The following is a 53,422-nucleotide window of genomic DNA, read 5'->3' as shown; positions in this document are numbered from 1 at the left end:
GAGCAGAACCGCGAGGGTGCGCAGTAGCCGGTGACGGACCAGCCAGCGCAGGCCGTCCGCGATCGCCGTACGCATCGGCTGGTGGCCGTCCCGCACATGTCCTCGTCGAGGCAGCGTCGCCAGTAGCGCGGCGGACAGAGCGAACGAGGCGGCGTTCAGACCGAACGGCAGCGCCGCGGCGACCGCGAAGAGCAGGCTGCCGGCTGGTGGTCCCGCGAATTGCAGGCCGACCGTGGTGATCGCCTGCTGGTGACCGTTCGCCTTGGGCAACAGCGGGACGGCGACGATATCCGGCAGCGCCGCCTGCGCCGCGTTGGCGAAGACGACCGCGCACGCTCCCAGGGCGAAGGCGGTGAGCGCGAGCGCCGGGATACCGATCCGATCGAGTGCGACGAAGCCCGCGAGGGCAGCGACGATCAGGGCCGCAAGCCCCTGGGCGCGCCACATGAGGACGACGCGGTCATACCGGTCGACGATCGCACCGACTGGCAGGGACAGCAGCAGCCAGGGGAGGTACGTCGCCGCGGACACGACCGCGATGAGCCGCGGGTCTTGAGTGACCATGATGGCCAGCAAGGGAACAGCGGCGGCGAACGCCCCGTCGCCGACGCTGTTGACGCCTGTCGCCCACCACATCCGCCAGTAGTCCGCGGACAAACGCGGCTCAGGCTCGCTCTGCGTCATGCCGGGATCTTCTGGCGCCCAACGCCCGTCACGACAGCTTTTAGGCGGGGGCTACATAATCGATCCATGGCTCTGACGATCGATCTCGGCATTGCGGAGCTGGCGGCGACCCGGTTCGCGATCTCGCCCTTGTCGGAGACCGTCTCCGGCCTGCAGCAGTTGGGCGGCCTCGATCGCAACCCGCTCAACCTGCGGTGGCTGCGATGGGCGACGAACGAGCTCGCAAGGCATCCACTCGACCTCACGCATACGTGGCCGCTGATCGTGAACGAACGGCCGAGCTGGCCAGGCTTCCTCGTCCCCGCCCCGCCCGGCTCCGGGGGATCCATCGACGACGACCTGGCGGCGTTGCAAAGGACCTCCCCTGCTCAAGTCCGGATCAGCCTCCGGCGCGTGTTCGGTGACGAACTCCCCGCTGCCGCCGCCGAGCTCGCCGAAGGGCCGGTGGCGGGCTTACGTGCGATCGCGGCGGAACTGCGCGCGGCACACGACCGGCTCATCGCACCGCACTGGCCACGGATCCGTGCCGTCCTCGAAACGGATGTCGTCTATCGCGCCAAGCAGATGGCGGCCGGCGGTGTCGAGAAGCTGTTCACCAACCTGCATCCGGATCTGCGCTGGAATGGCGGCCGGATGAAGCTGAGTGAAACGCGCCGGCGAGCCGAGAGCGTCGTGGAACTCGGCCCGGGTGGGCTGGTCCTGATGCCGGTCGTTCTGGGCTCGCCGTACGTGTTGATCAAGAAGAGGACGTCCACGCAGACCACGGTGCGTTATCCGGCACGGGGCGTCGGGACTCTGTGGACGGCCGGGACGCAGGAGCGCGCAAACAGTACGGCCCGGCTGCTGGGCCGGGCACGGGCCGAACTGCTGGAGGCACTGAGGTCGCCCGCAACGACGACGGACTTGGCGCGGGCGCTCGGGATCACGCCCAGCGCGATCTCACAGCACCTCCGCGTATTGCGCGAGAGCGGGCTGGTGACTCGCGAACGATCCGGCCGGAGCGTGCTGTACACGACCACTGCTCTCGGGGCCTCTTTGAGCGGGATGGCCGCGGTATCGGCCCGGGACTCTGCCAGCGCTGCCCATTGGTGACATTGAGCCGCCCACGATCCAGGGCCGCCCCTGCCGCATGCCGTCGCCGACCTCCTCGATCGACGCCTGGCTGCCCTCCGGCCCCGGCCCGGTCTTCACACCCCGGTCTTCCTGCCGCGTCCCGCCGGTCAGGGAATTGCCTGTTCCAGGCCGTCGGCGGTCAGCTGCCGGTCTGGCGGAGGCTGATGAGGTTGCCATCGGGGTCGCTGAGGATGGCGAAAAGGCCGCCGGGTTGCCGGCTCGGGGGGCCGAGGAACGTGACGCCGCGCTCGGTGAGAGCCTGGTACTCCTTCTCGAGATCTTCGCAATCGATGACCAGCCCGCGCAGCGACCCTGGCGGCATCTCATCGAACCAGTTCACAAGGGTCAGGCTGGTCTGGGCGCCGGGGATGCCGACCTGAATCCAGCGCAGCTCATCGCCGAACGTGGACTCGGCGAGGAGGCGGAAGCCGAGCTTGTCGAGGTAGAAGTCCCTGGCTCGGACCTGGTCGCTGACCGGCACCGACACGACGGAGATGAACTGCATGACGCGCCTCCTATCGGGTTTCGCCGATACCCTATCATCGAGCCATGGGGCGACCACAGGCTGATGGGGATCCGTTTCGAGCGATCGCCGATCCCACCCGGCGGAAGATCATCGAACTGCTCTCCGAACAGCCGCGCACGGCCGGGGAGCTCGCCAGCAGCTTCACCACCTGCCAGTCGACCGTCTCTGAACACCTGGGGATCCTGCGCCGGGCCGCTCTGGTGAGCTACACGGAGCATGCCGGTCGTCGCATCTACACCCTCGTGCCTTCTCCGCTTGCCGAGATCGCCACGTGGTCCACGAAGTACGCCCGGCCGGAGGAGCCGCAGCTCTGACCAAGCCTCGCGGCCTCGCTGTCGGCCGTCGCCGGCGACTCCATGAAGCTCGGGCCCATCCTGACGGGCGGGAGCGAGTTCACCCCTTCGGGTGAGGCAGGACCGATTCCGTGCGGCCTAGCTTCTGGGAGTGCGCTTCTTCTCCCACGTCTCATCCTTCTCGGCGTCGTCGTGCCGGCCGGCTGGGCAGCCCCGCAACGACCGCCACTCCACGTACGGCACGCGGCGCCGCACCGATCCGCGCCACTCCAAGGTCACCGAACGCTCCCCGAGCCGGATCTGCGCGCCCGTACGGAAGAGGTCATCATGACCGCGTCCCCCACCGGCTCCCGCTATGCCGGATCAACCCTCGCCGAGGTCACGTGGTTCTTCGCGATAGCCGTCCTGCTGTGTTTCGCCCTGTCCGTTCCGATGGTCTTCCGTCTGGTCCCGACGGACTTCAACAACCTGATCACCCCGATCCTGCAGCTCACCCCGATGCTCGCAGCGATCATCATGTGGCTGGCCCGACGCACCGGAACGTTCCGTGAGACGTTCGCCACCGGGTGGCGCGGCACCCCCAGGTGGGCCGGCATCGGGATCGGCCTCATCGCCGCGATCGCCGCGATCCAGACCGCGATCGCGCTGGCGGCGGGGATCTGGCAGCTCAACCCGCTTGACCAGATCCTCACCGCGGCCATCTGGATCGTCCCGGTCTTCCTCATGCAGTCGGTCTTCGCCATCGGCGAGGAATTCGGCTGGCGCGGCTGGCTGGCGACGCGTGCCGCGTCTTGGGGGTTCTGGCCGCTGGCCCTGGTCAGCGGTCTGGTCTGGATCGTCTGGCACCTGCCGGTCCTCGCCGTCATCGGTGATCGGCCGGCGTGGGACATCGTGATCTACTTCGCGGGCATGCTGCCCTGGGCGCCGTTGTTGCTCGCGCTTCGCTGGCAGTCGGGGAGTGTCTGGCCCGCGGTCCTGACGCACGGAGCGATCAACAGCGTCCGGGTGTACCTGCTGCAATCGGTCCCCAACGCAACGGATCACCTGCTCATCGAGGTGATCGGCTGGGTGCTCACGCTGGCCGCTGCCGTATGGCTGATGCGGCCGAGCCGCGCGCAGCGGCTCGGCCACGGCAGCGGCCGGCTGTGACCCTGCTGATCGGCGACGGCAGGGTGCGTTCCGTCATCAGCGCGACAACGACTGCAGCGACCCGGCGATCCGGTGCCCGGCCCAGCGTTTGACCTTGCGCAGCGGCTCCAGCCGGCTGGCCGCCCGGTCGAGCCGGTAGTACAGCCTCGGCGGCAGGTGCGGCAGCAGCGGGGAGTGCCGCTGGCCGAGCAGCGCGAACATCTGCGCGGGCTCCAGGCGCAGGTAGCGCGGCACATCCTCGTAGAACCGCGCGCTGTAGCGGGCGGCGCTCTGGATCGGCAGCAGCGCGGCCTGGCGTTCCCGCGTGTAGGCCGCGAGCGCGGGCTCCAGGGCGGGGTGGCGCTCGAGCGCGCCGGCCAGCGCGATGGCGTCCTCGATCGCGAGGGTGGTCCCGGCGCCGATGGAGTAGTGCGTGGTGTGCGCGGCGTCGCCGAGCAGGACGAGGTTGCCGTGGTGCCAGGAGCGGTTCGTCACGGTCTGGAAGCGCAGCCATTGCGCGACGCCCTGCCCGCGCCCGATGAGCCGGTGCCCGTCGAGCAGGTCGGCGAACAGCTTCTCCAGCAGCTCCAGGCTGGCCGCCTCGTCGGTGCGGTCGAGACCGAGGCCGCGCCACGTCGTGGGCGCGCACTCGATCACGCAGGTGCTGCGCTCGTCGTCGAAGCGGTAGCCGTAGCACCAGATCCAGCCGTGCTCGGTCTCCACGAAGGCGAAGGTGAAGGCGTCGAAGACCTTGGTGGTGCCGAGCCAGATGTAGGTGTTGCCCCCGGTGGCGACCTCGGTGCCGAAGTCGTGGCGGCCGCGCAGCGGGCTGTGCACGCCGTCGGCGGCCACCACCAGGTCGGCGTCCAGGGCCTCGCCGGCGATCTCCCGCTCGAACTCCACCCGCACGCCGAGGGCGATCGCCCGGTCGGCCAGGATGCCGAGCAGGCGGTGGCGGCCGATGCCGAAACCGGGGTCGCCGCGGTGGGTGGTGGTGCGGCCGCCGACGAGGGCCTTGCCGTCCTGCCATCGCACGGACGCCTCACCGATGGCGCGGGCCGATTCGGGGTCGCTCTCGCGCAGCCGGTCGAGGAGGCTGCCCCAGTAGGTGACGCCCCAGCCGTACGTCGAACCCGCAGGATCGCGCTCGAAGACGGATATGTCACACGAGGGATCGCGCAGCTTCGTCAGAATGGCGAAATACAGGCCTGCGGGCCCGCCGCCGACACAGACCACCTTCTGTACTCCATTTGGCACAGGGTAGTTATACGCGTACAGAGCGCCACGGTGCCCGCAACGCCACGCCGTACAGAAGGCAGCCACCCGCACGGCGCCGACGCGCAGCAGTCGGCGCTCGCCGAGGAACAGCGCATAGACTCCCCGCCCATGAGGGCAGAGATCATCACCGTCCGCCACGTCCGGGTCGATCTGGCCGGTCACCGGGTGCTCGACGACGTCGCCCTGTCAGCCCGCCCAGGCCAGATCATCGCCATCACCGGCGAGAACGGCGCCGGCAAGTCCACGCTCCTCCGCTGCCTGGCCGGTCTGCAGACCCCGACCGGCGGCGAGATCGACGTGCTCCACGGCCCTCCGGCCGACGCGGCCGCCTTCTGGCGCGATGTCGCGTTCGTCGCCGACGAACCCGCCTGGTATCCCGGCCTCGGCGTCCGCGAGCACCTGGACATGGTCCTCTCCGTCCACCAGGGCGGACGGATGTCCGCTGAGGCCGCGCTGTCGGCGGTCGACCTCGCAGGCCGGGACGAACGGCACCCGCTGACGTTGTCCACGGGGCAACGCCAGCGGCTGTCCCTCGCGATGGCCCTCATCAGGCCCAGCCGTGTTCTGCTCCTCGACGAACCCGAACGCGGGCTCGACGCCGCCTTCCGCCCCCGTCTGGCCGCGCTCCTGCGCGACTACGCCGGCGAGGGAGGCGCGGTGGTCATGGCCACCCACTCCCTCGACCTCGCCGAGGCGTGCGGCGCGGTCCACCTCGCCCTGGAGCCGGCCTCGTGAAGCGCCGATACGACGGCCTCGTGAAGCACTCCCGGGACAAGCGCGTGAACCGCTGGCAGGACAGGTACACCATGCTGTTCGGCCTGCTCATGCTGGTCGCGATCGGCGGGCAGCCCGTCGCCTCCGCGATCGGCTTGCTCGCCGAGCACGCCGGGCACGCCGACCCCGCGCGGATCGGCCCGGGGCTCGCTCTCGCGGCCGTGGCGTATGCCGGATATCTGGCGCTCGTCCGGGCGGTGGGCCCGGTCGTGCTGTCCGCCGCCGACGCCTCCTGGCGGCTGCTGTCACCCCTGCCCCGCCGTAGTGTGCTGGGCAGGACGACCACGCTCATGGCGGCGGTCGCCGTCCTGTGCGGGCTGGCACTCGGCGTGGTGCTCGTCGCCGCGCTCGGCGCCCCCGACCACACCCTCGTACGGCTGGCGGCCGCGCTGTTCCTCGGCCTCTGCGCGACGCTCGGCGGCATGGCGCTCGGCGTGATGGGACAGTCCTCGCCCGCCTGGGACGGCTGGCTGCAGGCACTCACCACGGCCACCGTGGCGGCGGCGGTCCTGCTGGCCGTCCTTGGCAGCGGGCCCGGCAGGAGCTTCCTCGCATCGGTGGCGAACGCTCCCTCCTGGCCCGCCGCCGCGCTCGCGACTGCCGTGACCGCCTTCCTCGTCCGGCGTGCCTGGCGCGAGCTGCCCAGGGTGCCGGCTCGCGCGATCCTGGCCGCCTCCGTCAGGACCGGGCGGGTCACGCAGGCCGCTGTCGCACTCGACCCTTCCGCGCTGACCTGGGCGGCGGAGGACGCCCACTGGCGGAGCCGTACACCTGGCTCGAAGGCGTGGCCGGTGAGGGGCGCGTGGGTGCTCGGCTGGCAGGAGCTCCGGCGCCTGGGACGGCACCCGGTCCGCCTTGCCGTACTGGCTCTTTCCCCTGTGCTGCCGGCGCTGGCCGTAACGGCGGGAGGGCCGCGCCTGGCCGCGGTGCTGGCGTTCGCGGGCGGGCTCGCGGCGGCGGCGTCCGCGACGTCGGGCGTCCGGCGTGATGGCGACAACCCGGCCCTGCTCCGGCTCCTGGCCGTGGGCCGGCGCCGCGCGCTCGCCGTCAGGGCCGTGCCGTCCACGCTGGTGAGCGCCGCGTGGCTCGCCGCGGCACTGGGCGCGATGACCGTCACGGGCGAAATGACGGACCCAAGCGGAATGACCGACCCAAGCGGAATCACCGACGCCGCGTGGTGGCTGTTCGGACCCGCGTGCGCCCCTGCTCTCGCCGCGGCGGCGTCGCGCATGGCCCTTCGCCGGCCCGTCGACCACTCGATGCCCGTCATCGACACCCCGGGCGGCGCCATCCCGACGGGCCCCCTGCTGTGGGCCGCCACGGGTCTGGACCTCGCCCTCCTCGGCGTCGCTCCCACGCTCGTGGCGTTCGTCGTCCAGCCCGCCGATCTCCTTCCGTGGCTCGCGACGCAGGCTCTGACCGGCCTGGCCGTCCTGGGCGGATACCTCCGGCTGCGTGGATAGGAGCAGAGGCGTCACCGCCGCTGGCTATCCTGTGGCACGTCGAGCCACGACCACCGGGAGGCGATGCGCATGACAGCCCCCCGGCCTGCGGCGACCGTGGTCGCCCACGTGCTCATCGCCTCCCTGACCCTGCTCACCCTCGCAGGCTCCTGGTACCTGGGCGCAGCCCCCTGGCAGATCCTCGCCGCGACAGGTGCCGCCGTCCTCCTCCACATGGGAGCGGCCCAGCAGGCGAACCTGTGGAAGGGCTACGCGACAGGCGCGCTGGGCATGCTCGTCCTGGCGTTGACGCCCTTCCCCGGCTGGTCGGCGGTCATGCTGCCCTCGGCCGTGTGGTTCCCCTTCATGTTGTGGCGGCTGACCATCAGGCTCCCGTCGCGGTCCTCGATCAAGGCGCTGGCCGTCGCGGTGCTCGGGATCGTCCTCACCGAACTGGTGGCGTGGGCCCGGCGGCCCACCGGCGTCCCCGTGTGGAGCCGCCTGAGCGAGGGCTGGCTGCTGATGCTCGTGGTCGGCGGCGTGTGGCTGGCGGCCCTCCTGGTACGGCGCAGGCACGACGCCCGTCAACGCGCCGAGAGCGTACGGCTGGCCGCGGCCGTCGCGGACGAACGGGCCGGCATCCGCCGCGACCTGCACGACGTGATCGCTCACACGGTCACCGTCATGGTCGCCAGGATCGAGGCGGCGGCGGTGACGACGACGGATCCGGCGACCCGCCGCGAACTCGGCGACATCGCGGAAACCGGGCGCGACGCCCACCAGGGTCTGCGGGCGATGCTCGCCACGCTGGGGCCGCGCGCCGGGGCCGGGCGGGTGCCGATCTCGCTCGACGCGATCCCCGACCTCGTGGCCTCCGCGGCGAGCCCGCTGCACGCGGTGACGTTCGAGGAGGTGGGCGAGCGGCGGCCGCTGAGCCTGAGCGCCGAGGTGGCGGCCGTGCGTGCCGTACAGGAAGGTGTCACCAACGCGCTGCGTCACCTCGAACCTCCGGTCGAGGTGACCGTTTCCGTCCGCTGGGCTCCTGGCGAGGCGGTGGTGGAGGTGCGCGACGACGGCGGCACGGCCCGCCGCGCCGCCGGGAGCCAGGGGGCCGGGCTGATGGGGGTCGAGGAACGGGTGCGTACGGCCGGCGGCACACTGTCGATCGACGAGGGCGGCGGCGGATGGGTGCTGCGAGCACGGCTGCCCACCAAGGAGGGGGCATGACCAGGATCCGCGTCATGCTGGTCGATGACCAGGAGTTGTTGCGGGCCTCGCTCCGTACGGTGCTGTCGGCCGACGAGCGCATCGAGGTCACGCACGACGTCGGCGACGGCGGCGCGGCGATCGAGGTCGTCAGGCGTCACCGCCTCGACGTCGTCCTGATGGACATCCGCATGCCGCGCGTCGACGGGGTCGCCGCCACGGCGGAGATCGTCAGGATCGCGCCCGGGACCCGGGTGCTCATGCTGACGACCTTCGATGACGACGACCTGGTCGTGGCCGCCATCCGGGCCGGGGCGAGCGGCTACCTGACCAAGGACGTGCGGCCGGCCGGTCTCGCGCAGGCCGTGTGCGACGTCGCCTCGGGGACGGCGGCGCTGGCCCCGGGCGTGGCCGCGACCGTCCTCGATCTCGTACGGCAGGCGCCGATGCGCCGGGCGGCGGCCCTCGACGGCCTCAGCCCGCGCGAGGCCGAGATCTTCGGCCTGCTCGCCCGCGGCCGCTCCAACAGCGAGATCTGCGCCGAGCTGGTGCTGAGCGAGAACACGGTGAAGTCGCACGTCAGGGCCGTGCTGCAGAAGCTGGACCTGCGCGACCGCGTGCACGTGGTGATCTACGCCTACGAGAACGGGCTCGTCGGACGCCACGACCTGCCGGGCTGACCGCCGTGAACGGGGCATCCGCCCCGCACTGGGGTCACTTGGTGCGGCGCGGCGTCACCCTCGTGACCGTCACCGACTTGACCGGTTTCTCGCCGTGCTCGTCGGGGGCCTCGACGGCCACGTTGCGCATCTTCCCCACCCGGTCGGTCCGCACGTCGTACGTCAGCGTCGCCGACTCCCCCGCGTCGAGCTCGCCCGTCCACACCAGGATGGGCGCGTCGTAGGTGACCGTGCCCTTGCTGGCGCGGAAGCCGCCGACGACCTGCCCGTGGTGGTTCACGTCGGTGAGGTCGTCGGTGTAGGTCCCCGACCCGGCCACCCCTCCGACGTTGGTCGCCTCGATCGTGTACCGGACCGTCCCCCCGACCTTGACCGCGGTCCTGTTCACCCGCTTGACCACCTCGAACTCCGGCTCGCGCCCGCAGTCGAGCTGTGCGTCGAACGGGAAGTCGTGGATCTCGCCGCCGTTGTCCTCCGTCGTCCCGTGGGTCAGCCGCCGCACCACGACGTTGCCTTCGATGTTGGCGGAGTTCTCGTCGACGAGGTGGGCGCTGGGCGCGAACACGGTGCCTTCGACGGTGTCGCCGCTGCCGGCGGGCAGCAGGATGCGGGTGGCGGTCGGGAAGTCCCACAGGATGTACGGCGCCTGGGCACCGCTGACGCCGGCCAGCTGGGGCGTCCAGGTGTAGTCGTCGCCGACCCCGCTGGTGTCGACGACGATCAGCAGCGGGGTGTCGGCGGTGGGCTGGTCGCGGAAGGAGAGTTCCGACAGGCGGCTGAGGTCCTCGGCGTCGATCTTCAGGACGTTGGTGATTCCCGTCCTCAGGTGGACGTAGCCCTGGGCGCCGATCGGGGGCGGGCTGGGCAGCGGGGCGCCGCTCGCGTCGCGCAGGATGACGGTCGCCGAGCAGGTGGCGAGTTGTGTGGCGCGCTGCCGGTAGGTGGCGAAGAGCGCGGGGAAGTTCATGCCGGTGGGGGCGCTGATCGACGCTTGCGGCTGGGTCACGGTGAGCTCGATGCGGGGCAGCGTGCCGTACGGGCCGCCGCTGTTGATCTGGGTGTTGACCACGGCGTTGTTCTGGTCGACGTTGCGCACCGTGCTGCCGGTCAGGTCGCCGATCTTGACGTAGCTCCGCTGCAGCACCTGGATCAGGCCGTCGCCGGTGGTCGCGCCCCACAGGATCCTGCCGTCCACCAGCAGGGAGGTGGGCCTGGCGTCGCCCGGCGCGGTCCAGGGTCCTGGCGTCTGCAGCGCGACCCGGTAGTTGTCGCCGAGCACGAGGTTGCCGCCGAGGGCCATCGTGCCCTCGTTCTCGTTGCTGGCCACGTTGGCGTCGGTCTCGACCACGGCGGTGAAGCCGCGGTTGCCCGCCACGGGGTTCAACGGCACGCGCGCCGTGGCGGGGGCGGCGACGAGCGCCGCCGTCACCGACGTCCCCGCGAGGAGTCTCAGTCCGATCGAGTGCACGCCCATGACGCACAGCCGACCACCGGCCAGGCCGCCGGGACCGTGCCGACAGGCCGGGGGCCTCAGAGCTTTCCCCAATGCGGCGGATACCTATAGGGGTATTTGACCAGCCACTACACCTCACATAGGGTCGAGGCAGGCAAATACCCAGGGGGGTATATCAATCGTGATCTTCACCCAGTACTACCTCGACTGCCTCTCCCAGGCCTCCTACCTGATCGCCGACGAGAGCACCGGCCAGGCCGTCGTGGTCGACCCGCGCCGCGACGTCTCCGACTACCTCGCCGACGCCCGTGCCCGCGGCCTGACCGTGACCGGCGTCATCAACACCCACTTCCACGCCGACTTCGTCGCCGGACACCTGGAGCTGGCCGACCAGACCGGCGCCTGGATCGGGTACGGCACGCGCGCCGAGACCGAGTACCCGATCAGGAAACTCGCCGACGGCGAGCGCATCCCGCTCGGCGACGTCACCCTCCAGATCATGGAGACGCCCGGGCACACCCCGGAGTCCATCAGCGTCCTGGTCTTCGAGCACGCGGACGACGCCGTGCCGTACGGCGTGCTCACCGGCGACGCGCTCTTCATCGGCGACGTCGGCCGGCCCGACCTGCTCGCCTCCGTGGGCGTGAGCGCCGAGGAACTCGGCGCGATGCTCCACGACAGCGTGCAGAACAAGCTCATGGCCCTGCCCGACGAGGTGAGGGTCTTCCCCGCCCACGGCGCCGGCTCCGCCTGCGGCAAGAACCTCTCGGCGGACAAGCAATCGACCATCGGGGAGCAGCGCGCCACCAACTACGCGTGCGCGCCGATGAGCCGCGACGCGTTCGTCGCGCTCGTCACCGCCGGTCAGAGCGCGGCGCCCGGCTACTTCGCCTACGACGCCGAGCTCAACCGCAAGGACCGGCGCCGGTACGACGCCGCGGCGGCGCGGCCGCTCGTGGTCGCCGAGTTCGCCGGGCTGCGGGAGGGCGGCGCGGTGGTCGTGGACGCCCGCTCGCCCCAGGAGTTCGCCGCGGGCCACCTGCGGGGCTCGGTGAACGTGCCCGCCGACGGGCGCTTCGCCGAGCAGGCCGGCACCGTCCTCGACCCGGCGGACGAGCTCGTCGTGGTGGCGCCCGAGGGACGGGAGGAGGAGGTCGTCACGCGTCTCGCGCGGGTCGGCTTCGACCGGGTCGCCGGGTATCTGCGCGACCCCGAGGACGCCCTGGAGCACCTGGCCGGGGAGGTCACCCAGGCGAGCCGCGTCACGGCCGCCCAGTTGCGGGCGGCGCTCGCCGGCGGCGACCCGCCCGTCGTCGTGGACGTGCGCGGGGCCGACGAGCGGGAGGGCGGCTTCATCGACGGCGCCTGGCACCTGCCGCTCAGCGAGCTTCCGGGCCGCGCGGGCGAACTGCCCGCCGACCGGCCGATCGTCGTGCACTGCGCGGGCGGGCACCGCTCCTCGATCGCGGCGAGCCTGCTGCGGCGGCGCGGCTTCGACGACGTGTCCGACATCCTCGGCGGCTACACCGCCTGGACGCTGACCTGAAGCGGCTACACCGCCTGGACGCTGACCTGAAAACCGGCGGACCCCGCCCAGTCCGGCCCCTGATCCGACCATGGAGTCACCCTTGAGCACCACCACCCTCACTCCCACCGCGCTCCACCGTCTCGTCCAGGACGGCCGCGCCCCGCGCCTGCTCGACGTGCGCACGCCCGCCGAGTTCCGCACCGCCCACATCCCCGGCTCGACGAACGTGCCTCTCGCCACCCTTCGCGAGCACCGGGCCGACCTCCTCCCCCACGTCGGCACCGACACCGTCCTCGTCTGCCGCTCCGGCGCCCGCGCCGCCCAGGCGGCGAACCTGCTGCCCGGCCTGCGCGTGCTCGACGGCGGCGTGAACGCGTGGGAGCTGGCCGGCGCACCCCTGACCCGCGGCCCCGAGCGCTGGGACATGGAGCGCCAGGTCCGCCTGGTCGCCGGCTCGATCGTGCTGGTCACCGGCCTGGCCGGGGTTGTCGTCCCGGGCGCCCACCTGGTCGGCACGGCGGTCGGCGCCGGTCTGGCCTTCGCCGCGCTCAGCAACACCTGCGCGATGGGCATGCTGCTGGCCAGGCTGCCCTACAACCGCGGCCCGCGCCCCGACATCCGCCAGGTGATCGCAGAGCTGCGGACCACGGCGTGACGATCCTCATCGTCGCCGCGTCACTGCTGGTGGGCCTGAGCCTGGGCGTGATGGGCGGCGGCGGGTCGATCCTCACGGTGCCGATCCTGATCTACCTCGCCGGCCAGGGCACCAAGGAGGCCATCGCCACCTCTCTCCTCGTGGTCGGCGTCACCAGCCTGGCCGCGCTGATCCCGCACGCGCGCGCCCACCGCGTGCGCTGGCGGGCCGGGCTGCTGTTCGGCGGGTTCAGCATGGCCGGCGCCTACGCGGGCGGCCGGCTCGCGGAGCACGTCCCCGGCCCGGTCCTGCTCATCGGCTTCGCTCTGATGATGCTCGTCACGGCCGCCGCGATGCTGCGCGGGCCGCGCCGGGGAGACGAGCCCGTACGGCCCAGCCTGCCGCTTCCCCACATCGCCCTGGAGGGCCTGGTGGTCGGCGCGGTGACGGGCCTGGTGGGTTCCGGGGGCGGCTTTCTGATCGTCCCCGCGCTGGCGCTGCTCGGCGGGCTGCCGATGGCGGCCGCGGTCGGCACCTCGCTCCTGGTCATCGCGATGAACTCCTTCGCCGGCCTCGCCGGTCATCTGTCAGGGGTGACGGTCGACTGGAGGCTCGCCGTGACGGTGACCGCGGCAGCCGTGGTGGGCAGCCTCGCCGGCGCCCGGCTCGCGGGCCGGGTCCCGCAGGCCACGCTGCGCAACGCGTTCGGCTGGTTCGTCGTGGCCATGGGCGGTTGTGTCCTGGCCCGCCAGCTTCCCATCGGCACCGCCTGGGCCTGCGCGGCCCTGGCGGCGGTGCTGGCCGTCGCCGTCACGGTCCGGGTACGGCGAGCATAGAGTGAAACGGATACCCCGCTGGGTATCCACGACCATCACGAAGGAGCCTCCCGTGCAGGTGGACGAAGAATCGATGCGCCCCGTCCTGAACCGGCTGCGGCGCGCCCAGGGCCAGCTGGCCGCGGTGATCTCCATGGTCGAATCCGGCCGCGACTGCAAGGACGTCGTCACCCAGCTCGCCGCCGTCTCCCGTGCGCTCGACCGGGCCGGGTTCAAGATCGTGGCCAGCGGCATGCGCCAGTGCCTGGCCGACGACAGCGGCTCGCCGCCCATGACGGAGGAGGAGCTCGAGAAGCTCTTCCTCACCCTCGCCTGACCGGTCAGAGCATGCGCAGCGCGTCGGCCGAGCTCGGGTCCTTCGGGGTGTAGATCTCCAGCCGGTGGTCGGGGCTGTCGGGCTGCAGCCACACCTGGTAGTCGACGCTGGCCGTCCCCACCGTGGGGTGACGCAGGTGCATGGTTCCCACGGTGCAGTCGGAGACCTCCCCGATCGCCCACATCCTCGCGAACTCGTCGCTGCGCATCGTGAGCTCACCGATCAGCGCCGCAAGCCGCGCGTCCGTCGGGAACCGCCCGGCGGTGAGCCGCAGGTAGGCGACATGGATGCGGGCGAGCTCCTCCCAGTTGCGATGCAGGTCGCGGGTGAGGTGGTCGAGGAAGAACATGCGCGGGATCGACGGCCGCCGGCCGGGCTCCCACGGCGCGTCGAAGGGGACGTGCTCGGCGAAGAGCGCGTGACCCGTCCGGTTCCATGCCAGCACATCGCCCCGGCGGCCCAGCACGATCGCCGGCGTCGTCTCGCCCAGCGCTCCCAGCAGCGAGAGCACCCTCGGGTGAGGCTCCTCGGGCGGCGGCTCCGACAGGCCGGGCACGGTCGGCTGGTGGGCGAGGTTGTGCAGGTGGGCGGTCTCGACGCGGTCGAGCCGCAACACCCGCGCGAGGGCGTCGAGCACCTGCGTGGAGGCGGTGCCCGCCTGACCCTGCTCCAGGCGCGTGTAGTAGCCGGCGCTCACGCCCGCGAGCTGCGCGAGCTCCTCACGGCGCAACCCCGGCACCCGGCGCGCGCCGCCGAACGTGCGCAGCCCCGCCTGCTCCGGCGTGACCTTGTCGCGGCGGCTCTTCAGAAACGTCCCCAGTCCTTCCACACGATCGAGCCTAGGCCGGGCTCCGAGCCCGTGGGTAACCCTGTCAGGTGCACCCTCAGCAGGGGGATGGCTGCTCATCCCGGCCTGCTGGATCGTCGGCGTCATGTCTCGACAGCTCGCAACGCACCGCCCGCCCGCACTGAAGGCCTGGCTCGGCCTCCTGGTCGTCCTCGGACCCGTCCTGCTGGTGTCCATGGACGGGTCGATCCTGTTCCTGGCGATGCCGCGCATCAGCCAGGCGCTCTCCCCGACCGCCGACCAGGCCCTGTGGATCCTCGACAGCTACGGCTTCGCCGTCGGCTCCCTGCTGATCGCCTTCGGCGCCATCGGCGACCGGTACGGCAGGCTGCGCCTGCTCATGATCGGCACGACGGCCTTCGGGATCAGCTCGGCGATCGCGGCGTTCGCGCCCAGTGCCGAGCTGCTGATCCTCGCCCGCGCCCTGATGGGGGTGGCGGGGGCGACGCTCCTGCCGTCGGCGCTCGCCGTCCTGAGTGAGTTGTTCGCCGATCCCCGGCGCAGGGCTCAGGCGATCGGCATCTTCGCGGCGGCGTTCGCGGCCGGGTTCGCCATCGGGCCGGTGTTCGGCGGGGTGCTGCTGGAGCGCTTCTGGTGGGGCGCGATCTTCCTGATCAACCTTCCCGTCGTCGCGTTGTTCCTGGTCTTCGCGCCGATGGTGCTGCGCGAGGTGCGCGCGAGCCGGCCGGGCGGCGTCGACGCGCTGAGCGTCGTGACCTCCGCGGCCGGGCTCCTGCTCACGATCTACGCGCTCAAGCACCTCGCCGCCGAAGGCGTGGACCTCGTCCCCGCCCTGCTGGGGGTGGTCGGGCCGGGGCTGCTGGTGTGGTTCGCCGTCAGGCAGCGCACGCTCGAACACCCGCTGATCGACTTCTCGCTCTTCCGCGACCGGGTCTTCACCGTGGCGATCGTCACCGGGCTGCTGCCGCTGGCCGCGTGGTCGGCGTCGGCCTACCTGGCGGGCGTCTACCTGCAGTCGGTCCTGGGCCTGCCGGTGCTCGACGCGGCCCTGCTGGCGCTTCCCGGCGCGGCGGTGCTCATCCTGACCTGCGTCGTGACGCCCTTCGTCGTCGACCGGATCGGCAAGCGGACCGCGCTCGTCACCAGCCACTTCTCGATCGCGACCGGCCTGCTGTTCCTGCTGCCGGCGGCGGTCACGGGCGGGGCGGGCTGGTACGTGGCCTCCACGGTCGTCGCCGGCCTCGGTTACGGCATCAGCTTCAGCGTCGTCGCCGACACCGCCGTGGGCGCCGTCCCGGCCGACCGGGCGGGCGCGGCGGGCGCGATCGCCGAGACCAGCAACGAGATCGGCAACGCGCTCGGCATCGCCCTGCTCGGCTCGCTCGCGGTGCTGGTCTTCCGGCTCCAGGGGCCGGAGCTGGCGCCCACCCTGGAGGAGACCCTGCAGCTCCCCTCACTCGCGCACGCGGCGGCGGAGCAGGCGAAGGCGGCGTTCGTCACGGGCCTGCACGTGGTCGCCGCGGTGGCCGCGGTGCTGCACGCGGCGCTCGGCGTCCTCGCCCTCCGCTGGCTGGCCCGGTGACCCGGCCTCAGCGGATCACCGCGCGGGCTATCCCCCTCTGACGTGTCGTCGTGCGTCGTCCGCCAGCTCCTCCACCTCGGCAACGGTCCGTCCCAGGATCCGGGCGACCTCTTCGTACGGCACGGCGAACAGCTCGCGCAGGACGAAGGCGAGCCTGGCCGACTCGGGCAGGGTCTCCAGGAGCACCAGCAGCGCGAGCTGCACCGAGTCCGACAATCCTGACCCCGCGACGGGCGCCGTGGCGGGCGGGGCGCCGCGCAGCCGGTCGACGCACACCCTGGCCACCACGCTGGCGAACCAGCACGTGGGGTCCTGGACACGCACGCGCTCCCATGCCTCGGCCACGGCTTCGTCGGCGTCGTCGAGCGAGCCGAGCAGCCGGTAGGCGACGGCGGTCAGGTGCACCCGGTCGGCGGCGAAGCGCTCTGCGAGGAAGGAGTCGTCCATGCCCCCATGACGGAGCACGGGGCCGGAACGTGACACGGAAATAGCCACACAATTCGGCAGCGCCATTTATTGCCTAGTTAATTCCTCACCGGTGACCGGTGAAAATCTCACTAGGAACAGCTCTGGTTATCCGTAAATATTGCAGGAGTAAACAGCGAATTAAGGAGGCAAGGTTGTTAGAACAGTACGAACTTCACTGCCTTGCAAATCCGCTGTTCTATGATGCCTTTTCAGAAGAAAGGGCGGATTATCCGACCAAATCCACCCCGGAGGGTTGGCTCCACGCCCCCACCGACACCTGGATGCACTACGCCCCAGAAGGCCAGACCCTGCCCGCGCAGGGCTGGAAGATCCACGCCAGCGCCGGCCTCGACGACGCGGAGCGGGTCATCTCCACCGTGTGGGACTACTGCGTGTCGCGGAAGATCCCCTTCAAGTTCCTGCGCAGCCGCACGGTCGTCGCGATGCTCAACAGCAAGGCGGCCGACCGCGGCTCCAGCGGCAAACTCGTCACGATCTACCCCAAGGACGACGTCCAGCTCAAGGAGACCCTCGAAGAGCTCGACGGCCTCCTGACCGGCACGCCAGGGCCGTACATCCTCAGCGATCTGCGCTACGGCCAGGGCCCCCTGTACGTCAGGTACGGAGGGTTCGTCCCCAGGAAGGTGCTCGGCGACGACGGCCGGCTCGTCCTGGCCATCGAGAACGACAAGGGAGACCTGGTCCCCGACAGGCGCGGACCCGGCTTCGCCGTACCCGCCTGGATCGAGCTGCCGGCCTTCCTCGAACCCCATCTCGCGGCGCGCAACGCGGTCACCACGCAGGGCCTGCCGTACGAGATCGAGAGCGTGCTGGCCTTCTCCAACGGCGGCGGCGTCTATCTGGCCACCGACAGGAGCGACGGCCGGCAGGTGGTCCTGAAGGAGGCCAGGCCCCACGCGGGCCTCGACACCGCCCGCCGCGACGCCGTCGCCAGGCTCAGGCACGAGAAGGCGATCCTGGAAAAGCTCCAGGGACTCGACGCCGTGCCCAGGCTGAAGGACAGCTTCTCGCTGGGCGACCACGAGTTCATCGTGATGGAGTTCGTCGACGGCAACCCGCTGCAACGCCAGATCGTCCAGCGCTTCCCGCTCGACGATCGCGACCTGGCCGGCTACACGGCCTGGGCCGTCGAGACCGCCGAGCGGGTCGAGCGGGCGGTCGCCACCATCCACGAGCGCGGCGTCGTCTTCGGCGACCTGCACCCCAACAACATCCTGATCACCCGGGAGCGGCGGGTGGTGCTCATCGACTACGAGGTCTCCTCCCTCGCGGCCGATGACGCCACCGCGACGCTCGCCAATCCCGCCTACGCCGCGCCGCGCGGCTGGCGCGGCCTCGACGTCGACCGGTACGCCCTGGCCAGCATGCGGCTCAACCTCTTCGCGCCGCAGACCACGATCATGCTGCCGCTCGACCGCGGCAAGGTCTTCCACCTGGCCGAGCTGATCCTGGAGCAGTTCCCCGTGCCGGCCGAGTTCGTCCGGCAGGCGGTCAGGACCATGGCCGGCCCGCCACCGCTGAGCCCGGCCAGGCTGCGGACGGCCATCCGGTCCAGCGAGACCCTCGATCGCACCGACAGGCTCTTCCCCGGCGACCCGGCGCAGTTCCAGCCGGGCGGCGGAACGAGCCTCGCCTACGGCGCGGCCGGGGTGCTCCTGGCCATGGGCGAGGCCACCGACGAGCAGCTCGACTGGCTGCGGCGGCACACCGATCCGGAGGTCGGCGGCTTCTACGACGGCCTGCACGGCGTCGCCTACGTCCTCGACGAGCTCGGCCACCACCAGGCGGCGCGAGAGCTGGCCGGGCGCTGCGAACAGGTCGGGCACCTGGGGCTCGACCTGTTCGGCGGCCTCGCGGGCATCGGCCTGGCGCGAATGCGCCTCGGCCTCGACGCCGGCGGCATCGTCGAGCTCGCCGCCGACCGCCTCGGCGGCCCGGACGACGTCCCCGGCATCAGCGGCGGCGACCATCCCCGCGCCGGCCTGATGTACGGCTCGTCCGGTGTCGCCCTCCTGTTCCTCCACGCCTACGAGCGATCACGCGACCCGCGGCTCCTGGAGCTCGCCGGCACCGCGATCAGGCAGGACCTGCGCAGGTGCGTGCGCACCGACGACGGTTCGCTCCAGGTCAACCAGGGCTGGCGCACGCTGCCCTACCTCGACGAGGGCTCGATCGGCATCGCGCTGGTCATCGCCAGGTATCTCCGCCACGACTCCGACGAGGAGTTCGAGCGGGCGCTGGCCGACACGATGCTCGTCACGCGCGGACGCTACTTCGTCCAGCCTGGCCTGTTCACGGGCCGGGCCGGCATGATCGCCGCGCTTCGCGCCCTGCAAGGACCCGGCGACGATCTCGATCGGCTCGTCTCCGGCCTCGCCTGGCACGCCCTGCCGTTCATGGGCGGCCTGGCCTTCCCCGGCAACCAGCTCCTGCGGTTGTCGATGGATCTCGCAACGGGCACCGCGGGCATCCTGCTCGCGCTCAGCGGTGCGTCCCTGCCATTCCTCGACCCCTCAGGAGGTGTGACCGGGTCCAGCCCTTGTCCGGCCAAGTAAGAGCATTCCATCCAGAAAGGTAACGATCATGACTCTGCTCGACCTCCAGACCCTCGAAGCTCCCGGCGGCGGCCACGGCCACGGCGGCGGCTCCACCCTGACCGTCCTGGGATGCAACTCCTACACCCCGAGCAACCTCAGCCTGTTGCTCTGCCACTAGGCGAAACCCGATTCCCGGGAGCCCTCGGTGAGGGCTTCCGGGTTTCGTCCGACGAAGGGAGGCCGCGTGCGGGCGGCGGACCGGCTGGTCACCAGAACCCTGCGACAGGCGGGCGTCTGGACCATGCTGCTGGCCCTGGCGTCGGTGGTCACCTCCGTGGCCCTCCTCGCCCTCCCCCATCTGATCGGCAAGGCGGTCGACACCCCGGGCCAGAGCCTCTGGCCGGTGCTGGCCGCGGTGACCGCGGCCGCGCTGGTCGGCTGCGACGCTCTGGCCGCGTGGGCCTCCGGCGCGAGCGGCGCGCGGGCCGCCGCCTGGGTACGCCGCCGGGCCGTACGACACGTGCTCGGCGTGGGGCCACGCCTGACCCGGCGGTTCACCGAGGGCGACCTGGCCACCAGGATCGGGCTCAACGCCGAGGAGACCGGCCGCGCCCCCGACTCCATCGTCTCCGGCCTGAGCCTGCTGATCCCCTCGGCGGGCGCCCTCGTCCTCCTGATCGTGATCGATCCCTGGCTGGCCGTCGCCCTGGCGGCCGGCCTCGTCGTCATCGCCCTCATCCTCAAGGCGTTCCTGCGCACCTCCACCGACCTGGCCGCCGGATACCAGGAGGCCCAGGCCGAGCTGGCGGGCCGCTTCCTCGACGCGATCAAGGGCGCCCGCACCATCGCCGCGGCGCACTCGGAGGAACGCGAGGCGGGCCGGATCCTCCACGTCCTGCCCCGGCTGCGCACCCACGCCATGGGCCTGTGGCGCGCGAACGCCGACGCCGCGGTCCGTGCCGGGCTGCTGGTGCCGCTCCTGGAGATCGTCGTGCTCTGCATGGCCGGATTCCGCCTGGCCGCGGGCGAGCTGAGCGTCGGCGAGCTCTACGCGGCCGCGCGCTACGTCGTGCTCGGCACCGCGCTCGGCTCGGCGGTGGGGCAGCTCGCCGGGCTCGCCAGGGCCCGCGCCGCCGCCGCCCGGGTGACCGAACTGCTCGACGAGCCCGCCACCAGGTACGGCAGGAGCGAGCTGCCGCCGGGACCCGGCACCCTGGAGATCCGCGGCACCGACGGCCTGGACCTGGCCATCATGGGCGGCAGCTGCGTGGCGATCGTCGGGCGCAGCGGATCGGGCAAGTCACGCCTGGCCGAGCTCGCCGGGCGCATGGCCGACCCGGAGCGGGGCACCGTCAGGCTCGACGGGGTGCCGCTGCCGTGGCTGAGCCGCGCGGCGCTGCGCGGCGCGGTCGGCTACGCGTGGGAGCGGCCCGCGATGCTCGGCGACACCGTGGCGGGCACGATCGCGCTGAACGGCCGCAAGGCGCCGGTGATCCGCTCGGCCGAGCACGCCGGAGCCGACGCCTTCGTGCGCCGCCTGCCCGAGGGCTACGACACCCCGCTCGCACGGGCGCCGATGTCCGGCGGTGAGCGCCAGCGGCTCGGCCTGGCCCGCGCGTTCGCGCAGGGCGAGCGGCTGCTGATCCTCGACGACGCGACCTCCAGCCTCGACACGGTCACCGAGCACCAGGTGCGCCGGGCCCTGTCACGCGACAGCCGTACGCGCCTGATCGTGACCCACCGCGTGGCGACCGCCGCCGCCGCCGACCGGGTGATCTGGCTCGAGGACGGCCGGGTGCGCGCCGAGGGACCCCACGAGCGGCTGTGGCAGGACCCGCGTTACCGGGCGGTGTTCGCATGAGGCTCCGTGCCCGTCACGACGGCGTTCTCCTGAGGCCCCTGGCCGGTCGCGGCGGCGCTCCTTTGAGGCTTCCGGCCGGTCGCGGCGGCCCCCGCCTGACGCTGGTCCGGCAGGTCCTCGGCTCCAGGCCGCGGCTGCTGTGGGCGCTGGCCGGCTGGTCGGTGGTCGAGGCGCTGCCCATGGCGGCGCTGGGCATCGTCCTGGCCCACGCCATCGACGACGGCTTCGCGGCGGGCGAGCCGGTGACGGGCCTGCTCTGGCTCGGCGCGCTGGGCGCCGCCTGGGTGGTCGGCGCCGTGGGCGCCCGCCAGGTCGTCGTGACGATCGCGGGCCTGGTGGAACCCTTCCGCGAGGCGCTGCTGAGCCGGGTCGTGGCCGGCGTGCTGCACCGCGCCGACGGCGACACCGCCGCGCTCGCCCGTACGAACCTTCAGGTGGAGCTGGCCCGCGACGCCCTGGCCGCGGTGATCACCGTTCTGCGTTCCTTCGTCTTCAGCCTGGCCGGGGTCATCATCGGGCTGGCCGCTCTCGTCCCCGAGCTGGTGGTGCTCATCCTGCCGCCGGTGGTCGCGGGACTGGCGCTGTTCGCCGCGTCGCTGCCCGCGCTGGCCCGCCGCCACCGCGCCTTCCTGCTGGCCGACGAGGCCACCGCGGAGTCCGTCACCGCGATGGCCGCCGGGCTGCGCGACGTGAGCGCCGCGGGGGCGGAGGAACGTATCGGCGACCAGGTCGTCGCCCGCGTCGACGCCCAGGCGCGCGCGGGCACGCGGCTGGCCGGGCTCACCGGGGCGCGCACCCTCACCCTGGCCGTGGGCGGCTGGCTGCCGGTCGTGATCGTCCTGGCGAGCGCGCCCTCGCTCGGCGCCGGGCCCGGCGTGGTCCTGGGCGCGCTCACCTACGTCACCCAGTCGCTGGTGCCCGCGCTGAGCAACCTGTTCGAGGGCCTGGGGGCCAACGGGGTACGGCTGGGCGTCTCGCTGGGGCGCGTGCTCGAATCGGCGCCGGTCCCGCCACCGCGTTCCGTCCTGGAGGGAGGGCGCAGCGGCGGGGCCCGCCTGCGCGGTGTGCGCTTCGCCTACGGCCCGCACGCCGAGCCGGTCCTCGACGGGCTCGACCTGGACCTGGCCGAAGGCGAGCACCTGGCCGTGGTCGGGCCGAGCGGCATCGGCAAGTCGACGCTGGCCTCGCTGCTGGCCGGGCTGCTGTCGCCCGACGCGGGATGGGTGCTGGTCGGGGGCATCAGGGCCGATCTCATCGACCCGGTCAACCGGGTCCTGGTGCCACAGGAGGCCTACGTCTTCAGGGGCACGCTGCTGGAGAACCTCATGTACCTGGGTTGCGGCGAGATCATGGCCGCGGTGCGCGCGGTCGGGGCGGAGGACCTGGTCGCCCGGCTGGGCGGGCTGGAGGCCGACGTCGACCCGGCGCTGCTGTCACCCGCCGAGCGCCAGCTGATCACCCTCGTCCGCGCCTACCTGTCACCCGCCCGCCTGGTGATCCTCGACGAGGCCACCTGCCACCTCGACGCCGCCGCCGAGGCACGGGCCGAGGAGGCCTTCGCCCGGCGCGGCGGCACGCTCGTCGTCATCGCCCACCGGATCAGCTCAGCCGTCCGGGCCCGCAGGGTGCTCGTCATGGACGGCACCGGCGTGATGCTCGGCACCCACGAGGATCTGCTCGACCGCTCCCCTCTCTACGCCGACCTGGTAGGACACTGGAGGATCGCGTGAACGACCCCTTCCGCTGGCTCGAGGACCCGAGCAGCCGGGAGACCCGAGACTGGAGCCTGCGTCAGGACGACATCTGGCATCGCCACGTCCACCGGCTCGAATGGCGCGAAGAGGCCATGGCCCAGATCAGGGCCATGTCGGCGGCTGGTGAGGTGTCGGCGCCCATGTGGCGGGGCGAGCACCAGTTCATCACCAGGCGCGCGGCCTGGCAGGACCACGCCGTGCTCTACCGCGACGACAAGGCACTGATCGACCCGAACCTGCTCGACCCCAGCGGCGCCACGGTGCTCGACGACTGGCAGCCCGACCTGGAGGGCCGTCAGGTGGCCTTCCAGCTGTCGCGTGGCGGCGACGAGCGCTCGGCGCTCTACGTCGTCGACGCCGACACCGGCCAGATCGTCGACGGTCCCGTGCACGAGTGCCGCTACTCCCCGGTGGCCTGGCTGCCCGACGGCAAGGCCTTCTACTACGTGCGGCAGGGCGCCGTCTGGCTGCGCCGCATCGGCGGGCCGGAGGAGCGGGTGTGCAAGGGCCAGGGCATCGGGCTGAGCCGCGACGGGCGCTGGCTCGTCGTCGCCCAGGACCGTGACGTGCGGATCATCGACCTGCCGGAGTCCACGACGCAGGCCGTACAGGAGGGGGTCCAGGCGCGCACGGTGGCGGCGGTCGGCCCCGACGGGCGGTTGTACGTGGCGACCGATCGCGACGCGCCGCTCGGCCGGTTGTGCGTGGCCGATCCCGAGCACCCCGCCGAGTGGCGGGAGCTGGTGCCGCAGGACCCGGAGGCGGTGTTCGCCGGCTTCGCCGTGCTGGAGACCCGGCTGCTGGTGGCCTGGCTGCGCGACGCGGTGTCCGAGGTGACCGTGCACGATCTCGAGAGCGGGGCCAGGATCGGAGAGGTGCCGCTGCCGGGGCCGGGCTCCGTGGGGCCGATCAGCGTGCGCGGCGACGAGGCGTGGTTCGTCTACACCGACTACGTGACGCCCTCGACCGTGCTGCGCTATCCCGGCGAGACGCCGATCATGGAGACCGAGATCCACACCGAGCGGGTCGAGGCGATCTCCGCCGACGGCACGAGGGTGCCGGTGCTGGTGTTGTCGAGGCCGGGCGACTCCGGCCCGCGGCCGACCATTCTGTACGGCTACGGCGGCTTCGGCATCCCGCTCACCCCCGCCTACTCCACCTACATCCTGCCGTGGGTGCTGTCAGGAGGTGTCTTCGCGCTGGCCGGGGTCAGGGGCGGCGGCGAGCGCGGCGAGGAGTGGCACCGGCAGGGCATGCGGGCCGACAAGCAGAACAGCTTCGACGACTTCGTCGCCTCCGCGTCCCTCCTGATCGAGGGGGGCTGGACCACGCCGTCGCTGCTGGGCGCCTGCGGCGAGTCGAACGGCGGGCTGCTCGTGGGGGCGGCGATCACGCAGCGTCCCGAGCTGTTCGGCGCGGCCGTGATGTCGGCGGCCGTCCTCGACATGGCCCGCTACGAGCTGTTCGGGATGGGCGCCTCGTGGCGTCAGGAGTACGGCTCGGCCGACGTGCCCGAGGAGCTGGAGTGGTTGATGGCCTACTCGCCCTACCACCACGTGCGGCCGGGGGTGCGGTATCCGGCGACGCTCTTCACGGTGTTCGAGGGCGACACCCGGGTGGATCCGATGCACGCGCGCAAGATGTACGCGGCCATGATGGAGTCGGGGGCCGAGCACGTCTACCTGCGGCGCGAGCGCCATGTGGGTCACGGGCGGCGGGCCTACAGCAGGGGGGTCGAGCTGGCCGCCGATCTGCTCGCCTTCTTCCGCCATCACCTGCGCTGACGCCATCGGATGAGGCCGAAACGTCCCAGGGAGGCGGGCCACAACCAGCCCGCCTCCCTGGCGATCTCGACGGCCTCCACCCTGGTGCGTGCCCCTACCTTCATCAGGATGCGCGACATGTAGTTGCGGACGGTGCCGTCCGACAGGCACAGCCGTACGGCGGCGTCCTCGATCGTCGCCCCCTCGGCCACCACGCCCAGCACGTCGAGTTCCCGCGCGGTCAGGGGGTTCTCGGGGGCCTTGAGCGCGGCCACGGCCAGCTCGGGGTCGATCACCCGCTCCCCCTTCATCACCCGGCGGATGCACGCGGTCAGGTCGCCTGGCCTGGCGTCCTTGACGATGAAGCCCTGCACGTCGGCGGCGAGCGCCCGGCGCAGCGCGGTGGGCGTGGCCAGGCCCGTGAGGATCACCGCCCGGCACGACGGCAGTTCGCGGCGCAGTTCCGCGACGGCGGTGAGGCCGTCGAGCCCTGGCAGCGCGATGTCGACCAGGGCCACGTCGGGGCGGCAGTGTAAGGCGGCCTTGACGATGTCGTTGCCGTTGTCGACGTCGTGGACGACCTCCATGTCAGGCTCGGCGTCGATCAGTGCCTTGAGTGCTCCCCTGATCAGGTGCAGGTCCTCGGCAAGCAGGATCCTCGTCACAGCTACCCCCAACGATCTGTGCACAGATGGTCACTATCAGCTAGATCGGTGGGGGAACGCAAGGGATTCGGAAGTAAAGGACCTTGACTCGGGTTACGGCATCGATTTCAGGTCGGCCGGATCGAACTCCAGCGCGGCCGACAGCCGCTTGAGCGCGTCGACGACCTCCAGCAGGCCTTCATGGCCGAGCGCTCCGATCACCCGGTCCGCGGCCGCCTCCAGGTCGGGGTCGATGGCCTCGATGGCGGCCCGGCCCGCCGCCGTGGGGCACAGGAGCTTGGCACGGCGGTGGGCGGGATTGGTCTCGTATTCCGCCAAGCCCTTGTCGACCAGCAGGTCGGCCACCCGCTGCACGCCCTGGCGGGTCAGGCCCCGCAGCCGGGCGATGCCGGCCACGGACATGGGCGTGCCGAGGACCGCGCTGAGCACCTGCCACCAGGCCACGGTGATGCCGGCGGGCCGGGCCAGCGCGTCGCCGAGGGCGAGGAACTGGCCGTTGAGCCGGTAGACCGTGAGCGCGGCGTCGGTCAGCATCGGGCCGTGCGGGTACGGGGACGGCGGTCCGTTCATGCGGAGGAGAGTACCTCCCAGGCCGACGTGTCCTTCTTGCCGAACAGCCGGTACCACGCGTCGAGCACGACCGGAGGGTAGACCTCCAGCTTGGCGAAGATCTCACGGGCGAACTCGACGGGAGCATAGGCGGCCGCGGTGATCAGGTCGCCGTCGGTCACCGCCGGGGAGTCGACGTAGTGCTCCGCCCCGGCGTACTTCTCGGCCATCGCGAGGTAGAAGGGCGCGTTGCTGGTGTGGGGGCGGGAGTCGAGCAGTCCGGCGCGGGCCAGGCCGAGGGTGGCGCCGCAGATCGCGGCGACCGGCACCCCGGCTTCGAGGAAGGCGGCGGCCTTGGCGGCGAACGGCGCCAAGGAGTCGCCGCTCTCCCACGGCTCGCCGCCGGGCAGGACCAGCATCGACGAGCCGGACGGCTGGACGTCGGACAACAGCACGTCGGGCAGCACGCGCAGCCCGCCGATGGTGGAGACGGGGTCGAGCGTCAGGGCGGCGGTCACGACACGCTGCTCGGCGAGCCCGGCGGTGACGTAGCCGAACTCCCAGTCGGACAGGCCGTCGTACACACCCATGTAGATCGTGTTCATGACAACATGCTGTCATTTGGACAGCATGTTGTCAATCCAAAACATGCGAAGATGATCCCCATGGCAGAGATCGTCGGAGGCGGGCGCCCGGTCAACGATGCCGAGCGCCGCGTGATCGCCCATCTGCGCGACCACGCGCCCGACGACTGGCTGCTGCTGCACAACGTCGAGGTCCCTCGCGGCGACGACGTCTTCGAGGTCGACCTCCTGGTCATCACCGGCCACTCGCTGGTCGTGATCGACGTGAAGGGCACCAGGGGCCGCATCGAGGTCGCGGGCCCGCGCTGGTTCCCGTCGAGGAGCCCCGCGTACGGCTCGCCCGCCGTCAAGCTCCGCGGCACCGCCAGGGCGATCAAGGGCCTGCTCGTCGACAAGCATCGCGAGCTGGAGCGGGTCTACGTCGACAGCCTTGTCGTGCTGACCGCGCCCGACGCCAAGCTGGTCGACCCCGACAACCGCGACACCGGCCACGTGAGCGGCCTGCCCGGCCTCATCGACACCCTCGGCGACGTGCGGCGGGTGCGCCGCGGCGGCACCACCGACGCCAGGTCCTACCGCGGCGCCATCCTCGACTCGCTCAACGCGATGGTCCGGCGCAGCACGGCCGCGCCCAGGTTCGGCCACTGGGAGGTGGAGGAGGAGCTCGGCGGCGACGCCAAGGTCACCGAGTATCGCGCCTTCAACGCCACTCTGCCCGGCAGCCAGACCGTGCTGCTGCGCGTCTACCAGGCCGATCCGATGGCCGACAAGGCGACCCGTGCCGCGGAGCTGCAGCGCATCGCCAACGCCTACCAGTCGCTGGCCATCCTGCCGCCGCACCCCAACGTGGTGCGCCCGCGCGACTTCTTCGCCATCGACGACGAGAGCCGCTTCGTCCTGGTCCTCGACGACGTGCACGGCGAGGCGCTCCAGCTTCGCAGGCAGGTGGGCCAGGGCGTGATCAGGGAGATGCTGGCGGGACTGGTCCACGCGCACGCCCACGGGGTGATCCACCGCGCGCTGACGCCGGCGAGCGTGCTGGTGACCGACGACGGTCACGCGATGCTCACCGGCTTCGACTACGCCAAGCCGGGCCCGCGCGCCTACACCGTCGCCCACGAGCTCGGCAACGTGCTCGACACGCAGTTCGTGGCGCCCGAGTGCCAGAACCGCCCCGACCTGATGAACGCCGCCTCCGACGTCTACGCGGCAGGGGTGATCGCGCAACGGTTCCTGGCCGATCCGCCCGAGGTGGTGGCGCGCATGCTCGACGTGTCACCGGCCCGCCGGCCGTCGGCCGCGCAGGCCCTGGCGGCGCTCGACGAGCCCGCCGCCGAACCCCAGCCGGAATCGTCGTGGTGGAAGCGGCTCTTCCGTCGCGACTGAGGCTACTCATGGGTAACTGAGTATCCGGGCGCTTACTGACGCGCAGGCCCGAGGCCGAGACTCTCTTCCATGCGATTCTGGATATTTCCGGTCACGGTGGTGGTGGCGCTCTTCGCGATCTGGTTACTGATCTTCCTCGACGTACCCCTGTCCACCCTGCTCTCGCTCGCCCTGGGCTTCGTCAGCCTGGCCTGGCTGGTCGGCCTGCTGATCGTCCCGTGGAACCTGTACTTCGGCGCGCTGCGCGCGGTGGGCGGCATGGCCGAGTCGCGCAGGCGCGGCATCGAGATCGACGCCCACCACGAGGAGGAGGCGCGCAGGATCGCCCAGCGCATGCTGCGCCTGGCGATCGTCGGCCACGTGCTCTCGGCCGTCGTGGTGGGGGTGATCAGCTACTTCTCCGGCAGCCAGGTGGGCTACTACTTCGCCGGGTTCTACCTGCTCAGCACCCTCTTCCGTCCCGCCGTCGCCTACTTCGGCCACCTGCGCCGCCGCATCACCAGCCTGTCGACGAGCACGACGCACCCGCGCGACGACGTGCTGACCATGCGGGAGTCCGTCCAGCGGCACGAGCAGGAGCTGAGGCGCATGGCGGAGGAGAACGACCACCTGCGCGACGAGATCGCCATGCTCCAGGGACGGGTCTACGACGCCGAGCGCAAGGTCAACGGCATCTCGCAACGTTTCGCCGAGACGGTGAACGGCATGGCCGACAACCACGAGGTGATCACCGGCCTGAAGGCCTTCATCCGGTTGCTGCGCGCCGAACAATGAGCCCCGCACGGGGGCGGGGCTCATTCGCGCGTCGTGCGTCTAGGGCGGCGGGGGCAGGTCGACCGGCGCGGGCTCCACAGGTGTCACGTTCGGCGGCGCGGCGTCCGGGATCCCGGTCTGCAGCACGGCCGCGTGGCCCACGGTCGCGTCGGCCGCGTTCAGGCCCAGCAGGGTGGCGTGGGCGGCGTTGACGTAACCGCTCTTGGCCAGCGGGTCGAAGAAGTACCTCCCGTCGCGCTCGGTCGGCCGGCCCCTGGCGTCGGTCGTGACCTGCTCGTTGGTGACCGCCTGCGCGATGGCCGGTCGCGTGAGGTCGGCCGGGATGCGGACGCCGAAGTTGACGGGCCACTGCACCGGCACGTCGATGACCTTCTTGCCGAACGACGAGATGGAGGCGGCGGCCACCTCGCCGCTGAACGTCACGGGCCCCTCGGGCGTGGTCACGGCTCGGACCTGGACACGCTCGGCGTGGACGCCGATGGGCGGCTGGATCACCCTGCCCAGCACCTTCGGGACGAACGGCATGCCGACGGTGATCTCGGAGCCCCCCGCCTCGGCGTAGGCGCTGCACGGGGCCGGCCGGGGCACGCCCTCCTCGCCGGGCAGCCTGTGGCCCAGGGCGCGGGTGAACAGGGCGCCGCCCCTGCCGAGGCCGGGCCCGCGCGGGAAGGCCAGGTCGATCAGGCCCTTGCCACCGCTGCGTTCCTCGGGAGCGGCCGGGATGGCCGGGTAGTGGGCGCCGTAGAGCGTGGTGTCCACCAGGCCCGCCAGGCCCTTGACCCGGACGATCCAGGAGTGGGCCTGGACGCAGCCGCCGTCCGCGACGACGGTGCCCCAGTCGTCGGCGGAGCGCTCCGCCTGCTGTGCTGCCGCCGCCGTGATCGATGGTGCCGCGGCTGCGACGGCGAGGCCACCGATGAGCCCGCCGCGGCGCGCGAAAGTGCCCCATTTCATGGCTGGACCCTCCATTGTTACAACAAGTGATCATTCGGTGACACATAGGTATCATGCTGCTGTCAGAGCTGGTCGAGCACGTCCACCACGTAGATCAGATCCCGGCCCTCGGGCACGCCCATGCCGCCCGTGGTCATCCCGAAGCCCCTGGTCCGTGCGGCAGGCACCGTGAGCACGACCCGGCTGCCCACCCGCTCGCCCACCAGCGCCTCCAGCCAGCCAGGCGGCACCGCTCCGGGGAGAAGCGTGACGGCGTTCGGGCCGCCACGCCGGTAGGAGGAGTCGTAGACCTGCCGTGAGGCCAGGTCGGCGCCCACATACTGCACCACGAGCCGCGCGCCGGGCCGTACGACCTCGCCCCTGCCCTCGACCGGCACGCCGGGACGCGGATCGTCGGGCACCGCGGGCAGGCTCCGCCCCTCCAGGCGCGCGTCAGGCGCGTAGCCGCCGAGCACGTCGAAGAGCAGTACGAGGGTGTCGCCGGGATCGACGTTCGCCGGCGGGCCGTCAGGCCCGAAGCCCGTCACCGCCGGGCTGACCAGGAGCACCCTGCTGCCCGGCCGCCTGCCGATCAGGGCCTCCTCCCACGTCTTGGAGACGTGTTCGCCGTCGAAGACGACCGTGGTCGGCTGGTGGGTGTCGTAGGTGTTCAGGTACGGCTCGTTGCCGGTCCACTGGCGGACCTCGACATCGGTCAGCACCACGTCGCCTCGCCGCGACGGCCGCCCCGAACCCTCCTCCAGCACCGAGATCGTGTGCGTCCTGCCCTCCGGCCTGGCACTGGGCAGGTGGATGACGGGCTTGGCGCCCACCCGGCCGGTCACGATGGGCATCGCCTGGTTCGCGCCCAGACCGCAGGAGGCGGTGGCCAGGAGCAGGGCAAGACATGTCGCACGCACGGTTGTCGGCATTTCCCCGGTCCCGCCTGCGAGAACTCCGGATACGGCAAGCTTGGGGCCATGAGCCTGACCGTGCGGGTGGCCAAGGCCGCCGAGATCGCCCTGGCCACCCGCAAGCACGTCACCTTCCTCGACGTGGTGACCGGGCTGCGCTGGCTGCACACACGCCATGTCGACACCTGGCGGCAGGGGCGTGCCGCCACGCTCTCCGAGCTGGCCGCGGTCGACGACGAGCGCATGGTTCAGGCGGCGGCGCTCCTGCGCGACTGGGCGCGGGCCCAGGGTCTCAGGCCCGCCGCGGTGCCGTACCTCTCCGGCAGCCGCGACCGGCGCGAGCTGCGCTTCACCCGTGAGGGCGACCAGGAGGCCTTCCGCACCCACTGGCTCTCCGCCGAACTCAGCGAGGCCAGGGTCAGGCAGCTGACGGCCGAGAAGGTGCCCGACCTGGTCGTGGTCGTGCCGCAGAAGGCGTGGACGTGCGCCGACTGCGGCGAGACCGGGCCTTACCTGATCATGGAGGAGGAGCGGCCGCACTGCCTGACCTGCACCGACCTCGACCACCTGGTCCTGCTGCCCGCCGGCAACGCCACGCTCAGCCGCCGGGCCAAGAAGGAGAGCACCCTGTCGGCGGTGGTCGTCGAGTTCAACCGGCGCCGCAAGATCTACCAGCGCGTCGGCGTGCTGGTGGAGGAGGCCGCGCTGGCGCTGGCCGAGGAGCAGTGCCTGGCCGACGAGGAGGTGCGGCTGCGCCGCCGCGACCGCGACCGGGAGCGGCGCGACCACCAGGACGAGGAGTACCAGGCCCGGATGGCCGCCGAGATCGCCCGGCTGTTCCCCGGATGCCCGGACGGGCGCGCCGAGGAGATCGCCCGCCACGCCGGCCGGCGCGGCAGCGGCCGGGTGGGCCGCACGGCCGCCGCCAAGGTGCTCGACGAGAACGCGATCACCCTCGCGGTGGTGGCCTCCGTGCGCCACCTCGACACCGACTACGACACCCTGCTGATGCAGGGGGTCCCGCGCATGCTGGCGCGGGAGCGGATCCGCGAGAAGATCGAGGCTAAGCTCGCCTCGTGGAGATGAGGGAACGGCTGCTGGAGTTCGCCCTGAGCCTGCCCGAGGCCTGGGAGGACGAGCCCTGGGAGGGCGACACCGTGGCCAAGGTGGCCAAGAAGATCTTCGTCTTCCTGGGTTCCCCCGACGGGTTCACGGTGAAGCTCACCAGCGAGGCGCACGGCCACGCCATGACCGTGGAGGGCGCCGAGCCCGCGGGCTACGGGCTGGGCAAGTCGGGCTGGGTCAGCGTGCCCTACTCCAAGGCGCCGGGCTTCGAGGTGCTGCGCGACTGGGTCGAGGAGAGCTACCGCAACGTGGCGCCCAAGCGGCTGGTGAAACTACTGGACGGCCAGGCGTAGGGCGAAGCCGACGAGCACCACGCCGGTCACCCGCTCGATGCGGCGGCGCATGCGCGGCGTGCGCAGCAGCGCGCCCAGCCGGTCGACGACCAGGATGTAGAGGGTGAACCAGAGCGCGTAGAGCCCGGCGAAGATCGCCGAGAGCAACACGGGCGACTCGGTGGCCATGAACTGCGGCAGGAAGGTCACGAAGAAGAGCAGGACCTTCGGGTTGAGCAGGTTCGACAGCAGCCCGCTGCGGATGTGACGCGCGGTGGGCGCGCTCGACTCCGCGGCGCGTCCGCGGGCCCGCAGCGCCTGGACCCCGAGCCACAGCAGGTAGGCGACGCCGGCCCAGCGCAGGATGGCGAAGGCGGTCGGCGAGGCGGCCAGGAGGGCCGAGAGCCCCGCTGTCGCAGCTGCGGCGTGGACGGTCAGGCCGATCAGCCCGCCGAGCATCGTGCGGAGTCCCGCGGCGCGGCCGTGGCTGATGGAGGTGCGCATGATCAGCGCGGCGTCCGGCCCTGGAATCATGATCATGATCAGTCCGGTCACCGTGAAGGTGAGCAGCATGGCGGGGATCTCCCGGAGAGCTGGGGGCGCGCTCCGAGGAACCCGCGGGTGTGCAGGCCGCACGGAACGCGGGCAAACAACAACAAAAGTGCCTTGTGGGCATCAAGATGCTATCGGAACAGTTAGCACGCTCTGACCCGTCACACCGGACATGATGATTCTGCTGCTGGCCCTGCCCCTGCTCCACGCCGACTGGCCCGTGACCGAGGCTCCGCGCGAGACCCACTGGGTCAACCCCTGCGGAGACCCCCGGCTCGGCGCCGCGGGCCGGGTCGAGGTCGCCAACGCCCAGAAGCACGACCCGGCCTTCTCACGACTGGAGGAGATCGCCCGCTACCGCAACGTCAAGGCCGCCAAGCAGGCCATGGCCGACCTGCGCGGCGCCCTGGTGCGCTGCGCGCGCACCGACGACGGCAGCGGCGTGGGCCGCGACCAGGTGTGGACGAGCACCTCGGTCAAGGTGGGCGACGAGGCGCTCAGGGTGGCCATGCAGAGCCACCACGGCGCGCGGCCGACGCTGCACGGCCAGCGCGCCGTCGTCGCGAGACAGGGCCGCTACGTGATGGTCTACGCCCACGCCGACGAGGGCTCCGACCTCCCACGCGCCTCCGACTTCCGCCGGCATCTCAAGGACGCTCAGGTGACCGCCAGACGGTTGCGGTAGGCGGGGTCGCGCCACAGTTCCTTCTCCAGGACCTCGCCGATGATCGTCGCGGCGTCGAAGACGTCGACGAACCGGGTGTAGAGCGGGGCGAAACCGAACCGCAGGATGTCGGGCGCGCGGAAGTCGCCGTGCACGCCACGGTCGATCAGCGCCCGCATCACCGGGTAGCCGTCGTCGTGCAGGAAGCTGACCTGGCTGCCCCGCCGCTCGGCGTCGCGCGGCGAGGCCAGCTCCAGCCGGTCGCCCACCAGGTCGATGAAGAGGTCGGTGAGCATCGTGCTCTTGCGCCTCACATCGGCCACGGCCACCTGGTCCCACAGGTCGAGCGAGGCCTCCAGGGCGGCGAACGACAACACGTGCGGGGTGCTGACGGCGAAGCGCCTGATGCCCTCCGCCGGCCGGTAGCGGGGCTCGAAGGCGAACGGCTCCGCATGGCTGTACCAGCCCGGCAGCACGTTCTGGGCGGCCTCGTGGTGGCGCGGGTTGACGTAGAGGAAGGCCGGGGAGCCGGGTCCGCCGTTGAGGTACTTGTAGGTGCAGCCCACCGCGAAGTCCGCCTCGGCGACGTCGACCTCCAGCGCTCCGACGCTGTGGCAGACGTCCCAGATCATCAGCGCGCCGGCCTCGTGGACCTGGCGGGTGACCTCGGGCACGTCGTAGCGGGCGCCGGTGCGGTAGTCGACCTCGGCCAGCAGCACCACTGCGGCGCCCTCGAAGCCCTCCGAGACGTCCCGTGTCGGGCCGAGCCGTTCGATCATGTAGTTGTCGGTGGGGAAGTTGGCACGGTCCACCACGATCGTGCCCGGCCGCAATCCCAGGGCCGCGGAAACCGCCTGGTAGACGGCGATCGAGGTGGTGTTGCCGACCACGACCGTGCCGGGACCGGCGCCGATCAGCGGCGCTAGGCGGTCGCCGGTGGTCAGGGGCTGGGCGAACCAGCCCGCGCTGTTCCAGCCGCCGACCAGCTCGCGCCCCCACTCCTCGGTGACCGTGCGGGCCACCCGCTCCGCCGTACGGCGGGGCATGGCGCCCAGGGAGTTGCCCACGAGGTAGACGACCCCCTCGGGCAGCACGAACTCGTCCCTGAAGCCGCCCAGCGGATCGGCCTCGTCCAGCGCGGCGCAGGCCTCACGATCCAACACCCAGATACTCCTTCGCAGCAGCCGGGTCCCTGCGGAACTCGGCGGTCGTGGCCTGGTAGACGAAGCTGCCCTTCACCATGCACCGCACCTCGTCGGCGACGGCCACGGCCAGGTGCAGGTTCTGCTCGACCAGAATGATCGACATGCCTTCCAGGCTCGAAAGGGCCCGGCCCAGCTCCTCGACGACGAGCGGCGCCAGGCCTTCAGACGGCTCGTCGAGCAGCAGCAGCCGGGGGTTGCCCAGCAGGGCCCTGCCGATGGCGAGCATCTCCTGCTCGCCGCCGGACAGCTGGTCGCCCCGGTGGCCGCGACGGGCGGCCAGCGAGGGGAACAACTCGTAGACCCGCTCGATTGTCCACTCCCCCGGTCCGGAGGATATGGCGAGGGTCTCCTCGACGGTCAGCGAGCGGTAGACGCGCCGCCCCTGCGGCACGATCCGCACGCCGTGCCGGGCGATCTGCCGGGTGTCGAGCCCGGCCAGTTCGTCGTCGCCGAGCCTGATCGAGCCGCTCCACGGCTTGACCAGGCCCATGAGGGTGTGCACGAAGGTCGTCTTGCCGACGCCGTTGCGGCCGAGGACGGCCACCGCCTTGCCCGGCGGGAGCTCCATGGCGGCTTCGTGCAGCACCTGGCCCTGGCCGTAACCGGAGGTGAGCGCTTCGACGGTCAGCACCAGATCTCCTTGGCCGTACCCAGGTAGACCCGCTCGACCTCGGCACTGGCCTTGATCTCGGCGGGCGAGCCGTCGGCGATGACCTTGCCGGAGGCCAGCACGGTCACGTGGGAGGCGACCGCGAACACGACGTCGAGGTCGTGCTCCACGATCAGCAGCGTGGTGTCCAGGTTCTGGATGAGCTCGGCGAAGCGGGCGCTCTCGGCCGACGACATGCCCGCCGCGGGCTCGTCGAGCAGCAGCAGCCTGGGCTGCTGGGCCAGGGCCATGGCCACCTCCAGCCTGCGTGCCTCACCGTGGGACAGGGCGCCGGCTGGTCTTTCTTCGCTGAGCTCCATGAGGTCCAAGTAGCCGGTCACCTCCCGTTTTATATCCATATTTCGCCCACTACCCAGCCACGCCCTCATCCCGAGCCCCCGCCGCGCCCGTACGGCCAGCGCCACGTTCTCCGCGCAGCTCAGCCCCGCGAACAGGCTGCTGTGCTGGAAGGTCCTGGCGATGCCGCGCCGCGCGCGCCGATGTTCGGGCAGCCCGGTCACGTCCTGGCCGTCGAACTCGATCGTGCCGCCCGACGGCCTCAGCGCCCCCGCGATCATGGCGAACAGCGTCGACTTGCCCGCGCCGTTCGGCCCGATCAGCGCCCGCCGCTCCCCCTCGCCCACCGACAGGCTCACCCCGTCGACGGCGTTGAGCGCGCCGAAACGCATGGTCAGCTCATGCAGCCTGAGCACGTCGCCTCCCCAGCAGTCCGTTGGGCAGCAGGTAGACGCAGATCACGAACAGCGCGCCCTCCACCAGCAACCACAGCTCGCCGAGCGCGGTCGAGGTGACCGAGCGCAGCACGATCAGACCGACGCCCGCGATCAGCGGCCCGATGAGCGTCTGACGCCCGCCGAGCAGCACCATGATCAGCAAGAGCACCGATACGCCGATCTCCAGGTGCGTGGGTGCGACGAAGGTGTCCTTCTGCTCCACCAGCGCTCCCCCTGCCGCGCAGACCGCCCCGGCGATCACCACGGCCGCCAGCCGTACGCCGGTCACGTGGTAGCCGAGCGCGGCCATGCGCGCCTCGTTCTCGCGCGCGCCCGCGATGGAGCGGCCCAGCGGGCCGTCGCGCAGCAGGACCAGCACGCCGAAGCCGACCGCGACGACCGCCAGCGCCCACCAGTAGAACGTCACCACGTCCAGGCCGGTCGGCGGGATGTCGGCCAGGCCGTTGTCGCCGCCGGTCACGCGCGTGGAGCGGGTCGCCGCCTGCACCGCGATCTCGCCGATGGCCAGGGTGAACATCAGGAAGAAGAAGCCTCTGGTGCGCACCGCGAACCATCCGGTGAGCAGGGCGAACAGCACGCCCGCCGCGATCGCGACCAGCAGTTGGAGCGCCACGTTGGGCGTGACGTGCTTGGCGGTCAGCCCTGCGGCGTAGGCTCCGACGCCCAGGAAGGCCGCGTGGCCGAGCGAGGGCAGCCCGCCGTGCCCCACCAGGAAGGCCAGGCTCGCGGCCATCAGCCCGTAGGCGAGCCCACCGGCCAGCAGGTCGAGGCGATAGGCGTCGAGCATGTACGGCATGGCAGCCAGCAGGACGAGGGCGGCCGCGAAGGCGAGCCTCCTCGTCAGGCGGCTCATGCGCGCGTCGCCTCCCCTCATGACGCTCTCCCTCATGTCGCCCTCCCGAAGAGTCCGGCGGGGCGCCACAACAACACCGCGGCCATGACCGCGAACAGCAGGTAGGCGGCCAGTTCCGGCACCAGCGCCACGCCGAGCGTCTGCACCTGCCCGATCAGGAGCGCGCCCAGCGCCGCGCCGCGGATCGAGGCCAGCCCGCCGACCACGATGACGATCAGCGCCAGGACCAGCACCTCGGTGTCGAGCCCCGCGCGCAGGTTGAGCAGCGGCCCGCCCAGCACCCCCGCGAGAGTCGCCAGCGCGCAACCCGCGAGCACCACCGACAGGCGGATGCGCCTGACGTTGACGCCCGAGGCAGCGAGCATCTCGGGGTCGTCCACGGCCGCGCGGACCAGCGCGCCCGCCCTGGTCCGCTCGAAGATCCAGAAGGTGGCCCCGGCGATCGCCAGTCCGGCCACGATGACCGCCACCCGGTAGGCCGGGTAGCTGCCCGCGATACTGCCGTCGAGCCCGCGCGGCGCGGCCAGGCTGTGGAAACCGCGGTCGGCCACCTGCAGCAGGAACTCCGACAGCAGGATGGCCAGGCCCATGGTCAGCAACGCCTGGTCCAAATGGCCGCGCCTGGTCAGCGGCCTGATCGCCACCGACAGGCCGCCGCCGAGCACCAGGCCCGCGACCACGGCCAGCAGGGCGACGCCGATGAAGACCGCCAGCGAGGTGGGCACCTCGCCGATGACCAGGAAGGCCAGGTAGCCGCCTGCCATGTAGAGGGCGCCGTGGGCCAGGTTGAGCACGTCCAGGAGGCCGAAGATCATGGTTAACCCGACGGCCAGGACGAAGAGCAGGCATCCGAAGGCGATGCCGTCGAACGCGGTGACGAGCAGACTCACGATGCGGGGTCCGGCGGGATGGTGGCCACGACCTTGTTCACGCCGCCCTCGTAGGTGCGGGCGTACCAGTTCTGCACGGGGTTGTGCTTGTCGGCGTCGAGGGTGAACGTGCCGCGCGGGCTCTTGATCTCGCCGACCTTGGCCAGCGCGTCGGACAGGCTGCCACCCGCGGCCGCCGCCTTGTCGATGAGCTGCATGGCGTCCCAGCTCTGCAGCGCGACCACCGACGGGTTCTTGCCGGTCTTGGCCTTCCACATGCTGACGAAGGCGGCGTTCTCCGGGTTGTCGAGCGCCGGGGAGTACAGGCCGACGCTGGTGATGCCCTCGGCGTCGGCGCCGATGGCCTGCAGCACGTCCTCGTCGGTGATGTTCTGGCAGGTCAGCAGCTTGATCTTGGAGTCGTAACCGAACTGCTTGAAGTTCTTGGCGAAGGTGATCGCCTCGCCACCGGCGTAGAAGGTGTAGAGGAACTTGGCCTCGGAGGGGATCTGGCTCAGGTACGGCTGGAAGTTCTGCGTCTTGCCGAAGGGGGTGAGGATCTGCTTGATCGGCTTGGCGCCGCCCGCCTTGGTGTAACCGTCCTCGAAGCCCTTGAGAGTCTCGGTGCCCGCGGAGTAGTCGGCGCCCATGAGCACCGCGCCCTCCTTGCCGTAGGCCTCGACCGCGTACTTGCCCGCCGCGTAGCCGTGCATGTAGTTGGTGTAGGAGACGCGGAAGACGCCGGGACCGCCCAGCGCGTCGGCTCCGGCGTTGGCGATCACCACGGGCGTCTTCTGGGCGCCCGCCTCCTTGGCCACCGCGACCGCGACGGGCGAGGCGATCAGGCCGGTGATCACATCGACCTTGTTCTCGAGCGTGAGCTGCTTGGCCTTCTGCTGCCCGGTCTCCGGGTTGCCCGCGTCGTCGGCGACGATGAGCTCGGCCTGCTTGCCGCCCAGCTTGTTGCCGTGCCCTTCGAGGTAGAGCTTCATGGCGGTTTCCATGTCGTCGCCGAGGGCGGAGTAGACGCCCGTCTGCGAGACGATCGCGCCGACCTTGATCGTCGAGTCGTCGGCCGCGCTCTGGGTCGCCGCGCCACCGCATGCGCTGACCGACAGCACCAGCAAGGCGAGCACCGCGTGTCTCATGAGAACTCCCCGAGGAAGGTTCTAGCGTTGTTGCCGAGGATCTTTGCGCGTGCGGTGCCGGAAAGGAACCCCGCGTTGCGGACAAGTTGCCCGACCGGCGACTCTCCCAGCGGGTAGGGGAAGTCGGAGCCGAGCATCACGCGGTCCTCGGTGAAGACGTCGACCAGCAGCCGAAGGGCCCGCTCGTCGAAGACGACCGAGTCGACGCTGAAGCGGTCGACGTAGTGGCTCGGCGGGTGCTCCGAGGTGCCGATCACGTCGTGGCGGCGATGCCAGGCGTTCTCCAGGCGGCCCAGCCAGAAGGCGAACGAGCCGCCGCCGTGGGCGAAGCAGATGCGCAGGTCACGCGAGACACGGTCGAACACGCCGCCGAGGACCATGGCGATGATCGACAGGTGGGTCTCGGCCGGCATGCCGACGATCCACTGCGCCATCCACCGCTCGATGCGCGGCCCGCCCGGCAGGTCCCACGGGTGCACGAAGACCGGCATGCCGATGTCGGCGCAGTGCTGCAGGAACTCCACGAAATGGTCGAGGTCGAGGTCGCCCACGTGGTTGCCGATCTCGACGCCCCTGTGGCCCTGGCGTTTGCAACGCTCGAGTTCCTCCACGGCCAGCTCGACATCCTGCAGCGGCACCTGGCAGAAGGGGATCAGCCGCTCGTCGGAGCAGATGTCGAGCGCCAGGTCGTTGAAGATCTTCGAGATCCGCACGCCCTGCGCGGCAGGCCTGTCGTAACCGAAGAAGACGGGCGTGGGCGAGACGACCTGCCGGTCGACGCCGTCGGCGTCCATGTCGTCGAGGCGCCTCGCGGGATCCCAGCACTCATGACCGACCTTGCGGAAATCCTGGTCGTTGACAACGATCATGGCTTCGCGCTCGGAGTCGACGCGCAGCCGGGGCGCCCCCGGCCAGCCCAGTTCCGGCCAGCCCTGGGGCACGTAGTGTGTATGGACGTCGATGATCATTTGCCGGGGTGAACCGTTCCGCAGTTGTCGCACGTGCGCGCCTTCTCGTCGGCGTAGAAGGCGTTGAAGACCGGCGGCAGGTCCTCGACGATGTCGCGCACCTGCAGCTCCACCTCGTGCACCGGCCGGTCGCAGCTCGGGCAGAACCACACGAACTTCTCCAGCGTGCCCTCCTCGCGGACGCGCTCGATCACCAGGCCGACCGAGTCCGCCTCGCGCTGCGGCGAGTGCGGCAGGTTGCCGGGCAGCAGCCACATCTGGCCCTCGCGGATGTCGATCCGCTGCGGCCCCTCCGGGGTCATCACGTTCAGGTGCATGTTCCCCTTGATCTGGTAGAACAGCTCCTCGTACGGGTCGATGTGGAAGTCGGTGCGCTGGTTGGGGCCGCCGACGACCATCACGATGAAGTCGTCGGCCCGGTCGAAGACGACCTTGTTGGCCACCGGCGGCTTGAGCAGGTGCGCGTTGTCTTCGATCCACCTGGTGAAGTCGATGGGGGGAATCATCGGCGCTCCTTGTAAGCGACGGCCTGGATCTCGATCAGCAGATGCGGGTGCGGCAGCTGGTGCACCGCCACGGTGGTGCGCGCGGGGCCGGTCTCGTCGAAGTACTCCGCCCAGACCTCGTTGTAGCCCTTGAAGTCGTTCATGCTGACCAGGTACGTGGTGACCTGGACCAGGTCCTCCAGCGACGCGTCCTCGGTCTTGAGTATCCGGCCGATGTTCTCGATCACCGCCCTGGTCTGCTCCCTGATGTCCAGGTCGGTGGTGCCCAGCTCGTCCGTCGTGGCTCCGGCGATGCTGTTGTCGGGGCGGCGCGAGCTGGTCCCCGAGACGAACAGGTGGTCACCCGCCCGCCTGACGTGCGGGAACCTGCCGCGTGGTGTCGCCAGGGCCATCAGATGCTCCTCAGTGCTACCGAGCCGAGATGCTGGATCTCGGCCGTGACATGCATGCCGGGCCTCAGCGGCTCGGCCGCGGTGGCCGCGCCGGCCAGCACGACCCAGCCCTCCTCCAGCGGCCCGCCCGCCAGCCTCGCCGCCTCGGCCACCGCGCGGCGCGGGTCGCCGAGAATCGCCCCCGTCGAGCCGTACTGCACGGCGCCTCCCGCGCGGAAGAGCACGCCGAGGTTCCAGCGGGCAGGGTCGTACGGTTGCCACGGCCCGAGCACGTAGGCGGCGCCCGAGGTGTTGTCGGCGATCACCGATTCGAGGGAGAAGCGGAAGTTCTCGTATCGGGAGTCGATCACCTCGACGGCGGGGGCGACCGCGGCGACCGTGCCGCCCACGCCGACCAGGTAGGCGACCTCGGGTTCGACCCTGGGGTGGATGAAGCGGGCGGTGTCGAGCGTGCCGCCCTCCTGGACGGCCATGGCGTCGGTCAGGCGGCCCAGGATGAGGTCGTGCACGCCCATCTGGGCCCGCTTGGCCTCACTGGTGAAGCCGAGCTTGACGCCTGTGAGGCGCTCGCCTCGCTTGAGCCTGAGGTCGATGAGCTCGCGCTGCACCTCGTAGGGGTCGAAGCTCTCGGTGGGCTGGGCGATCGGCCTGGCCGTACGGCAGGCCTCGTCGAGCCGCTCGGCCAGGTTCATCGGCCGGCTCCCAGGCTCGTGGTGGTCAGGCCGTGCGGGCTCATCGGCCGGCTCCCAGGTCGAGGGCGATGTCGACGATCATGTCCTCCTGGCCGCCGACCATGTTGCGGCGTCCGGCCTCGGCCAGGATCGCCCGGGTGTCGACGCCGTAGCGCGCCGAGGCCGCCTCCGCGTGGCGCAGGAAGCTGGAGTAGACCCCCGCGTAACCGAGCGTCAGCGTCTCCCTGTCGACCCGGACCGGCCGGCCCTGCAGCGGCCTGATCAGGTCGTCGGCGGCGTCCATCAGCGCGTAGAGATCGCAGCCGTGCTCCCACCCCATCAGGTTGGCCACGGCGACGAAGGCCTCGATCGGGCAGTTGCCCGCTCCCGCGCCCATCCCCGCCAGCGAGGCGTCCACCCGCGTGCAGCCGTTCTCGACCGCCACCACGGAGTTGGCCACGCCGAGCGCGAGGTTGTGGTGGGCGTGGATGCCGATCTCGGTCTCCGGACGCAGCGTGTCGCGATATCTCAGGACGCGCTCCCTGACCCCGTCCATCGTCAGCCGCCCGCCGGAGTCGGTGACGTAGACGCAGTGCGCGCCGTACGACTCCATGAGCGCGGCCTGGGCCGCCAGTTCCTCGGCGGGGGCCATGTGCGACATCATCAGGAACCCGGCCACGTCCATGCCCAGTTCGCGGGCGGTGGCGATGTGCTGGGCGGAGATGTCGGCCTCGGTGCAGTGCGTGGCGATGCGGACCGACGTGACACCCAGGCCGTGGGCCCGCTTGAGGTCCTCGATCGTGCCGATGCCCGGCAGCAGCAGCGTCGTGAGCCTGGCCGTGCCGATCGCGGCGGCGACCGCCTCGATCCACTCGTCGTCGGTCTGCGCGCCAGGCCCGTAGTTGAAGCTGCCGCCCGCCAGGCCGTCGCCGTGGGCGATCTCGATGGCCGCCACGCCCGCGCGGTCGAGCGCGCGGGCGATCTCGGCGGCCTGGTCGACCGTGTAGCGGTGGCGGATGGCGTGCATGCCGTCCCGCAGGGTCACGTCCTGCACGTAGACGCGGGTCATCGGGCCAGCCTCTCAGCGGTGCGCAGCGCGGCGGAGGTCATGATGTCGAGGTTGCCGGCGTAGGCGGGCAGGTAGTGGGCGGCGCCCTCCACCTCCAGGAAGACGCTGACCTTGACCCCGCCCTTCGCGCCTGGCACCAGCGTCCAGACCGGCTCGTCCTCGCCGATCGCGGAGAACTGCACCTCCTGCTTGAGCCGGTAGCCGGGCACGTACTCCTGGACCCTGGCCACCATCGTCTCCACGGCGTCGGTCACGGCCCGCTCGTCGCACTCCTCGACCAGGCAGTAGACCGTGTCGCGCATGATCAACGGCGGCTCGGCGGGGTTGAGGACGATGATCGCCTTGCCCCGCTCCGCGCCGCCGATCTTCTCGATCGCCCGCGCGGTCGTCTCGGTGAACTCGTCGATGTTGGCCCGGGTGCCGGGCCCCGCCGACTTCGAGGCGATGGAGGCGACGATCTCGGCGTACCTGACCCTCGTGGCCGACGCGACCGCGGCGACGATCGGGATCGTCGCCTGGCCGCCGCAGGTGACCATGTTGAGGTTCTGGGCGTCCAGGTGCTCGTCGAGATTGACGGGCGGCACCACGTACGGTCCGATCGCGGCGGGCGTCAGGTCGATGACCCGCTTGCCGTACGGCTGGAGCACCGCGTAGTTACGGTGGTGCGCGGCGGCCGAGGTGGCGTCGAAGACCACGTCGACACCGGCGAACTCCTCCAGCCCGACGAGCCCCTCGACACCGTCCGCCGTGACCGCCAGCCCGCGCCGCCGGGCCCTGGCCAGGCCGTCGGAGCCGGGGTCGATGCCGGCCATCGCGACGCATTCCAGCTTGTTGGACAGCAGGCACTTCAGCATGAGGTCGGTGCCGATGTTGCCGGAGCCGATGATGGCGGCTCTCATGACGTGAACACCGCCCTGACCGAGCCCAGCCCTTCGATGTGCGCCTCGAAGACGTCGCCGGCCTCGACGGGGACCACCGGGCCCAGCGCGCCGGTGAGCACGATGTCGCCCTTCCTCAGCGGCCGGTCGGTACGTGCCAGCGTGTCGGCGAGCCACACGGCGGCGTTGAGCGGGTGGTCCAGGCAGGCCGCGCCCACGCCGGTGGAGACCTCCTGGCCATCCTTCGTCATGGTCATCCCGGCCAGCCGCAGGTCCACGCTCCGCAGGTCCACGGGCGTGCCTCCGAGCACGAACGCGCCGCTGGAGGCGTTGTCGGCGATCGTGTCGGCCAGCGTGATGTCCCAGCCGTCGATGCGCGAGTCGACGATCTCGATCGCGGGCAACACGAAGTCGACCGCCCTGATCACGTCGACGACGGTGAACGGGCCGCCCTCCAGGTCCTCCTTCAGGACCAGCGCGATCTCGGCCTCCGCCTTCGGCTGCAGGAACCTGCCCGCCGGGATCGGGCGGCCGTCGAGGTAGGCCATGTCCGCGAAGAGCATGCCGAAGTCGGGCTCGCTGACGCCGAGCTGCTCCTGCACCTTGAGGTTGGTCAGGCCGATCTTCCTGCCGACCAGGCGGCGGCCCTCCGCCAGGGCCCGCCTGGTGTTGATCGCCTGCACCGCGTAGCCGTCGGCGGCCGTGCCGACCAGGTCACGCACCGGGGGGCAGGGCTTGCCGGAGCGCTGCGCCTCCAGCAGGCGGTCGGCGGCCACCTGGTAGGTGTCGACGGCTTCGGACCACGTGTCGCTCATCGCATCTCCCTCGTCTTGCCGGAGCTCTTTCGGAACATCAGCGGATCTCCATCGTGATCGTCGTCGGCTCGGAGTAGAAGTCGAGCGAGTGGGTTCCGCCCTCGCGGCCGATGCCGGAGAGCTTCACGCCGCCGAACGGGGTGCGCAGATCGCGCAGGTACCAGGTGTTCACCCACACCAGCCCCGCCTCCAGGCGCCTGGCGACGCGGTGGGCCCGGTCCACGTTGCTCGTCCACACGGTCGCGGCCAGGCCGTACTCGCTGTCGTTGGCCCTGCCGACCGCCTCGTCCTCGGTGTCGAAGGGGGCGACGTGGCAGACCGGGCCGAAGATCTCCTCGGTGTTGAACCTGGAGTGCTCGCTCAGCCCAGTCACGATCGTGGGCTCCACGAAGTATCCGGACTTCGACAACACCGAGCCGCCACCGGCGTGGAACGTGCCGCCCTCCTCACGAGCCAGGTCGTAGTACGACTGCACCTTCTCCCGGTGCTCCTTGGAGATCATCGGCTGGCGGGGGATCTCGGCGAGGCCGCCGGCGAGGGCGGCGACGAAGTCGTCGAAGATCGGGCGCTCGACGTACAGCCGCTCGGTGCACAGGCAGACCTGGCCGCCGTTGAGGAACACCGAGCGCAGCGTGCCCGCCACCGCCCTGTCGAGATCGCAGTCGGCGAACACGATGCCGGCGTTCTTGCCGCCCAGCTCGAACGAGATCGGCTTGACCCGGTCGGCCACCGATCGCATGATGCTCCGGCCGGTCTGCGTCGAGCCGGTGAAGGTCACCCCGTCGACGCCCGGGTGCTCCACCAGGAGCCGGCCCGCCTCGCCGTACCCGTGCACGACGTTGACCACGCCGGGCGGCAGGCCCGCCTGCTCGCAGATCTCGGCGAACAACGCCGCGCTCGCCGGGGTGTTCTCCGACGGCTTGACCACCACCGTGTTGCCCGCGACCAGGGCGGGAGCCAGCTTCCACGTCATCAGCAGGAACGGCAGGTTCCACGGGACGATCACCGCCACGACACCCAGCGGCCTGCGCACCGTGTAGCTCAGGACCCCGTCGAGGTGGAAGGCCTCCTCGGGCCGCTGCGCGGCGATCTCCGCGAACGCCCTGAAGTTGGCCGCGCCACGCGGGACGTCCAGGGTCCTCGTCTGCTCGACCGGCTTGCCGGTGTCCTCGATCTCCACGGCGACCAGGTCGTCGAACCGCCGCTCGATGCCGTCGGCGAGCTTGCGCATCCACGCGGCCCGCTCGGCCACCGGCAACGCGGCCCACGCCGGCGCCGCCCGCCTGGCCGCCGCGACCGCCTTGCCGACGATCGTCTGGTCCGCCTCGTGGACCTCGCGGATCCGCCGGCCGGTCACCGGGTCGTAGGCCGGGAACGTGCTTCCCTCGTGCAGGAACTCGCCCCCTACGAAGTGCGCTATCTGCTCAAACACCACAACTCCTCACATCATTGGGTATAGAGCTTCGCCCTTCCTTGGACAACAATGAGTTCCATGTCACGGAACCTGTCGATGCTCGAGAAGTCATGGCTCATCCTCGACGCGTTCCGCCCCACCGGCGGCCCCCTCCGCCTCCAGGAAGTCGCCGACCGCTGCCACCTTCCCAAGACCACCACCTTCAGACTGCTCACAGAGCTGACGGAGATCGGCGCCATCGCACGCCGCCCCGACGGGTACTACCTCGGCCGGCGACTGTTCGAACTCGGCAGCATCGTCCCTCTCGAACGAGACCTCCGCCACGCCGCACTGCCCTTCATGCACGACCTTTACGAGGCCACCCACGAGACCATCCACCTCGGCGTGAGAGACGGGCTCGACGTCGTCTACGTGGAGAAGATCCGGGGACGCGAGTCGTTCTCGCTGCCGTCGCGGGTCGGCGGCAGGCTGCCGCTGACGTGCACGGGGATCGGGAAGGCACTACTGGCGTACTCCGGGCCGGCACTGATCGAGGAGGTGCTCGCGCGGCCGCTGCGGGCGATGACGGCGCACTCGATCGTGGACGCGCAGCGGCTGGAGGAGGCGCTGGGGCAGATCCAGGCCGCCGGGGTGGCGTTCGAGCGGGAGGAGGCGCAGGTGGGCGGGGCGTGCATCGCGGCGCCGGTGTTCAGCGAGGGGGAGGTGGTGGCGGCGATGTCGGTCTCCGTGCCGCTGGGGCGATTCCACCCGACGCGCCTGGCACCGGCGGTGAAGACGGCGGCCCTGGGAGTGTCACGGGCGCTGGGGAGGCGGTCGTTTTAGAGGTGGCGGGATCGCGGGGCCGCAACCCGCCTCGTAGCCGCCAGAAGCCCCCGGGCCCGAGCGGGACCGAGGGCGGGCGAGGAAGGCGGGTGAGGGCAGGAGACGGGAGGGGGTCAGACGAGGAAGAGCAGCGCCGAGCTGATCAGCACCGTCACCGCGGTGGCGAAGTGCACCCCGTAAGCCACCGCCTTGCTCCCCCCGTTCCGCAGCACGATCACCGTGTCGGCCAGCGGGTTGAGCGCCACCACCAGCATCATCCAAGCCCCCGCCTGAGCCCCCGCGAAGGCCAGCAGCGCCAGCCCGAGGATGCCGTAGCTCAGGTCGCGGATCCCCTTGATGTGCAGGTAGGCCACGTCGGTGCCGGCCGCCACGCCGTACCCGGCGGCCGAGGCGATGGGCTGCAGCAGGAACCTCGCCCCGATGAAGACCACGAAGAGGTTGAGCACGATGGCCAGGCCGTACGCGATAGCAGTGAACACAAGTAACTCCCAAGAAGGATCTAGCATCGCTAGGAACAAGGTCGAAGCTAACATATCCCCGACAGATGCGCTAGCGGTGCTAGAATTTCAGTCATGAGCATTCAGGCGCGCAAGGAACGAGAGCGGGCGGAGCGGGAGCGGCGCATCATCACGACGGCGCGAGAGCTGGCCGAGGCCGAGGGCTGGGACGCGGTGACGACGCGGAGGCTCGCCGCCGAGATCGAATACAGCCAGCCCGTCCTCTACAGCCACTTCAAGGGCCTGGACGCGATCATGGCCGTCGTCGCGGTCGAGGGGTTCGCGGAGCTCGCGCAGCTGCTCCACGAGGCCCGGGTCGGCGCGACGACCCCCGAGCAGGCCGTCGAGCGGGTGGGCAGGGCGTACTCCGACTTCGCCGACGCGCATCCGGCGCTCTACGAGGCGATGTTCATCAGGGCCGTCGACCTGCCCTTCGCCACGCCCCAGGCCCCCGAGGCCCTGCAGGCGGGGTACGGGGAGCTGCGCGAGGCGATGAGCCCGCTCGCCGGCGACGACAACGTGGATGTGCTCACGGAGACCTTCTGGGGTGGTCTGCATGGAATGGTCACCCTCCAGCGCAGCCGCAGGCTCAACCCCTCCACCTACGGCGCGTGCATCGACCTGCTGATCAAGCGATTCATCGGCTGACCTGGGCGGCGGCCCGGCGTACATTCGAGGTCATGCTGTTCGAGAAGCGCCTGCGCGAGGGGGTGCGCGACGGCTCGATCACCCTGGCCTTCCGCCGATGGCGCCGCAGCCAGGTCAGGGCCGGGGGCCGTTATCGCATGGGCGAGGGCCTGATCGCCGAGGTCACCGCCGTCGACGTGGCCGGCGAGGTCGATGACGACGACGCGAGAAGAGCTGGGTACGGCACGCGCGACGAACTCCTGACCGACCTGCGCAACGGCGAGGGGGCGCGAGCACGGCGAGGAGGGCGCCGCCCGACGGAGGACGAGGGCGAGCTGTATCGCATCGAGCTGCGCCTGGCCGCCGAGCGTGACCCCAGGGACGACCTGGCGGCCGACACCGTGATCGACCTGCCGGCGCTCGCCGCGCGCCTGGAGCGGATGGGCCCGTGGACGGTGCCGGCGCTGGAGCTGATCGCCGCCCGTCCAGGGGTGCGCGCGGCCGACCTGGCTCCGCGGCTCGGCCAGGACACCGCGGCCTTCAAGGCCAACGTCCGCAAGCTCAAGAACCTCGGCCTGACCATCAGCCTGGAGACGGGTTACCGCATCTCACCGCGAGGATCCGCATTCCTGGCCGCGAGGAGGACATAGGGGAGGCCATGGAAACGCGTACAGACCGGATCGAGACCACCGACGGCAGCTTCGACGTGCACCTGTGGATCCCCGACGCGGGCCGCGGGCCGGGCATCGTCCTGCCCCACGAGATCTTCGGAGTCGGCCAGTACATCAGGGACGTCGCGGCCGACCTGGCGGGACGCGGCTACGTGGTCGCCGCGCCGGACCTGTTCTGGCGGCTGCACCCGAACTGGGAGGCGCTGCCGGGCGAGGAGGACCTCAGGGCGTCGCTGGACCTGGCCTCGCGGCTGGACTTCCCGCAGGCGGTGGCCGACTGCGCGCTGACCGCGGCCCATCTGACCAAGCTGCCCGAGGTCACGGAGGGTGTAGGGACGGTGGGCTTCTGCCTGGGCGGTTCGATCGCCTACGCCCTGGCCGCCAGCGTGCCGCTGCGGGTGGTGTTGTCGTTCTACGGCTCCGCCGTACCCGATCATCTGGGCCTGCTCGACCGCATCGCCTGCCCGGTGTTCTTCGTGTTCGGCGGCAGTGATCCGTACATCTCGCGCGACCGGGTCGCGGCCGTCGAGAAGGCCGCCGAGGGCAGGCAGGACGTCACGGTCTACGTGGACGAGTCGGCTGGGCACGCCTTCCACAACCACCAGGATCCGGCTTTCCACCATCCAGAGGCGGCCGCGCGGGTCTGGCCGGGCGCGGTCGACTTCCTCGCCCGCGCTCTGCCCGTACGGTGAACGGCGCGTAAACGGCTGCACGGAAGCTGCACACAGCCCCCACAGACCCTGTCTGTCGGGCCACCTTCCCGTACCTCAGGATGAACAGGTGACGCGCGCTTGGGACCTGTGGGGAAATGTCATCATTACTGCCCTTTTGGCCCTTCCGGTGGCCCTCCTGGCGGCCCTGGTCCTCACCCGGCTCCGCAAGCGCGCCAACCACCCCGCACCCCTGCGCACCGCCCTCGCTGACGTGGGCATAGTCGCCGGTACGGCTCCCTGGGTGTGGATGATCCTCACCCCGTTGCACCGCGGCGTGCGCGTCACGCTCGTGCCCTTCCACGAGCTCGGCTGGTTCTTCACCCAGCCGTTCGGAACCGTGTTTGTGCAGGTCGTGGGCAACTTATTGGTCTTCGCGGCGCTCGGCGCGCTGCTGCCGGTCCGCTCGCGGCGCTTCGCCTCGCTCCCCCGTGTCGCGCTCGTGGCGGCCCTCGCGTCCACGACCGTCGAGGTCCTCCAGTACGGCTTGCGCCTCGGACGGCACTCCACCGTGGACGACGTGCTGATCAACACGGCGGGCGCCGTACTGTTCGCCCTGGTTACACGCCGCTGGTGGGCTGATCGAATAGCGGCCAGGACCGTTCCAAGGTAACGGACCGCAAAAACGACCTCTGATCGCCACACGGGCACGATCCACTCAAAAGAAGCACGCGACCAACCTGCGTATCTGTGCGATCGTGGACAAGACGGGGCAAGTTCTCTGGAGACGCCAAACCCGGTTGGTGACAGAGGGTGATCGAACGTGTCTGAATCCCCGGTACCTCACGAGCCCCCCATCTATCGCCGCATCGCCGACGAGCTCCGTGCCCGGATCGCGGCCGGCGAGCTGCGCGATGGGGACAAGTTGCCGGGGGAGAACGCGCTCATGTCCGAGTACGGGATTGCGCGCGCTACTGCCCGGCAAGCGCTATCCGTCCTAATCAACGAAGGGCTGGCAGTACCGAAACGAGGCTCGGGGGTCTATGTGCGACTGTTCAAACCCATCCGAAGACACGGCTCCCGCCGCCTGTCCCGCGAGCAGTGGGGACAGGGCAGGTCCATCTGGGACGCGGACACCAGAGGACGCCCGTTCACCGTGGACGAGGTGGAGATCGTTCGTGAACCCGCTTCCTTCGAGGCGGGAAGCGTGCTCGACACACGCGACGTGTGGGTCAGGCGGCGGCGCTACTCCGTGGACGCGCGCCCTGTCCAACTGGCCACTTCTTACTTCCCCGCCGACCTGGTCGAGGGAAGCGCGATCACCCTGAACGACACCGGCCCCGGCGGTGTCTACGCTCGCCTCGGCGATCTGGGAGTCGGTCCGGCGCACTTCACCGAGGAAGTGCGCGCCCGCATGCCCACCCCGCGCGAGGCACATCTGCTGGATCTACCTGGCGGCACGCCGGTCATCGTCGTCCTGCGCACCGCGTACACCGCTCGAGGCATCCCGGTCGAGTTGAACGAGATGGTGCTAGATGCGGCCGCATACGTACTTCAGTATGACTTCGACGCATAGATCAAGTTGGTCTGTCAAGCGGTAGGTTGACCTAGCCTTGGCGGATCTTGTCCTCTCTAGAGATGTGAAGTCTCCTGGGAGGAGCACGGAAAGTCGCGAAGCGGGCCCGGGAAGGGTTGAGCGATGTCCTTTGATCGGCATCTTGCCGAGATCGCCCGGGAGTACCCGCATTGGACCATCTGGCGGAGCGACGCGGGCCGCTGGTGGGCCACCAGGCACCACCCGCTCAGCGCAGCGCAGCGCGAGGCGGGATGCGCCATGACCATCGATGCTGATGATCCCGAAGGGCTGCGCGAGCAGTTGCGAGACCAAGAGAGGCGGGCACATCTGCCCGGAACGACCGATGTGCCCGATCCCTGATCCTGGACCGATCCACTAGGTCCAGGCCATAGTCGCCCGGTGCCGGGTCCAGCGTCTCGGCGGCTCCGGCACCGGGCTCCCACGCGGAAGTCCTTGACCCTATCGGGGGCGGGGGCTTCCGCTCATTTCTGCCATGATCGCACCTGGTGGGGATGAGATCCATGGGGTGTCCGATGCTTGCCATCGTTCAGATACTCACCAATTGCGGATAAATCCGGCACATATCCGAACCAATACCTCTTCGGCGCCGTCCAAAATAGATCACCGCGCATCTGAAGGGGTCCACGTGATCATCTGGTCGAACACCGTGAGCGCGCCTCGCGCATGAAGATCCGCAAACGCAGCCCCCGCTCCGCGGAACGCCTCGACGTCACCCGCCTCCCCGACGACGTCGTGGCCCTCATCGACGCCCTCGGACCCGACGAGCACGTGATCGTCACCCGTGACGGCGCGTCGATCGCGAAGATCTCCAGCACCGTCACCGTGGTCCAGGGCGCCGTCGTCGGCCGTGACACGCCAGGCGAGACGGAGCAGGAGGCGCCGAAGGACTACGACAGCGTGACCGTCGTGGCCACGGCGATGAAGCTGTCCGCCAAGGCCCGGGTCGCGCTGGCCAAGCAACTCGGGCCCGACTACGTGGTGCTCGACATGCTCGCCGCTCCCAAGACGACCGACGTGCTGCTGGTCCCGGCGGGCAGCCCGCAGCTGATCGGAGCGCTGAAAGGGAGCTTCCCCAAGGCCAGAATCGTGATCACCGAGATCGAGGACGACGAGCTCGGGGTGCAGTATCACGGGCCCGTGCGGCGGCTGCTCGACGCGGGGGCCGACGCGTACCTGCCGCCGGCGAACCTTCCCGGGCTGGCCAGGCAGCTGGAGTTCACGCTGAAGCACGGGCGCGAGCTCAGCGGTGGAACCGCGGCGCCGTTGCAGCTCGAACCGGGAGCTTCGCACGACGGGTGATCCCGGGGCGGCACCGTAGTGTCACCGCCCCGGGGCACGCCCGCCTGCAAGAGGGCACTCCCCCAGCGCTACTGCGGCGAAGGAAGCCTGTTCAACGTGATCTCCTCGTCGTCGTCCTCCTCCGGAGCGGGCTCCGGCCCGATCTCCTCCACCACGACCAGTTCGCCGCGCGACGACTCGCTGGGCAGAGGAGCGGGCGGGGCGCTCGGGATGAGCTCGCCCGCCATGGCCTCCTTGTCCATGAGGTCGGCGAGCACGACGCTGATCTCGCTCAGCCGGCGCACGACCTCGCCGTGGGTGTCGGTCAGGTAGGAGACGCGGCGGCCGGTGTGCTCGTCGAGGGAACTGGCACGCTGCTGGGCCGAGGTGAGGGTCGACTCGGCCTCTCCGCGTGCCGTACGCAAGGTGGCGTCGGCTTCCGCGCGAGCGCTGCCGAGGGTGTTCTCGGCCTCGGTGCGGGCGCTGTCGACCAGCTGCTCGGACTCCAGACGCGCGGCCGTGAGCATGCGGTCGGCCTCGACACGCGCCTCGCGCAGGCCCTCCTCCGCCTCGGCGCGTGCGGTGGTGAGGGTCTCCTCGGCGTCGGCGCCGGCCTGGGCGAGCATGCGCTCGGCGGCCTCCGTCGCCTCGGCGACGCGTCGTTCCGCCTCGGCCTGGGCCGAGGTGAGGATCTTGTCGGACGTCTCCCGCGCGGACGTCACGAGCCGGTCGGCCTCGGCCTGCGCGCTCTCCACACGACGGACGGCATCCGCCTCGGCGTCGGAACGCTTGGCTGCCGCCTCCTCCTCACCGAGCTTGAGGATCTGGGCCAGACGCGGGCTCAGGTCGTCGTAGCTCTGCGGCGCCTCCACCATGCGGCGGCGGGCCTCGGCCAGCTCGATGCGGGACTGCTCGGCTTGGTCTATGGCCCTGGCCAGGCGTTCTTCCAGGTCTCTGATCTGGTTGCGGGTGCGCAGCATGTGGTCGTGCACCTGACGCCGGTTGTAGCCGCGGATGGCGACCTCGAAGGCGTCTTCTTGCATGAGTTCGGGAAGGATGTCGTGCTGGTTCGTCATGGGGGTTACCTGTTTGCGTGAGGCGGGAGAATCACTGCGAGTTGTGGCTGCGTGACTTCAGGAAACGACTTTGCTTCCTTCTGACCCAAGTCGCAACCGGAACGGCATAGGTGGGGCAGGAAATACGATGTGGCGGGTGTACATAGCAGCATTGGACGGCGGGGCGGTGCCCGACATTCACCCGGAGGCGTATATAGCGCCCGGAGCGACGGTAGTCGGGAATGTCAGGATCGGGGCCCGGGCGAGCATCTGGTACGGCTCCGTTCTTCGGGGAGACGACGAGCGGATCGAGATCGGTGAGGAGTGCAACGTCCAGGACCTGTGCTGTCTGCACGCCGACGCCGGCGAGCCGGCTGTCCTCGAGCCCCGGGTCAGCCTGGGCCACAAGGCCATGGTGCACGGAGCGCATGTCGAAACCGGTGCCCTGATCGGGATCGGTGCAATCGTGCTCGGCGGCGCGCGCATCGGCGCGGGCACTCTCGTCGCAGCTGGAGCCCTGGTCGGGCCGGGAAAGAAAATCCCCGCCGGCGTGCTCGTCGCGGGCACGCCGGGCAGGATCGTGCGCGAGCTCACCGACTCCGACCGTGCGATCTTCGCTCGCACGCCGGACAACTATCACGCCAAGGCACTCAGGCACCGGCGGGCGTCAGCAATCTGATCAGCACCTCGTCGCTCACCGAGGCCGGGTTCATCGGGTCGACGCCGTCGGGCATGCGGGGGCGCAGGAAGCGTACGAAGTCGACGCTGAGCCTCAGGTCCGGCTTGCCCTTGACGTCGGTGAGGTTCGCCTTGGCGGGGTCCTGCTTGAGGGTGCCGAAGCTGTTCCAGTCGGTGTAGCCGGTCATGCCCCATTGCAGCACCTGCGTCTCGACCAGGTCGGGACGGGCCCAGCGTCTGCCCACCTTCCAG

61 protein-coding genes (2 of these 61 only partly in view) are annotated in these 53,422 nt (G+C 70.9%); 31 read left to right on the top strand and 30 right to left on the bottom strand.

Annotation, left to right across the window (positions count from 1 at the left end; translation table 11 throughout):
• A protein-coding gene (locus tag HNR30_RS18030) for an MFS transporter (protein ID WP_181610987.1) crosses the window boundary here: on the bottom strand, positions 1-684 show its 5' portion. 525 nt of this gene lie to the left of the window's left edge; only the first 684 of its 1,209 coding nucleotides appear in the window; it begins with the start codon at positions 682-684; its stop codon lies beyond the left edge, outside the window.
• A 66-nt stretch (positions 685-750) separates the two neighbouring features.
• Between HNR30_RS18030 and HNR30_RS18025 the strand changes: the two genes are divergently transcribed.
• Positions 751-1,776 carry an ArsR/SmtB family transcription factor gene (locus HNR30_RS18025; protein ID WP_181610986.1) on the top strand — a complete coding sequence of 342 codons (1,026 nt, stop codon included), beginning with the start codon at positions 751-753 and terminating at the stop codon, positions 1,774-1,776.
• Positions 1,777-1,936: 160 nt separating this feature from the next.
• Here HNR30_RS18025 and HNR30_RS18020 read toward each other — a convergent pair whose 3' ends face one another.
• Positions 1,937-2,302, bottom strand: coding sequence for a VOC family protein (locus HNR30_RS18020; protein WP_181610985.1), 366 nt, complete (start codon positions 2,300-2,302; stop codon positions 1,937-1,939).
• 44 nt (positions 2,303-2,346) lie between these two features.
• On the opposite strand from HNR30_RS18020, the gene HNR30_RS18015 reads away from it, so the two are divergent.
• Positions 2,347-2,637 (top strand): ArsR/SmtB family transcription factor, encoded by a 291-nt coding sequence (locus HNR30_RS18015; protein ID WP_181610984.1) that lies wholly within the window; start codon positions 2,347-2,349, stop codon positions 2,635-2,637.
• A 117-nt stretch (positions 2,638-2,754) separates the two neighbouring features.
• Here the strand turns inward: HNR30_RS18015 and HNR30_RS18010 are convergent, their stop codons facing one another.
• On the bottom strand, positions 2,755-2,895 hold the full coding sequence (locus tag HNR30_RS18010; protein ID WP_181610983.1) for a hypothetical protein: 141 nt from the start codon (positions 2,893-2,895) through the stop codon (positions 2,755-2,757).
• A gap of 48 nt (positions 2,896-2,943) precedes the next feature.
• On the opposite strand from HNR30_RS18010, the gene HNR30_RS18005 reads away from it, so the two are divergent.
• Positions 2,944-3,765, top strand: a complete 822-nt coding sequence (locus HNR30_RS18005) for a CPBP family intramembrane glutamic endopeptidase (RefSeq protein ID WP_181610982.1) — start codon at positions 2,944-2,946, stop codon at positions 3,763-3,765.
• Positions 3,766-3,801: 36 nt separating this feature from the next.
• Here HNR30_RS18005 and HNR30_RS18000 read toward each other — a convergent pair whose 3' ends face one another.
• Complete coding sequence (locus HNR30_RS18000) at positions 3,802-4,980, bottom strand: FAD-dependent monooxygenase (RefSeq protein WP_312894475.1); 1,179 nt, start codon at positions 4,978-4,980, stop codon at positions 3,802-3,804.
• 150 nt (positions 4,981-5,130) lie between these two features.
• On the opposite strand from HNR30_RS18000, the gene HNR30_RS17995 reads away from it, so the two are divergent.
• The 4 genes from HNR30_RS17995 to HNR30_RS17980 all read left to right on the top strand — a co-directional run bounded on the left by HNR30_RS17995 (position 5,131) and on the right by HNR30_RS17980 (position 9,124).
• Positions 5,131-5,757, top strand: coding sequence for an ABC transporter ATP-binding protein (locus HNR30_RS17995; protein WP_181610980.1), 627 nt, complete (start codon positions 5,131-5,133; stop codon positions 5,755-5,757).
• A gap of 20 nt (positions 5,758-5,777) precedes the next feature.
• Positions 5,778-7,259, top strand: a complete 1,482-nt coding sequence (locus HNR30_RS17990) for a DUF6297 family protein (RefSeq protein WP_312894474.1) — start codon at positions 5,778-5,780, stop codon at positions 7,257-7,259.
• Positions 7,260-7,328: 69 nt separating this feature from the next.
• The gene (locus HNR30_RS17985) at positions 7,329-8,465 is read left to right on the top strand and encodes a sensor histidine kinase (RefSeq protein ID WP_181610978.1); all 1,137 of its coding nucleotides are present in this window, start codon (positions 7,329-7,331) and stop codon (positions 8,463-8,465) included.
• Positions 8,462-9,124 carry a response regulator gene (locus tag HNR30_RS17980; RefSeq protein WP_181610977.1) on the top strand — a complete coding sequence of 221 codons (663 nt, stop codon included), beginning with the start codon at positions 8,462-8,464 and terminating at the stop codon, positions 9,122-9,124. The genes HNR30_RS17985 and HNR30_RS17980 overlap by 4 nt, the downstream gene beginning before the upstream one ends.
• Before the next feature lie 34 nt (positions 9,125-9,158).
• Here the strand turns inward: HNR30_RS17980 and HNR30_RS17975 are convergent, their stop codons facing one another.
• A complete protein-coding gene (locus HNR30_RS17975) occupies positions 9,159-10,598 on the bottom strand; it encodes a collagen-binding domain-containing protein (protein WP_181610976.1) in 1,440 nt (479 codons plus the stop codon).
• Positions 10,599-10,758: 160 nt separating this feature from the next.
• Between HNR30_RS17975 and HNR30_RS17970 the strand changes: the two genes are divergently transcribed.
• The 4 genes from HNR30_RS17970 (at position 10,759) to HNR30_RS17955 (ending at position 13,891) form a co-directional block, all read left to right on the top strand.
• Positions 10,759-12,123 carry an MBL fold metallo-hydrolase gene (locus tag HNR30_RS17970; protein WP_181610975.1) on the top strand — a complete coding sequence of 455 codons (1,365 nt, stop codon included), beginning with the start codon at positions 10,759-10,761 and terminating at the stop codon, positions 12,121-12,123.
• Between the two features lie 82 nt (positions 12,124-12,205).
• A complete protein-coding gene (locus HNR30_RS17965) occupies positions 12,206-12,760 on the top strand; it encodes a rhodanese-like domain-containing protein (protein WP_246378657.1) in 555 nt (184 codons plus the stop codon).
• Positions 12,757-13,575 (top strand): sulfite exporter TauE/SafE family protein, encoded by an 819-nt coding sequence (locus tag HNR30_RS17960; RefSeq protein ID WP_181610973.1) that lies wholly within the window; start codon positions 12,757-12,759, stop codon positions 13,573-13,575. The genes HNR30_RS17965 and HNR30_RS17960 overlap by 4 nt, the downstream gene beginning before the upstream one ends.
• Before the next feature lie 73 nt (positions 13,576-13,648).
• Positions 13,649-13,891 carry a metal-sensitive transcriptional regulator gene (locus tag HNR30_RS17955; RefSeq protein WP_220133760.1) on the top strand — a complete coding sequence of 81 codons (243 nt, stop codon included), beginning with the start codon at positions 13,649-13,651 and terminating at the stop codon, positions 13,889-13,891.
• Between the two features lie 4 nt (positions 13,892-13,895).
• Here the strand turns inward: HNR30_RS17955 and HNR30_RS17950 are convergent, their stop codons facing one another.
• Positions 13,896-14,720, bottom strand: coding sequence for a helix-turn-helix transcriptional regulator (locus HNR30_RS17950; protein WP_312894472.1), 825 nt, complete (start codon positions 14,718-14,720; stop codon positions 13,896-13,898).
• Positions 14,721-14,823: 103 nt separating this feature from the next.
• On the opposite strand from HNR30_RS17950, the gene HNR30_RS17945 reads away from it, so the two are divergent.
• Positions 14,824-16,281, top strand: a complete 1,458-nt coding sequence (locus HNR30_RS17945; protein WP_181610970.1) for an MFS transporter — start codon at positions 14,824-14,826, stop codon at positions 16,279-16,281.
• 27 nt (positions 16,282-16,308) lie between these two features.
• Here the strand turns inward: HNR30_RS17945 and HNR30_RS17940 are convergent, their stop codons facing one another.
• Positions 16,309-16,728: a sigma factor-like helix-turn-helix DNA-binding protein gene (locus HNR30_RS17940; RefSeq protein ID WP_181610969.1), complete on the bottom strand. Its 420-nt coding sequence runs from the start codon at positions 16,726-16,728 to the stop codon at positions 16,309-16,311.
• A gap of 173 nt (positions 16,729-16,901) precedes the next feature.
• Between HNR30_RS17940 and lanKC the strand changes: the two genes are divergently transcribed.
• The 5 genes from lanKC to HNR30_RS17920 all read left to right on the top strand — a co-directional run bounded on the left by lanKC (position 16,902) and on the right by HNR30_RS17920 (position 24,706).
• Positions 16,902-19,325 carry a class III lanthionine synthetase LanKC gene (gene lanKC / locus HNR30_RS17935; protein WP_181610968.1) on the top strand — a complete coding sequence of 808 codons (2,424 nt, stop codon included), beginning with the start codon at positions 16,902-16,904 and terminating at the stop codon, positions 19,323-19,325.
• Between the two features lie 28 nt (positions 19,326-19,353).
• Positions 19,354-19,485, top strand: a complete 132-nt coding sequence (locus HNR30_RS17930) for a SapB/AmfS family lanthipeptide (RefSeq protein ID WP_181610967.1) — start codon at positions 19,354-19,356, stop codon at positions 19,483-19,485.
• A 66-nt stretch (positions 19,486-19,551) separates the two neighbouring features.
• Positions 19,552-21,168 carry an ABC transporter ATP-binding protein gene (locus HNR30_RS17925; protein WP_181610966.1) on the top strand — a complete coding sequence of 539 codons (1,617 nt, stop codon included), beginning with the start codon at positions 19,552-19,554 and terminating at the stop codon, positions 21,166-21,168.
• Entirely contained in the window at positions 21,165-22,898 is a 1,734-nt protein-coding gene (locus HNR30_RS47830; protein ID WP_246378655.1) for an ATP-binding cassette domain-containing protein, read from the top strand. The genes HNR30_RS17925 and HNR30_RS47830 overlap by 4 nt, the downstream gene beginning before the upstream one ends.
• Complete coding sequence (locus HNR30_RS17920) at positions 22,895-24,706, top strand: prolyl oligopeptidase family serine peptidase (RefSeq protein ID WP_312894471.1); 1,812 nt, start codon at positions 22,895-22,897, stop codon at positions 24,704-24,706. The genes HNR30_RS47830 and HNR30_RS17920 overlap by 4 nt, the downstream gene beginning before the upstream one ends.
• On the opposite strand, the gene HNR30_RS17915 is transcribed toward HNR30_RS17920, so the two are convergent.
• The 3 genes from HNR30_RS17915 to HNR30_RS17905 form a co-directional block, all read right to left on the bottom strand.
• Positions 24,694-25,350, bottom strand: a complete 657-nt coding sequence (locus HNR30_RS17915) for a response regulator transcription factor (RefSeq protein WP_181610964.1) — start codon at positions 25,348-25,350, stop codon at positions 24,694-24,696. The two genes, HNR30_RS17920 and HNR30_RS17915, sit on opposite strands and share 13 nt — an antisense overlap.
• Before the next feature lie 93 nt (positions 25,351-25,443).
• Positions 25,444-25,920: a MarR family winged helix-turn-helix transcriptional regulator gene (locus tag HNR30_RS17910; protein ID WP_220133632.1), complete on the bottom strand. Its 477-nt coding sequence runs from the start codon at positions 25,918-25,920 to the stop codon at positions 25,444-25,446.
• Positions 25,917-26,504, bottom strand: a complete 588-nt coding sequence (locus tag HNR30_RS17905) for a DJ-1/PfpI family protein (RefSeq protein ID WP_181610963.1) — start codon at positions 26,502-26,504, stop codon at positions 25,917-25,919. Before HNR30_RS17905 ends, HNR30_RS17910 begins: the two co-directional genes overlap by 4 nt.
• A gap of 60 nt (positions 26,505-26,564) precedes the next feature.
• Here HNR30_RS17905 and HNR30_RS17900 point away from each other — a divergent pair, with 60 nt between their 5' ends.
• Together HNR30_RS17900 and HNR30_RS17895 are read left to right on the top strand one after the other, a co-directional pair.
• On the top strand, positions 26,565-27,869 hold the full coding sequence (locus HNR30_RS17900) for an NERD domain-containing protein kinase family protein (protein WP_181610962.1): 1,305 nt from the start codon (positions 26,565-26,567) through the stop codon (positions 27,867-27,869).
• 69 nt (positions 27,870-27,938) lie between these two features.
• Positions 27,939-28,643: a hypothetical protein gene (locus HNR30_RS17895; protein WP_181610961.1), complete on the top strand. Its 705-nt coding sequence runs from the start codon at positions 27,939-27,941 to the stop codon at positions 28,641-28,643.
• 39 nt (positions 28,644-28,682) lie between these two features.
• Here HNR30_RS17895 and HNR30_RS17890 read toward each other — a convergent pair whose 3' ends face one another.
• Together HNR30_RS17890 and HNR30_RS17885 are read right to left on the bottom strand one after the other, a co-directional pair.
• A complete protein-coding gene (locus tag HNR30_RS17890; RefSeq protein ID WP_181610960.1) occupies positions 28,683-29,597 on the bottom strand; it encodes a hypothetical protein in 915 nt (304 codons plus the stop codon).
• Positions 29,598-29,659: 62 nt separating this feature from the next.
• Entirely contained in the window at positions 29,660-30,508 is an 849-nt protein-coding gene (locus HNR30_RS17885) for an FKBP-type peptidyl-prolyl cis-trans isomerase (protein WP_181610959.1), read from the bottom strand.
• A gap of 48 nt (positions 30,509-30,556) precedes the next feature.
• Here HNR30_RS17885 and HNR30_RS17880 point away from each other — a divergent pair, with 48 nt between their 5' ends.
• Both HNR30_RS17880 and HNR30_RS17875 read left to right on the top strand, forming a co-directional pair.
• Positions 30,557-31,576 (top strand): DUF2293 domain-containing protein, encoded by a 1,020-nt coding sequence (locus tag HNR30_RS17880; protein ID WP_181610958.1) that lies wholly within the window; start codon positions 30,557-30,559, stop codon positions 31,574-31,576.
• Positions 31,573-31,908 (top strand): MmcQ/YjbR family DNA-binding protein, encoded by a 336-nt coding sequence (locus tag HNR30_RS17875; protein WP_181611160.1) that lies wholly within the window; start codon positions 31,573-31,575, stop codon positions 31,906-31,908. Before HNR30_RS17880 ends, HNR30_RS17875 begins: the two co-directional genes overlap by 4 nt.
• On the opposite strand, the gene HNR30_RS17870 is transcribed toward HNR30_RS17875, so the two are convergent.
• Positions 31,888-32,460: a LysE family translocator gene (locus HNR30_RS17870; RefSeq protein WP_181610957.1), complete on the bottom strand. Its 573-nt coding sequence runs from the start codon at positions 32,458-32,460 to the stop codon at positions 31,888-31,890. The genes HNR30_RS17875 and HNR30_RS17870 overlap by 21 nt on opposite strands.
• A 154-nt stretch (positions 32,461-32,614) precedes the next feature.
• On the opposite strand from HNR30_RS17870, the gene HNR30_RS17865 reads away from it, so the two are divergent.
• Positions 32,615-33,124, top strand: a complete 510-nt coding sequence (locus HNR30_RS17865) for a hypothetical protein (protein ID WP_220133630.1) — start codon at positions 32,615-32,617, stop codon at positions 33,122-33,124.
• Here HNR30_RS17865 and HNR30_RS17860 read toward each other — a convergent pair.
• Genes HNR30_RS17860 through HNR30_RS17795 form a run of 14 tightly spaced genes read right to left on the bottom strand, consistent with a single transcriptional unit; the run spans position 33,097 to position 45,313 of the window.
• On the bottom strand, positions 33,097-34,266 hold the full coding sequence (locus tag HNR30_RS17860; RefSeq protein ID WP_376771743.1) for a kynureninase: 1,170 nt from the start codon (positions 34,264-34,266) through the stop codon (positions 33,097-33,099). The genes HNR30_RS17865 and HNR30_RS17860 overlap by 28 nt on opposite strands.
• The gene (locus HNR30_RS17855) at positions 34,253-34,939 is read right to left on the bottom strand and encodes an ABC transporter ATP-binding protein (RefSeq protein ID WP_181610955.1); all 687 of its coding nucleotides are present in this window, start codon (positions 34,937-34,939) and stop codon (positions 34,253-34,255) included. The genes HNR30_RS17860 and HNR30_RS17855 overlap by 14 nt, the downstream gene beginning before the upstream one ends.
• Positions 34,933-35,670 carry an ABC transporter ATP-binding protein gene (locus tag HNR30_RS17850; RefSeq protein ID WP_220133629.1) on the bottom strand — a complete coding sequence of 246 codons (738 nt, stop codon included), beginning with the start codon at positions 35,668-35,670 and terminating at the stop codon, positions 34,933-34,935. Before HNR30_RS17850 ends, HNR30_RS17855 begins: the two co-directional genes overlap by 7 nt.
• Positions 35,654-36,586 carry a branched-chain amino acid ABC transporter permease gene (locus HNR30_RS17845; RefSeq protein ID WP_181610954.1) on the bottom strand — a complete coding sequence of 311 codons (933 nt, stop codon included), beginning with the start codon at positions 36,584-36,586 and terminating at the stop codon, positions 35,654-35,656. The genes HNR30_RS17850 and HNR30_RS17845 overlap by 17 nt, the downstream gene beginning before the upstream one ends.
• An 11-nt stretch (positions 36,587-36,597) precedes the next feature.
• Positions 36,598-37,455 carry a branched-chain amino acid ABC transporter permease gene (locus HNR30_RS17840; RefSeq protein WP_181610953.1) on the bottom strand — a complete coding sequence of 286 codons (858 nt, stop codon included), beginning with the start codon at positions 37,453-37,455 and terminating at the stop codon, positions 36,598-36,600.
• Positions 37,452-38,582, bottom strand: coding sequence for an ABC transporter substrate-binding protein (locus tag HNR30_RS17835; RefSeq protein ID WP_181610952.1), 1,131 nt, complete (start codon positions 38,580-38,582; stop codon positions 37,452-37,454). The genes HNR30_RS17840 and HNR30_RS17835 overlap by 4 nt, the downstream gene beginning before the upstream one ends.
• Positions 38,579-39,550 carry an amidohydrolase family protein gene (locus HNR30_RS17830; protein ID WP_181610951.1) on the bottom strand — a complete coding sequence of 324 codons (972 nt, stop codon included), beginning with the start codon at positions 39,548-39,550 and terminating at the stop codon, positions 38,579-38,581. Before HNR30_RS17830 ends, HNR30_RS17835 begins: the two co-directional genes overlap by 4 nt.
• Positions 39,547-40,056: a 3-hydroxyanthranilate 3,4-dioxygenase gene (locus HNR30_RS17825; RefSeq protein WP_181610950.1), complete on the bottom strand. Its 510-nt coding sequence runs from the start codon at positions 40,054-40,056 to the stop codon at positions 39,547-39,549. Before HNR30_RS17825 ends, HNR30_RS17830 begins: the two co-directional genes overlap by 4 nt.
• Positions 40,053-40,448, bottom strand: a complete 396-nt coding sequence (locus tag HNR30_RS17820; RefSeq protein ID WP_181610949.1) for a RidA family protein — start codon at positions 40,446-40,448, stop codon at positions 40,053-40,055. Before HNR30_RS17820 ends, HNR30_RS17825 begins: the two co-directional genes overlap by 4 nt.
• Positions 40,448-41,140, bottom strand: coding sequence for a 2-keto-4-pentenoate hydratase (locus HNR30_RS17815; protein WP_181610948.1), 693 nt, complete (start codon positions 41,138-41,140; stop codon positions 40,448-40,450). Before HNR30_RS17815 ends, HNR30_RS17820 begins: the two co-directional genes overlap by 1 nt.
• A 40-nt stretch (positions 41,141-41,180) precedes the next feature.
• On the bottom strand, positions 41,181-42,188 hold the full coding sequence (gene dmpG, locus HNR30_RS17810) for a 4-hydroxy-2-oxovalerate aldolase (RefSeq protein ID WP_181610947.1): 1,008 nt from the start codon (positions 42,186-42,188) through the stop codon (positions 41,181-41,183).
• Complete coding sequence (locus HNR30_RS17805; protein ID WP_181610946.1) at positions 42,185-43,087, bottom strand: acetaldehyde dehydrogenase (acetylating); 903 nt, start codon at positions 43,085-43,087, stop codon at positions 42,185-42,187. The genes dmpG and HNR30_RS17805 overlap by 4 nt, the downstream gene beginning before the upstream one ends.
• Entirely contained in the window at positions 43,084-43,881 is a 798-nt protein-coding gene (locus HNR30_RS17800) for a 2-keto-4-pentenoate hydratase (RefSeq protein WP_181610945.1), read from the bottom strand. The genes HNR30_RS17805 and HNR30_RS17800 overlap by 4 nt, the downstream gene beginning before the upstream one ends.
• 37 nt (positions 43,882-43,918) lie before the next feature.
• Complete coding sequence (locus HNR30_RS17795) at positions 43,919-45,313, bottom strand: aldehyde dehydrogenase family protein (RefSeq protein ID WP_181610944.1); 1,395 nt, start codon at positions 45,311-45,313, stop codon at positions 43,919-43,921.
• A 60-nt stretch (positions 45,314-45,373) separates the two neighbouring features.
• Between HNR30_RS17795 and HNR30_RS17790 the strand changes: the two genes are divergently transcribed.
• On the top strand, positions 45,374-46,117 hold the full coding sequence (locus HNR30_RS17790) for an IclR family transcriptional regulator (RefSeq protein WP_246378652.1): 744 nt from the start codon (positions 45,374-45,376) through the stop codon (positions 46,115-46,117).
• Positions 46,118-46,230: 113 nt separating this feature from the next.
• On the opposite strand, the gene HNR30_RS17785 is transcribed toward HNR30_RS17790, so the two are convergent.
• On the bottom strand, positions 46,231-46,596 hold the full coding sequence (locus HNR30_RS17785) for a DUF4267 domain-containing protein (protein ID WP_181610943.1): 366 nt from the start codon (positions 46,594-46,596) through the stop codon (positions 46,231-46,233).
• A gap of 93 nt (positions 46,597-46,689) precedes the next feature.
• Between HNR30_RS17785 and HNR30_RS17780 the strand changes: the two genes are divergently transcribed.
• The 7 genes from HNR30_RS17780 to HNR30_RS17750 all read left to right on the top strand — a co-directional run bounded on the left by HNR30_RS17780 (position 46,690) and on the right by HNR30_RS17750 (position 51,458).
• The gene (locus tag HNR30_RS17780; protein WP_181610942.1) at positions 46,690-47,262 is read left to right on the top strand and encodes a TetR/AcrR family transcriptional regulator; all 573 of its coding nucleotides are present in this window, start codon (positions 46,690-46,692) and stop codon (positions 47,260-47,262) included.
• A 32-nt stretch (positions 47,263-47,294) separates the two neighbouring features.
• Positions 47,295-47,891: an ASCH domain-containing protein gene (locus HNR30_RS17775; protein ID WP_181610941.1), complete on the top strand. Its 597-nt coding sequence runs from the start codon at positions 47,295-47,297 to the stop codon at positions 47,889-47,891.
• Positions 47,892-47,899: 8 nt separating this feature from the next.
• Positions 47,900-48,604 (top strand): dienelactone hydrolase family protein, encoded by a 705-nt coding sequence (locus HNR30_RS17770; protein WP_181610940.1) that lies wholly within the window; start codon positions 47,900-47,902, stop codon positions 48,602-48,604.
• Between the two features lie 136 nt (positions 48,605-48,740).
• Positions 48,741-49,235 carry a VanZ family protein gene (locus HNR30_RS17765; RefSeq protein WP_220133626.1) on the top strand — a complete coding sequence of 165 codons (495 nt, stop codon included), beginning with the start codon at positions 48,741-48,743 and terminating at the stop codon, positions 49,233-49,235.
• A 150-nt stretch (positions 49,236-49,385) separates the two neighbouring features.
• Positions 49,386-50,138: a GntR family transcriptional regulator gene (locus HNR30_RS17760; RefSeq protein ID WP_181610938.1), complete on the top strand. Its 753-nt coding sequence runs from the start codon at positions 49,386-49,388 to the stop codon at positions 50,136-50,138.
• 123 nt (positions 50,139-50,261) lie between these two features.
• Positions 50,262-50,498, top strand: coding sequence for a hypothetical protein (locus HNR30_RS17755; protein WP_181610937.1), 237 nt, complete (start codon positions 50,262-50,264; stop codon positions 50,496-50,498).
• 324 nt (positions 50,499-50,822) lie between these two features.
• Positions 50,823-51,458 carry a response regulator gene (locus HNR30_RS17750; RefSeq protein WP_181610936.1) on the top strand — a complete coding sequence of 212 codons (636 nt, stop codon included), beginning with the start codon at positions 50,823-50,825 and terminating at the stop codon, positions 51,456-51,458.
• Positions 51,459-51,526: 68 nt separating this feature from the next.
• Here the strand turns inward: HNR30_RS17750 and HNR30_RS17745 are convergent, their stop codons facing one another.
• Positions 51,527-52,513: a hypothetical protein gene (locus tag HNR30_RS17745; RefSeq protein WP_181610935.1), complete on the bottom strand. Its 987-nt coding sequence runs from the start codon at positions 52,511-52,513 to the stop codon at positions 51,527-51,529.
• Between the two features lie 136 nt (positions 52,514-52,649).
• Here HNR30_RS17745 and HNR30_RS17740 point away from each other — a divergent pair, with 136 nt between their 5' ends.
• On the top strand, positions 52,650-53,171 hold the full coding sequence (locus tag HNR30_RS17740) for a gamma carbonic anhydrase family protein (protein WP_312894470.1): 522 nt from the start codon (positions 52,650-52,652) through the stop codon (positions 53,169-53,171).
• On the opposite strand, the gene HNR30_RS17735 is transcribed toward HNR30_RS17740, so the two are convergent.
• On the bottom strand, positions 53,143-53,422 hold the final stretch of the coding sequence (locus HNR30_RS17735; protein WP_181610933.1) for a DUF1349 domain-containing protein. The gene runs 644 nt beyond the window's last position; only the last 280 of its 924 coding nucleotides appear in the window; the start codon falls outside the window, past its right edge — the gene reads right to left on this strand; the stop codon is at positions 53,143-53,145. The two genes, HNR30_RS17740 and HNR30_RS17735, sit on opposite strands and share 29 nt — an antisense overlap.

It is taken from the genome of Nonomuraea soli, from assembly GCF_013761175.1.
GTDB lineage: Bacteria > Actinomycetota > Actinomycetes > Streptosporangiales > Streptosporangiaceae > Nonomuraea > Nonomuraea soli.
This window is presented reverse-complemented; position numbering and strand designations above follow the sequence as displayed.

What these genes read in the sequence shown, in the direction of transcription:
- HNR30_RS18025 (WP_181610986.1), top strand. Translation starts at nt 751, where the DNA reads ATGGCTCTGACGATCGATCTCGGCATTGCGGAGCTGGCGGCGACCCGG.
- HNR30_RS18020 (WP_181610985.1), bottom strand. Translation starts at nt 2,302, where the DNA reads ATGCAGTTCATCTCCGTCGTGTCGGTGCCGGTCAGCGACCAGGTCCGA.
- HNR30_RS18015 (WP_181610984.1), top strand. Translation starts at nt 2,347, where the DNA reads ATGGGGCGACCACAGGCTGATGGGGATCCGTTTCGAGCGATCGCCGAT.
- HNR30_RS18005 (WP_181610982.1), top strand. Translation starts at nt 2,944, where the DNA reads ATGACCGCGTCCCCCACCGGCTCCCGCTATGCCGGATCAACCCTCGCC.
- HNR30_RS17995 (WP_181610980.1), top strand. Translation starts at nt 5,131, where the DNA reads ATGAGGGCAGAGATCATCACCGTCCGCCACGTCCGGGTCGATCTGGCC.
- HNR30_RS17985 (WP_181610978.1), top strand. Translation starts at nt 7,329, where the DNA reads ATGACAGCCCCCCGGCCTGCGGCGACCGTGGTCGCCCACGTGCTCATC.
- HNR30_RS17980 (WP_181610977.1), top strand. Translation starts at nt 8,462, where the DNA reads ATGACCAGGATCCGCGTCATGCTGGTCGATGACCAGGAGTTGTTGCGG.
- HNR30_RS17975 (WP_181610976.1), bottom strand. Translation starts at nt 10,598, where the DNA reads ATGGGCGTGCACTCGATCGGACTGAGACTCCTCGCGGGGACGTCGGTG.
- HNR30_RS17955 (WP_220133760.1), top strand. Translation starts at nt 13,649, where the DNA reads ATGCGCCCCGTCCTGAACCGGCTGCGGCGCGCCCAGGGCCAGCTGGCC.
- HNR30_RS17945 (WP_181610970.1), top strand. Translation starts at nt 14,824, where the DNA reads ATGTCTCGACAGCTCGCAACGCACCGCCCGCCCGCACTGAAGGCCTGG.
- HNR30_RS17940 (WP_181610969.1), bottom strand. Translation starts at nt 16,728, where the DNA reads ATGGACGACTCCTTCCTCGCAGAGCGCTTCGCCGCCGACCGGGTGCAC.
- HNR30_RS17930 (WP_181610967.1), top strand. Translation starts at nt 19,354, where the DNA reads ATGACTCTGCTCGACCTCCAGACCCTCGAAGCTCCCGGCGGCGGCCAC.
- HNR30_RS47830 (WP_246378655.1), top strand. Translation starts at nt 21,165, where the DNA reads ATGAGGCTCCGTGCCCGTCACGACGGCGTTCTCCTGAGGCCCCTGGCC.
- HNR30_RS17910 (WP_220133632.1), bottom strand. Translation starts at nt 25,920, where the DNA reads ATGAACGGACCGCCGTCCCCGTACCCGCACGGCCCGATGCTGACCGAC.
- HNR30_RS17905 (WP_181610963.1), bottom strand. Translation starts at nt 26,504, where the DNA reads ATGAACACGATCTACATGGGTGTGTACGACGGCCTGTCCGACTGGGAG.
- HNR30_RS17900 (WP_181610962.1), top strand. Translation starts at nt 26,565, where the DNA reads ATGGCAGAGATCGTCGGAGGCGGGCGCCCGGTCAACGATGCCGAGCGC.
- HNR30_RS17895 (WP_181610961.1), top strand. Translation starts at nt 27,939, where the DNA reads ATGCGATTCTGGATATTTCCGGTCACGGTGGTGGTGGCGCTCTTCGCG.
- HNR30_RS17890 (WP_181610960.1), bottom strand. Translation starts at nt 29,597, where the DNA reads ATGAAATGGGGCACTTTCGCGCGCCGCGGCGGGCTCATCGGTGGCCTC.
- HNR30_RS17885 (WP_181610959.1), bottom strand. Translation starts at nt 30,508, where the DNA reads ATGCCGACAACCGTGCGTGCGACATGTCTTGCCCTGCTCCTGGCCACC.
- HNR30_RS17880 (WP_181610958.1), top strand. Translation starts at nt 30,557, where the DNA reads ATGAGCCTGACCGTGCGGGTGGCCAAGGCCGCCGAGATCGCCCTGGCC.
- HNR30_RS17875 (WP_181611160.1), top strand. Translation starts at nt 31,573, where the DNA reads ATGAGGGAACGGCTGCTGGAGTTCGCCCTGAGCCTGCCCGAGGCCTGG.
- HNR30_RS17870 (WP_181610957.1), bottom strand. Translation starts at nt 32,460, where the DNA reads ATGCTGCTCACCTTCACGGTGACCGGACTGATCATGATCATGATTCCA.
- HNR30_RS17865 (WP_220133630.1), top strand. Translation starts at nt 32,615, where the DNA reads ATGATTCTGCTGCTGGCCCTGCCCCTGCTCCACGCCGACTGGCCCGTG.
- HNR30_RS17845 (WP_181610954.1), bottom strand. Translation starts at nt 36,586, where the DNA reads ATGAGGGGAGGCGACGCGCGCATGAGCCGCCTGACGAGGAGGCTCGCC.
- HNR30_RS17835 (WP_181610952.1), bottom strand. Translation starts at nt 38,582, where the DNA reads ATGAGACACGCGGTGCTCGCCTTGCTGGTGCTGTCGGTCAGCGCATGC.
- HNR30_RS17830 (WP_181610951.1), bottom strand. Translation starts at nt 39,550, where the DNA reads ATGATCATCGACGTCCATACACACTACGTGCCCCAGGGCTGGCCGGAA.
- HNR30_RS17825 (WP_181610950.1), bottom strand. Translation starts at nt 40,056, where the DNA reads ATGATTCCCCCCATCGACTTCACCAGGTGGATCGAAGACAACGCGCAC.
- HNR30_RS17820 (WP_181610949.1), bottom strand. Translation starts at nt 40,448, where the DNA reads ATGGCCCTGGCGACACCACGCGGCAGGTTCCCGCACGTCAGGCGGGCG.
- HNR30_RS17815 (WP_181610948.1), bottom strand. Translation starts at nt 41,140, where the DNA reads ATGAACCTGGCCGAGCGGCTCGACGAGGCCTGCCGTACGGCCAGGCCG.
- dmpG (WP_181610947.1), bottom strand. Translation starts at nt 42,188, where the DNA reads ATGACCCGCGTCTACGTGCAGGACGTGACCCTGCGGGACGGCATGCAC.
- HNR30_RS17805 (WP_181610946.1), bottom strand. Translation starts at nt 43,087, where the DNA reads ATGAGAGCCGCCATCATCGGCTCCGGCAACATCGGCACCGACCTCATG.
- HNR30_RS17800 (WP_181610945.1), bottom strand. Translation starts at nt 43,881, where the DNA reads ATGAGCGACACGTGGTCCGAAGCCGTCGACACCTACCAGGTGGCCGCC.
- HNR30_RS17790 (WP_246378652.1), top strand. Translation starts at nt 45,374, where the DNA reads ATGTCACGGAACCTGTCGATGCTCGAGAAGTCATGGCTCATCCTCGAC.
- HNR30_RS17780 (WP_181610942.1), top strand. Translation starts at nt 46,690, where the DNA reads ATGAGCATTCAGGCGCGCAAGGAACGAGAGCGGGCGGAGCGGGAGCGG.
- HNR30_RS17775 (WP_181610941.1), top strand. Translation starts at nt 47,295, where the DNA reads ATGCTGTTCGAGAAGCGCCTGCGCGAGGGGGTGCGCGACGGCTCGATC.
- HNR30_RS17770 (WP_181610940.1), top strand. Translation starts at nt 47,900, where the DNA reads ATGGAAACGCGTACAGACCGGATCGAGACCACCGACGGCAGCTTCGAC.
- HNR30_RS17755 (WP_181610937.1), top strand. Translation starts at nt 50,262, where the DNA reads ATGTCCTTTGATCGGCATCTTGCCGAGATCGCCCGGGAGTACCCGCAT.
- HNR30_RS17750 (WP_181610936.1), top strand. Translation starts at nt 50,823, where the DNA reads ATGAAGATCCGCAAACGCAGCCCCCGCTCCGCGGAACGCCTCGACGTC.
- HNR30_RS17745 (WP_181610935.1), bottom strand. Translation starts at nt 52,513, where the DNA reads ATGACGAACCAGCACGACATCCTTCCCGAACTCATGCAAGAAGACGCC.